This window comes from Hallella faecis (genome assembly GCF_018789675.1).
Lineage (GTDB): Bacteria > Bacteroidota > Bacteroidia > Bacteroidales > Bacteroidaceae > Prevotella > Prevotella faecis.
In genome coordinates this window covers 1-57,671 of sequence record NZ_JAHKBE010000013.1, presented here as the reverse complement: position 1 = coordinate 57,671, position 57,671 = coordinate 1, and the positions used below count along the sequence as shown (strand labels likewise).

Sequence of the window (57,671 nt, the reverse complement as noted above, 5' to 3'; positions counted from 1 at the left end):
TATAGAAACGTCATGGCGCACCATCTATAGTTGCGAAGATAGCTATAATAATTGGCATTTCCGAATTTTTCTCCATGTTTTTAGCGATAATCGGTCATTAACCCCAAATCGGTCATAAGCCGTGTTTCGTTTTGCTGATCGCCAATGCGAAAACCTCTCGTTCCCCTCCCTGTAGACGCAGGAGGAAAACGAGAGGCTTATGCGATTCGTGTTAGGCTGACTTTTGGGCAGTGGGGCGCCTGTGCTTCTTGAGGAAACATAAGGCGGCGCCCAACAGGAGCAGGCCCGTGGTCCACGACACGGCGATGCCCGCCACGAAGCCCAGGCTTTGGGCAAAGCCCGCCACGATAAAGGTGAAGAATGATACCGTGGCTACGGTCAGCGCATAAGGTAATTGCGACGATACGTGGTGAACGTGTTTGCACGATGCGCCGGCGCTCGCCATGATGGTGGTGTCGGAGATGGGCGAGATGTGGTCGCCACAAACAGCGCCGGCCATGCAGGCTGAGATGGAGATGACGCGCAATGGGGCGGCGGCGGGGAACACGGCTACGCAGATGGGGATGAGGATGCCGAAGGTGCCCCATGATGTGCCTGTGGCGAAGGCCAGCAACGCCGCCACGACGAAGATGATGGCGGGAAGCAGCATCTGCAGGTGGCTGGCGCTGCTCGACACCACGTCGGACACGTAGGCGGCGGCACCCAACGAGTCGGTCATGCTCTTCAGCGTCCATGCCAAGGTGAGGATGAGGATGGCGGGAACCATGGCCTCGAATCCCTTGATGAGGCTACTCATGGCCTCGTCGAATGGCAATGTCTTGCGCACGGTGAACATCGCCACGGAGAGGATGAGGGCCGTGAGCGAGCCGATGACCAGTCCCACCGAGGCGTTGCTGGCGGCGAAGGAGTCGATGAAATGGTGGTAATTGTTGCTCGAGGGTTGGAAGAATCCGCCCGAATACACCATGCCTATGGTGCAGAACACAATGAGCATGAGGATGGGAAGCACCAGGTCGGCCACTGTTCCGCGATGGCCCGTTTTTTCCGGTTGGCCCGCTCCCACACCGTGTTCGGCCAGTTGGAGCTTGGTGCCGCTCACCTCATCGATCTTGCCGCCATTGGTTCGCTCGTACCATTCGCGCCAACGGGCGTCGTACTTGCTCATCGACTTGAAGTCGAAGTTGATGGCAACGATGGCGAACATAAACAGTAGGGTGAAAAGGGCGTAGAAGTTATAGGGAATGGCTTTGCAGAAAAGCGCAAGGCCGTTCTCGTCGCCTGTGACGAACCCCGACACGGCCGCCGCCCAACTGGAGATGGGGGAGATGACGCATACGGGCGCCGCCGTCGAGTCGATGAGGTAGGCCAATTTCTCCTTCGTCACGCCGTGGCGCTGCGTGATGGGCCGCATCACGGAACCTACCGTGAGGCAGTTGAAGTAGTCGTCGATGAAAATGAGGATTCCCAACAGGATGGTGGCGATCTGTGCGCCCCGCTTCGTCTTGACGTGCTTAGACGCCCACTGGCCGAATGCGGCCGAGCCGCCAGCCTTGTTCATGAGCGACACGATGGCGCCCAGCACCACGAGGAACACCAGGATGCCAACGTTCCATGGGTCGGCCAGACAGTGGATGAGTCCGTATTGCTTGGCGGTGTCGCCCGTTCCCACGGTGTCGTTGAGCAGGTGCGAAAGAAATCCCTCGAACCCAGTGCCCATGGAGTAGCTGAAGAGTGCCGCTCCGAGGATGATGCCGATGAACAATGACGAATAAACTTCCTTGGTCTTCAAGGCCAAGGCGATGGCTACGACAGGCGGTAGCAGGGACCAGCATGTCCCGATCAGATTGAAATCCATGTGATGGAAGTGATGTTTTTGTTTTCAGTAAGTCACCCTACGGTCGGCCATTATGTGGTGGCGCAACCGTAGGGTGAATGTTATGAGAAATGGAGAGCGCCCGTTCGAAGGTGTAGACGGATGCTTTCTCGGGTGTTGAAACGTTTATTTGACGCTGACCTTCAGCGGCGTTCTCACGGCCTTGGCGGCTTGGGCGAGCACTGCTTGCCATGCCTCGAAGGTGTGGATTTCGGTGGTGGTGTTCTGGTCCCATCCCGTTCCGAAGTAATAGGTGAACGATGTGCTGGGATGATAGGTGGTCGTGCCTAATATGTGGCCTGTGGCAATGCCGTTCTCGCGAGCCTTGTAAAGGGTGGTGATGTTCTTTTGTGGGAAAAGCAATCCGATGTAGATGTGGCCCATCTGCTTGGCCAACTCCTCGTGGTATTTGGCGTTGTACACGCTGGCGTCGCCCAGGTCCTCATAGCCAATGAAGCCGCTTTGGGCGTTCAGCACATATTGCGTGGGGTTCGATTTGTGAACCACGGCACCGGCGGCAACGGTCATGGGCTTTGGCAACCCCTGGTAGGTGACGGCCACCCGGTTAAAATGCGAGCCGGCGTCGAGCGTGATGACGCGCTTCTCTATCACCTTGGCGCCGTTCAGTTGGCGCTCAGGGTAGGTGAGCTCCACGGTGAATCGCAGTGGGCCTTGGTCGAGAATCTTATAGCTCTTGTAGCACGACGGCATCAGCAAGTTGCCGTTGGCCTCCATGAGCGCATTGGCTCCACCGCCCAATGTGGGGCCTACGGTGTAGCAATCCATGCCCTTTCCGTGGTTGATGTGGTAGCAATAGGCGTTGTAAACCTGGTCGGCAAGGTCCTTGTAGCCACGCTTTCCAAGGTCCTTAATCACGCGGCGCATGTCCTGGTTCTGCTCGCTGGCGTACCAATAGTCGAGCATCAGGTCGCTGGTGTTCTTGTTGAACAGGTCGTAGCCCACCGCTCCGCCGTGACCGTAGATGCGGTAAGCCACCTTGTCGTTCTCCCATCCAAACTCGTCTTGTCGCTCGGTGAAGAGGCGGCCGGCCACCTTCGCCGCGTATTTCTGGGGTGTTCCCTTTGTGGCGTAGTACACGGCCTTGCCCTTGGCGGGCACGCCAGCCTGGAAAATGAGCTTGCCGTCGTGGGTGGCTTGCGAGGGAATTTCTTGGCCGTTGGGGTCGGTAATGATGATGTTGGTGGTGGCGTTGAGCTTGCGTTGCACGTCGGCGAGCTTCGTCTCCACCATCTCCGTGCGGGGCGTCGACAAGGTGTTGGTAAGCGTAATGGTTACTTTGTCGGCCGCATTGGTCAGGGCGCTGAACGCCGAAAGAATCGTCAGGGTGATTAGTTTACAATTCATAAGTGTCTTGGTTTTGATGTAAAGAGACCATCCCGAGGCCTTTGTGGGCATGCTCGGGATGGCCTATCCTTGTAAATCTGTGGGCGAATCGTTGGGTGTTATCCTTTGAGCGGGTTCCAACCTTGTGCCGTGATGTCAAACTCTTGGTTGTCGCGGCTGATGAGCTTAGTGCCCAACTCGGGCTTGGTGATGTAGCCAATCTGGCGGATTCCCTTGCTCTCCAAGCCGTTGAGCTTGTCGTGGTCGCCAATGGGCACGGTGAAGAGCAACTCGTAATCCTCACCTCCGTTCATGGCGCAAGTGGTGACGTTCATGTTGAACTCCTCGGCCTGAACAGCTGTTTGGTAATCGATGGGGATGTTCTTTTCGTACACACGGCATCCGCATTGGCTCTGCTTGCAGATATGGAGGAGCTCCGACGACAGGCCGTCGCTGATGTCCATCATGGCCGTGGGCTTGATGTTGTTTTCGCGCAACAGTTGTAAGATGTCGCCACGGGCCTCGGGCTGCAACTGCCTTTCGAGCAGATACTCGCGCCCAGCGAAGTCGGGCTGGAAGTCGGCGGTCTTCGCACCCTGCTCGCGCAGGTGCTTCACGAGGGCGTCGTTGCCCGCTTTCTTGGCCTCGGAAATCTTGCGGTTGATGTCGTCGAGTTGCTGATAATATACCGTTTTCTCGCGTTCGAGCAACTGCAGGCCCATGTAAGCCGCACCCAGGTCGCCGCTCACGCAAATGAGATCGGTCTCTTTCGCGCCGTTGCGATACACGATGTCGTCCTTCTTAGCGTCGCCTATGCAGGTGATGCTGATGGCCAATCCCGTAAGCGATGATGTGGTGTCGCCGCCCACGATGTCGATGTTCCACTTGTCGCAGGCCTTCTTCAGGCCCGTGTAAAACTGCTCCATGCCCTCCACGTTGAAGCGCTTGTCGATGGCGATCGACACGATCATCTGGCGTGGGGTGCCGTTCATGGCGAAGATGTCGGATATGTTCTCCATCGCCGCCTTATAGCCTAGTTGCATGAGCGACACGTAGGTGAGGTCGAAATGCACGCCCTCCATGAGCATGTCGGATGTGGTGAGCACCTCTGTGTCGGGGTAATGCATCACGGCGCAGTCGTCGCCCACTCCGTAAAGAGAACTGTTGTTCTTGAGTTGGATGTCTTTGGTGAGTCGGTCGATGAGGCCGAACTCTCCGAGCTTGGATATTTCCATGATTGATGTTTGCGTAATTTATGAGCGAGCAATGATCTCGCGCATGATGGTTGTCATCTTCGGCTGTGCTGTCGCGGCTGCCTGTTGCACCTCTTCGTGGCTCACTTCCACGGGGTTGTCGAAGCCTCCGAGGTCGGTGATGATGCTCACGCCAAACACGCGGATGCCACAGTGGCGCGCCACGATGACCTCCGGTACGGTCGACATGCCCACGGCGTCGCCACCCATGATGCGGAACATACGGTACTCGGCAGGTGTTTCAAACGTGGGGCCTTGTACACCGGCATACACACCGTGGCGCAAGGTGATGCCTTTCTCCTCGGCAATCTGGTCGGCCATGGCGATGAGCTCATGGTCGTAAGGCTCATGCATGTCGGGGAAGCGTGGCCCGGTGGGAATGTTCTTTCCGCGCAGCGGATGCTCGGGGAAGAGGTTGAGGTGGTCGGTGATGATCATGAGGTCGCCGATGTGGAACTCCGGATTCATGCCTCCGGCGGCGTTGCTCACAAAGAGCGTCTTGATGCCGAGCTCATACATGACACGCACGGGGAACGTTACTTCCTTCATGGAGTAGCCCTCGTAGAAATGGAAGCGTCCCTCCATGGCCATGATGTCCTTGCCTCCCAGCTTGCCGAAGATGAGTTTGCCTGCGTGGCCCTCAACGGTCGACACGGGGAAGTTGGGTATGTCCTTGTAAGGTATCTCGGTGGTATCAGTTATCTCGGAAGCTAATTGTCCCAGGCCTGTTCCCAGAATGATGGCTGTCTTTGGGCTTGCCGTCATCTTTTCTCTTAGCCAGGATGCTGTTTCTTGAATTCTTGTGTACATAGCTGATTATTTTGTGGTTGAAGTTTTCTTCTTGGTCGAGCATGAACCGTATGCGTATGGGCAGCGCATAGAGCGCTTTCTTCACCTCCAGGCTCAGACCATTGGTGCTCAATAGGCGCGTGGCGTCTTTCTCTGTGGTGATGATGAGGCGTGGCTCGGGCAAGTTGGCGAAGGCTTGGTTGATGCGCGCCGCATCTTTCTCGGTGAACTGGTGGTGGTCGCCGAAGGACATGGGGGTGATGGATCGGCAGCGGTCCTTGAGGTCGAGCTCCATCTGTCGGGGTGAGGCGATGCCTGTGAGCAACAGCGTGTTGGCCGACGATAATGTGGGAAGGCTTACTGCTTCGGGAAAGACGGGTGCCAACTCGTCGTAGTCGATGCGCGTGAAGAAGAGCGCCTGATAGGGAAAGAGGTCGAGGGCCTTGGTGAGCACGCGAAACTCCATGGGTTTCAGGTCTTTCGGACACTTGGTGACAATCACTATGTCGGCTCGGTTCTTGCCTTTCATGGGCTCACGCAGTCGGCCGGCGGGCAACAACTTATCGTAGATGATGAGTCGGTGATAGTCGACCAGCAGGATGTTGATGCCGGGCTTGACGTAGCGGTGTTGGTAGGCGTCGTCGAGCAGAATAACGTCCACATCGCTTGTCGCCTCGTCGTCGGTGAGCCGTTGAATGCCCTCGCGCCGGTTCTTGTCGACCGCCACATATACGTCGGGAAACTTGCGTTTCATTTGGAACGGCTCGTCGCCGATGGTGCGCATAGGCGTGTCGTTGTCGGCAAGCACGTAGCCGCGGCTCTTTCGCTTGTAGCCCCGCGAGAGCACTCCCACCTTCATCTTGTCGTGCAGCAGACGGATAAGATACTCCACATGTGGCGTCTTGCCTGATCCGCCGACGGTGATGTTTCCCACGTCGATGACGGGTATGGAGAACTCTTGCTGAGGCAGCACGCCGAGGTCGAAGAGGTGGTTGCGCACCCCCACGCCCATGCCGTAGAGCCAACTCAGCGGCAACAGCCAGTCGTTGATTTTAATGAGGTCACCTTCCATGGTGTGATGTTCAGAAATTGGTAATGATAAATGGGCATCGAGCCTGCATGGGGTCGAGCGATTGCACGGTGCGCAACATACGAATGGGCTCGTAGAAGGTGCCCAGCGTCAGTCGCAACTGCTCGTCGAGCGCCGTGCCCTTGTTATTGTTGAAGTTGAGCAACTGCGTCATCATGTCGGCGGGAGCGGGATAGGGCAGGGTGTGATACACGTCGAGTTTGGCCAGTTTGGCCGCCTTGGCCACCGCCTTATCGAGTCCGCCCAACTCATCGACGAGACGGAGCTTGAGGGCGTCGGATCCCAGGAACACATGACCTTGTGCGCGCTCCTCCACCTGTTGCATGTTCATGCGTCGTCCGCGAGCCACGCGGCTCTTGAAGAGCTTGTAGCCACGGTTTACGCTGGCTTGCATGAGCGCCATTTGCTCGGCGGTCATGGGCTTCATCATGCCGCCCATGGTGGCGTTGCGGTTGGTCTTCACCTCGTCGTAACGCAGGCCGAGCTTCTCGGTGAGCAGTTGCGACTGGTCGAGCGTCAGGCCGAAGATACCGATGGAGCCTGTGATGGTAGTGGGCTCAGCTACGATGTAATCGGCTGCCGCACTGATGTAATAGCCACCCGATGCGGCCGCTCCACCCATGGAGATCACCACGGGCTTCTTGGTGCGCAGGGCTTCTATCTGATGCCATATCTGCTCGGAGGCGTATGCCGAACCACCGCCCGAGTTGATGCGGATAACCACCGCCTTCACATTGTCGTCGTCGGCGAGGTCGGCGAGGTCGGCGCACATCTCGCGTCCCACGATGAGATGGCTATTGGAGAACGCATCCTGTGAGGGACGTTCCTGCACGATGTCGCCCCAGGCATAGTAGACGGCTATCTCGTCGCCCTTCTTCTCGGCGGGCGCGTTGATCATGTCGGCCACAGAGACCTGCGGCACTTCGTCGGTCTTTTCTAATTTGAGGCGACTGCGCACCACGTTCTTCACTTGGTCGTTATAGAGCAGTCCGTCGACCATTTTGTAACGTATGAAGTTCTTTGGGTCTTCCAACGAGATGACGCGATCGGCATACGCCTGCAGCGAGTCGGCGTTGATGGCGCGGCTCTTCGACACGGCTTGGCACACCGTTTGCCACCATCCGCCGAGGTAGCGTTCCGTCTGTTCGCGGCTGGGCTCGCTCATCTTGTCCTCGGTAAACATCTCCGTGGCGCTCTTATACTTGCCGCATTTGAACGGAACCATCTTCACGCCGATCTTGGCGAGGGCGTCTTTTACAAACATCATCTGTCCGCCCATGCCCTGCCATGATATGGTGCCTTGTGGGTTGAGGTAGATCTTGTCGGCCACCGACGCCACATAGTAGGCGCCGAGCGAGTACTCCTCGCCGTAGGCCACAATCCATTTCTTGGCCGTCTTGAAGTCGGCCAACGCGTCGCGTAGCTCCTGCATTTGTGCCATGTCGGCCCCATAGGAACCGGCTTCGAGGTAAATGCCCTTCACCTCGTCGCTGTTCTTGGCTTTGGTGATGGCTTCGAGTGTTTCTTGCAATCCCTTTGTTGAGGTGCCACTGAGTGTGGCGTATAGGTTGTCCTCGGCGCGCTCCTGCAGGGCTCCGTCGAGCTTGATGACGAGTACAGAGTTGTCGGCCACTCGTTGGGTCGACTGTGATGAAGCTATCATGCCCACGAGGCTCATGAGGCAGATGACTCCTACGATGACGGAGAAGGCCAGCAGACCCACGATGGTGGCGCTAACCGATTTGATAAAGTCTTTCATTTTTGTCGTCTGTTATTGTTGTTGGCAAATTAGATTGCAAATCTACGAAATATTTTAGGAAATGCCAAATGCTAACGTGTCATTCTGTCTATTTATAGGTGTAATAATTGGTCCTTTGGGTTACAAAAGTGTTATGTTGTTGCATTTGTTTGCACACACAGTGGTTTTTGCGAAAGATTTTTAGTTGTCGTGCATAATTTTGCGCCTCGCAAACGTTGACGAAGCGTAATATTTTATATCTTTGCATAAGATAGGCTGCGCTCGGCCATTTGAGAACAAGTTCTCATGGCGCTCGTTTGCACTATCTTTGCATAAGATAGGCTGCACTCGGCCATTTGAACGCGTGTTCCCTAAGGAAAAGCAGACGATGACGTCATACTGTTGCCCCAACTTATTAATCTATAATTATATGCAAATGAAGACACTTCTGATCACTTCGGCCTTGGCGGCTTCGGCCTTGGCGGCGAATGGACAGTCGATCAAGTATCCCACGGCTCCGAAGGACGCTACGGTCGACGAGTATTTTGGAGTTAAGGTGGCCGACCCGTTCCGCCCCTTGGAGGACGACACTTGTGCGGCCACGGCGGCATGGGTGGAGGCTGAGCACCAGGTGACCAACGCCTATCTGGCAAAGGTGCCGCAGCGCGCCAAATATCTGAAGCGCCTGAAGCAAGTGGTCAACTATGAGAAGGTTTACACGCCTTTCGAGAAGAACGGAAAGTGGTATGTCTACAAGAACAACGGCATGCAGAACCAAGCCGTGCTCTATCAGATGGACGCCTTAGGTGGTGCGCAGCGTGTGTTCCTCGACCCCAATAAGTTGAGCGACGACGGTACGGTGGCCCTGAAGGATATCTCGTTCTCCAACGACGGCAAGTATTTCGCCTATGTCATCTCACGCAGCGGAAGCGATTGGGAGGAAATTTACGTCATGGACGTGAACACCGGCAAGATGCTCTCCGACCACATCGTGTGGGCTAAGTTCACTGGTGTGAGCTGGTATGATGGCGGTTTCTACTATAGCGCCTACGACGCCCCCGAGAAGGGCAAGGAGACCTCGGCCAAGAACGAGGTGCAGAAGGTCTACTACCACAAGATGGGAACCCCGCAGAGCCAGGATGTGCTCTTCTACCAGAACCCCGCCTATCCCTTGCGTTTCTATAGTGTGTCGGTGAACGAGGAGGAGACGATGATGTTCCTTTACGAGACGGGAATGGACCAAGGCATCAACATCTACGTGCGAAACCTGCGTGTGCCCAACTCGCAGTTCATACAGATGACGGGCGATTGTAGCAAGAACTATTCGCCTGTGGAGATCATTGGCGATAAGATTTACATGATGACCAATGCCGGCGCTCCCAAGTATCGCATGATGGTGGCCGACATCAACAAGCCGGGCTACAACGATTGGAAGGAACTGGTGCCCGAGAGCGACGCCGTGCTCGACAACGTGACGTTTGTGGATGGCGACAAGATGGTGCTCACCTATAAGAAAGACAACTGCTCGCAGGCTTACCTTTATAATATCAGCGGCAAGAAGATCGGCGACATCCAACTGCCGGGCGTGGGTAGCGCCAGCTTCTCGGGCAAGCGCGAGCGCAAGGAGCTGTTCTACAGCTACACCTCGTACACCGTTCCCTCAACCACCTACCAGTATGACTTGGCCACGGGCAAGAGCACGGTGATGAGCGCACCGAAGGTTAGCTTCAAACTGAGCGACTATACCTCCGAGATGGTCTACTACACCAGCAAGGACGGCACCCGCATCCCGATGTTCCTCACTTATAAGAAGGGCATGAAGCTCAACGGCAAGAACCCCGTGCTGATGTATGGCTACGGCGGCTTCAACATTACCTATCCTCCCTCGTTCTCGGCCATGCGCATTCCGTTCCTCGAGAATGGCGGCGTCTACGCCTATGTGGTGTTGCGTGGCGGTGGCGAGTATGGTGAGGACTGGCACCTGGCCGGAACCAAGTTGCAGAAGCAGAACGTGTTCGACGATTTCATCTCAGCAGCCGAGTGGCTCATCAGCAACAAGTATACCGACAACCAGCACCTCGCCATCATGGGCGGCAGCAACGGTGGCCTGTTGGTGGGTGCCTGCATGACCCAGCGCCCCGACCTCTATAAGGTTTGTATTCCCGAGGTGGGCGTGATGGACATGTTGCGCTACCACAAGTTCACCATCGGTTGGAACTGGGCGCCCGACTATGGCACCAGCGCCGACAGCAAGGAGATGTTCGAGTATCTGAAGGCTTACTCGCCCCTTCACGCGCTGAAGGAGGGGGTGAAGTATCCTGCCACCATGGTTTGCACAGCCGACCACGACGACCGTGTGGTTCCCGCCCACTCGTTTAAGTTTGCTGCCCGCTTGCAGGAGTGCCAGGCCGGTCAGGCTCCCGTGCTCATCCGCATCGACAGCAAGGCGGGTCATGGCGGTGGCAAACCGCTCTCGAAGGTGATGGAGGAAACGGCCGACATCTACGGCTTCATTATGTACACCATGGGCATGAAGATGAAGTAAAAAGAGCCCATTAGCGCACCCTAACCCTAAGGGGCGAAGCGTTTTGCGGATTATCGCAAAGGCTTCGCCCCTGTTCTCTTTTTCGCCTTGCGGCGTTGGGTCTTATGTGATGTTCCTACCGACCCTTGCTCGAGGTTAGTCGATGTCGATAACCTTGAAATGCTTGTTGAAGGTGATGTCCAAGCCGTTGGTGAGCTTCACCTCGTGCTCGTTTCGGTCTATCTCAATCTTCTTGACAGATTGGCCGGGGTAGGTGGCCTGCAAATAGCTTTGGATGGGCTGGGGGATGAGGTTGGCGGGAACGGTTCCCTGCTTGCAATCCACCTCGGTGAGGTTGCCCTTCTTGTCAAACTCGAGCTTGGTGCCATTCTGCAACACCACGTCGTAACTCTTGTTTACAATGCCGGCCTCTATGGTGGCGAGCACCACCTTTTGCTTGTTGAAGTGCGTGGTGAGTGTGGTCTGTGCCTTGGCTGGAAGATTGCTTACATCAATGGGCTTGTCGTTGTCGGCGCAAGCCGTGGCGCTACACAACACAATGCTGCTAAGGGCAACCAGCATCATTCTGATTGATCTTTTCATAAAGTAGTTGGTTTAAAAGGTAATAAAATCAATTGTCATCAAACGTTTGACGTCTGATAATTAAATTGACGATTGGGGAGCGAAAAAGTAAAAGGGCTTTAATGTTTCTTAAGAAAAAAGATGGCAGACGGCCATCGGCCCAAGGAGGGAAAACAACAATCCCAGTCACACGGGGCTGGGATTGTAGGAATAGTAGGTATGTGGGTTGCGTTACTTCACAAACTTCTTGCCACCCTTGATGTAAACACCATGCTGGGCGGGCTTCTCCACCTTGCGGCCAAAGAGGTCGTAGATGGCGGCGTTGGCGTTGGTGTCGTTGCTCGTTGTGGGAGTGCTGATGCCCGTTGCGAGATCGTCGTCGTCCACGTCGACCACGGTAAACACGTAGCTGTCCTTCAGGTCGGCGTCCACACGTTTAATCACCTTGTCGGTCGTGATGCCCCATTGCTGCGGTGCGGCGTTGGGCGTGACGCTCGTCATGGCCCATTTGCCACCCACCTCGCGCAAGATTACCGAGTTCCACTCCGAGTAGTAGGGGTTCTGGTTGATGCGTCCTTCCTCGTCGAGGAACTTGTTTTTGTTGAACGCAATCTTCCATCGGCCCGATGTGGCGTCGGTGGTGATGGTCCACTTCTGGTACTTCTGCTTCGTGACATCCTTTCCCTTGGCCTTGAAGGTGGGTCGGCTCAGGGCCGAGAGCGACGAGGTGGTGGTGAGATATTCGCCCTTGTCGTTCTTGATGTAATAGGTCTTTCCGCTTTCGATCACGGGATGCTTCCCGTCGTTGCCCTTCACCGGCACGATCTCGAAGATGGCGTCGTTGATGTGGAGGATGGGGTTGTTGTCCTTGTCCTTGGCCAACGGCGTGTCGCGCTTGATGATGCGCGTCTTGTTGGCTCCCAGGAACTTGCGGCTCACCTTTGCGGTGGTTTGGATGGCATACTTGCCGTTTACGCGGTAGATGTCGTAGCTGTGCCACTCGGGGTCGTAGGGGTTGATTTCCTTGTTCTCCCAGAACTGTCCCTTCTCGTTGAGGTAACGGCCATCCTGCGTGTTGGCAATCTTGTAACGGCCCGTGTTGGGATCCACGCTGATGGTCCACTCGCACTTCTGCGGCTGGGTGTCGTCGATGGCGTCGGTCCAGATGGGCATGTCGCCCGTGCGGTCGGCCGAGGCGTTCTTATTATAAAGGTATTTGCCGTTGTACTTGATGTAGTAGTTGCCCGTTTCGAGCACCTGCACGGGGAAGTTCTCCCAACCCTCGGTGTACTTGCTCTTGTAGGCTATGACCAACTCGTTGAGCTGCTGCTTGAGGAAGGGCTCCACCTTCTGCGTTGCCACCACGGGCTTGGCGCTCTTGATGGTTCCTGAGAAGTTGCGCGAGATGAGCGCGTCCTCCTTGGTCAGAAGGTCTTGTATGTCGCGGTAGTCTTGCAGGAACTTCGCCGTGTCGCCACTGTCGATGAGGCCCCACATCTCCACGATCTTCTGTCCGCGCTGGCCCATGTATTTCATTTTCTGCAGCCACGGTGTGATCTCGGTGATGAGCGCGGGGTTGTAGGTGTCGGCCAGCAGCGCGTCGGCCGCTTCCACCATCAGGTCAAACTGGTCCTTCTGCTCGTCGAGCGTGCCGTTCACGTTGAAATTGGGGCTCTCGCCCTCGCGGCGCAGTCCGTGCACGGTCCATCCCAGGTCCACATTGTGCTCGCAGAACACGTGGAAAGCCTCGGCGTTGTTGGGCATCAGGTATCTGATGGCACGCTCCCAGTTGGCCTCGGGGTTGTAGTCTTTCATGTTCCAGGCATAGTCGGCCACACCGTAGAGCGCCACCTTCGAGGCCTCGGCATACTCCATGGGGTTCGACGTGAAGGCCGTCATCTTGCCGCCAAAGGCGTTGTTGCCCTTGTCGTTGCCGTAGAATTTGCCCATGAGCATGTGTCCGATGCAATAATCGTTGACGGGATAGTTGAGCCAGATGAAGGGCGCCATGCCCCCCGTGGCGGTCTTGAAGAAATCGAGGTCGCCCTGGTTGATCATGTCGGCCACGCCGTCGCCTGTCCACATCACCTCAATGCCCTTGTGCAAGCCCTTGCCCAGTGCGCGCAGGTAGTCGTCGTTCTTGTTCCATCCGGCATAGGCGGCGTTATACTTGGTGGGGCACATCGAGAGGCGGTTCAGGTCGTCGTGCTTCTCAATGAAGTTTTTCCAAACATAGTTGCACTCGGCCACCTGCAGGCTGGCGTCGGCGCCACCAAAGTCGTCGAAGAAGATGGAGAAGTTGCGTACGCCCAGCGAGTAGACGTGCTCCAGCTTGTTCACCACGGCCTTGAAGTCGCTCTCGCTGTTGGAGATGCTTCCGCCCGTGTGGATCGACCACACAAACGACACGTGGTTCTTCTTGGCGGCCTCGGCCAGGCCACGGATAATGGCGGCCTTGTCGGCGGGATAGTTCTCGCGCCACTTGGTGCGGTGGTAGGGGTCGTCCTTGGGACCGTAAACATAGATGTTCATCTTGTTCTTGCCATAGAACTCAAACTGGCTCTTGCGGTCGGCGTCGCTCCACGGATTGCCGTAGAAACCCTCTATCACGCCACGCTGTGCGCAGGCGGGATAGTCGCTAATCTCCACCTCCATCACGTTGGGCTGTGCCAGTATTTGCAACAGGGTCTGCACGCCGTAGTAGGTGCCGGCGTCGTCGGCGCCAGCTACGATGATGCCGTTGGCGTCCACCTTGAGGTAATAGCCCTCAGCCGTTTCGGGAATGTTGGCCTCCACGGCGCTCACGGCCGCTTCGCCCTTCTTGCCCACCACCAGGCTGATGCCGTCGTCGGCCAGGGTGAGCTTCTCCTGCAGCAAGGCCACGGCGTAGGCGTCGGTGGTTTCGGCCTTGGTAAGGCTATACTTGGCGTTGGCCGACTCGAAGGCCTTCTCGCCCCAGCTAACCGATTGAGGCACAGGCGACACCTGTACCTGTTGCGCCCACGACGCCACTTGGACAAAGAGTGAACAAAGCAGCAGCAAGCTAACTTTTTTCAGGTAATTCATCATGTTTTAGGAAGTTGTTATGGTTTATTATTAGGTTCGTGGGTGCAAAGGTAAGCACTTTTCGCCAAAAAATCCTCTGCTTGCTGCAATTTGTTGCTTACCTATACCTATTTTTATAGGTGTTTGTAAACTGGGTGCAATTTGGCTCAAGGCTCGCCTGCGGACGTTGGCTATTTGGGTTTATGGTATGGCTCCTGCCGTTGTTCCCTTGGGAATTTTCGCAACAATCTATATGGCAATCTACACGTTTGTCTTCGACGAAGACAATGTTGGGCGCAAATACGCTATTCTCAGCAAAGTTATGCAAATGCCTGGCGTTCAGCGCTTTGTGATTTATAGCTGCTCGTTGCTCGCTCCTCGTCTTACATTACCCCTTGCCGTTAGGCATGTTTCGCACGTCGAAAGATGGTCTTTCGTGGTGCGATAGCTGACCTTTCGAAGCTCGAAAGATGCCCAATCGCAACACCAAAGATGCCTTTCGGCAAGCGAATGTCTCGTTTTTGTCGCTCCGATGGCGCAAAAACGGCGATTTCGCTCGCTGGTTCGGTCAAAATCTCGACACAACTTTTTAACCAAATATTTTGAACCTTCGCTCGGCTTGGCCATGGAGGTGGAGGGATGCGAGGGTGAGGGGATGGAAAAGAAAAATCCCTTGCAAATCAGCGATTTACAAGGGATCGTTAACTTTTTGGGAGTACCCAGACCCGGGCTCGAACCGGGATGCCTTGCGGCACTGGTGTTTGAGACCAGCGCGTCTACCTATTCCGCCATCTGGGCTTCTTCGTTAAAAGCGATGCAAAGGTACAATGTTTTTTCGATACGCCCAAACATTATGGCGTATTTTTTTTGAGATTTATGCAAAAACCTGTTGGCGAAGGGGTGCCGTGGCGGGCGCAAAGGCTGTAGGGCGACTACTTTTTTAGCCCATTTCTGTGTGATGGTATTGAATTATTTGTTACCTTTGCAGTCAAACGCGTTTTTGAAATGAAAGACATTTGCAGCATAGGGCACATTACCCGCGATAAGATCGTAACACCTAAGAACACCGTCTATATGGCCGGTGGCACCTCTTATTATATGTCGTATGGCATTAGTCGCCTCCCAGAGAAGGTTAGTTACCAACTGGTGACCAAGGTGGGCGAAGGCCAGATGGGCGAGGTGGAGAAGCTGCGCCAGGCGGGCGTGGACACCCTTTGCTATCCGAGCCGTCACACGGTGTACTTTGAGAACCGTTACGGCATCGACACCAACAACCGCACGCAGCGGGTGCTGGCCAAGGCCGACCCCTTCACCTTGGAGGAGGTGCGCCCGTTGGAGGCCCGTGTGTTCCACTTGGGCAGCCTCCTGGCTGACGACTTCCCGCCCGAGGTGGTGAAATACCTGGCCACGAAGGGACTGGTGTCGATCGATGTGCAGGGCTACCTGCGCGAGGTGGTGGGCGAGGATGTGCGCGCCATTCCTTGGAAGCACCAAGAGGAGATTCTGGCGGCCACGAGCATCCTGAAGCTCAACGAGCACGAGATGGAGGTCATCACCAACTCGAAGGATCCTCGCACCGTGGCCCGTACGCTGGCCGACCAAGGTGTGAGGGAGGTGGTCATCACGCTGGGCAGCTATGGCTCGCTCATCTATGCCGACCGCCATTTCTATGAGATTCCCGCCTTCCAACCGCGCGAGGTGGTCGACGCCACGGGTTGTGGCGACACCTATTCCACGGGCTACCTCTATTGTCGGTTGCAGGGCATGGGCTACGCCGAGGCCGGTAGGTTCGCCGCCGCCATGTGCACCCTGAAGTTGGAGCACAATGGCCCGTTCGACGGCACGTTGGCCGACATAGAGCGCGTCATGCGCTAACTCTTCCCCGCAGGTTCAATGATTTGCGCTCAGGCGCGGTCGCTCGGCTCTGCCGCTTTGGCTTACCCTTCGGCCGCCGAGCTAAACCTTCATCAGAAAGAACAACGAGATTTGTCGTAGACCCACTGACCGTAGGGAAGTAATTTCTCAAATTAACGAGACCCGGCGAAGCCCCACCGACCAAAAGGGAGGTAATTAGTGTAATCGTTCTACGATTACCAATTTGAACGAATTTAGCTAACGCAATTTGGAAAAAGTCGAAAATTAGGGAAATTCGTTGTTACGCCGTCTGAGGCCAAATAAAACGATTCGTTGTTACGCCGTCTGAGGCTAAAAGAATTACCATTCGGGGTGAGATATTCACCCCATCACCTTATCCAGGGAGGCGTGTTGACTTTTCAGGAGCTGGTCGAGGTAACGACGCAAACGGTCTTTACCCACCTCTTCGAGTCCGTTGCCAAAGGTTACCAGGTGGTCGGCCAGATGCACGGCGAGGTTCAGGTCGTGGGTGGAGAGCACAATGATCTTCCCCGTGTGGTGGGCCAGATGGCCCAAGAGCCGCAGGGTCTCCACCTTGCTCGGATAGTCGAGGAAGGCCGTAGGCTCGTCGAGGAGCACCACGGGTGTTTGCTGCGCCAAAGCCTTGGCAATCATCATCTTCTGTCGCTCGCCATCGCTCAGCGTGCCTACCTGCCGCTGGGCCAGAGGGGTGAGGCCCGTCATGGCGAGCGCCTCGCCCACCATGCGGCGGTCGTCGTCGTTGAGGCGTCCGAAGAAGCCCGTGTAGGGCATGCGCCCCATGCCCACCAGTTGCTCCACGGTGAGGTTCTCCACCTCCACGCGGTCGGTGAGCACCACGCCAATCCATCGCGACAGCTCGCGTCGTGAGAGTTCTGACAGCTGCCGTTCCACGCCGTCGGCCACGAGCGTCACCGTGCCCGCCAAGGGCGGTTGCACCCCCGCTAATGTGCGCAGCAGGGTCGACTTACCCATGCCGTTGGCACCCACGAGCGCCGTGAGGGTGCCGCCCTGCAAGCGGGCGGTGAGATGCGAGGCCACCACTCGGTGCTTGTAGCCCACCGACAAATCAGAGATGATCATTTCGTTCATGCTGCAAAGATACGGCTATCCCTCCAGATTATCATCATGTTGTGTGACAATATTGCACACGAACGTGACAAAAAAGGCAACATCTGGCAGACGGGCATCCCCCTGATGCCCTTGGCACGTTTGTTGCTTAAGGGCATAGTGACAACCGAGGCTATACGATAAGCCAGATGAGCGGAGCGTGCTTTACATGGCGTGAAGGGGTTCCCACGAAATGGATGTCGAAAAAGCCGAAGCTAACAAAAGATAATTATAACATGAAGTCCCGACCGAACCACAAGGCGGGGAGAGGACGACAAAACAAAACTGGAGGTAAATATTATGTTGTTAGTTCGTAGAAACAATGATTCTAATTGGTTGAACAATTGGTTTGACGACACACTCTTTGATGTAGACCTGATGCCGCAGACCAAAGCCACAGCGCCCGCTATCAATGTGCTTGAAACTCCCAAGGACTATAAGATGGAGATGGCCGTTCCCGGTTTGAGGAAGGAGTGGGTTCGCGTGAACATCAACAACGACGGACTGCTCCATGTGGCCATTGAGAACAAGATGGAGCACAAGGAAGAAGAGCGCGACAACAAGGAGGAGAAGCACGAGCGCTACTTGCGCCGCGAGTTTGGCTACAGCAACTATGAGCAGTGCTACACCCTGCCTGAGGATGTAGACCACGACCACATCACCGCAAGCGTAGCCGATGGCATCCTCACCATCACCGTTCCGAAGATCACTCCTGAGCAGGAGGCGAAGGTCATGAAGAACATTGAGGTGAAATAACATTCCCCTGGCGAAGCGCAAAGACATTCGCCGAGCATAACACACATCAGCCCTGGTTTCCCACAAAGGAAGTCAGGGCTGATTCGTGTTCTATGCGTGGCGGGGGGATAGAGTGGAAGCCGCCTCATGCCTTTTTGTTTTCAAAGTTATAAAAAATAATTGAAGCATACCCCGTTTGCGACAAGAAAATGGAAAAGAAACCCGATAATTGCCAAATGGCAACAAAAGTGGCGCAATGCTATGGCCTGTTGTGAAAGAAGAGCAAATAAGATGGCAACGTATTGGAATGCGATGGCAACGCATTGGAACAATGTTTTTATCAAAATACCAAAAGAATGTGCTATCTTTGTATAAGATAGGCTGCACTCGGCCATTAGAGAACAAGTTCTCATGGCTCTCGCTTGCACTATCTTTGCCCACACCTAAATCAAACAATAACGTAATGAGGAATATTTGTTTTGCAGCAGCATTGTTGCTTTGCCTCCAGGTATATGGGGCAAAAGCAGGATCCATGGATTCTCATACAACATACCTTAATTATAAGGTGGCGACAAGCAATGGACAAGGTTCTCGAAGGTGCCCTGCTAACCTCGCTTTTCTGCCATCGACATGGATTGATGAAACAAGACTCTATATGAAATGGCGCTGTAATCTTGGAACAGTTAATATATACGTAACTGACGCAGTTGGGCATGTTGTTTTACGTAATATTGCAAACTGTAATTTTGGAGAAGTTACCTCTTGGGATATTAGTTTTTGGGCAACTAATATATACACATTATTTATAATGGTAGGCGAGAACTCGTATTATGATACCTTTTCTTATAACGCCTCACACACATGTTTGTAATATGACTCTTATAGACAATTTTCTACATCCCAAAACCAATGCGGAAGAAGCGGTGTCATTATTATGTGAATCCTTCAAACTAAAATTATCTGATGGCACTTTATGTCGTCAGCTTAAACGTCATCCATTCTATCCAAGCATGTTAGCTATTCATGATGTGATGGAGAATTTCGGGGTGGATTCTGTAGCTTATAAATGCAGTGACGTACAGGAAGTACTGAAAGTGGAAATTCCCTTCCTGTCTCAGGTGTCCGACGGTAGCTTAAGCAACCATAAGCTTTTCGCTACAGTATTTGGGCGTAGCGATAATGCTATAGATTGGTTTAACCCTAAAGAACACAAGCGTGAACTAATTTCTATTGATAAGTTCAGTGAGGTATTTACAGGCTATGCTATGTTCTTCGCTACAACAAAAGATGAAGGGGGCTTAAGCCATAAGGGTTACCGATGGAAAGAGAACTTGCAAAGAGCCATTGAATATTTGGCCATTTCCATGTTGCCGATTGCCTTAATGGTTATTAGTGTTTACAAAGGGCTTGTAGGTAGCATTGGGGTGTTGTCGTTGGCCTATTCTGTGTTTTTACTAATTGGTTGTGTTGTGTGTAGCCTTTTGCTTATGCACGAATACAACGCATACAATCCTGTGGTGATGGGAGTTTGTGGCGACAATAAGAAAGTTAACTGCAACGCAGTGTTGGCATCTTCTGGTGCCACATTCGCAAATATTCCATGGGCTGTTATTGGAAGTGTGTATTTCCTTGGATCTTTGTGTGCCTCGTTATCGTCGTGTATGAGTGAACGCGTAATAACATGCCTTGCTTACATGAACATTGTGGCCATTCCTTATACGGCATATTCTCTTTATTACCAAAAAAGGGTTGTTAAGCAGTGGTGCCCTTTATGTTTGGCTGTATTGGCAGTTATATGGGGGTTGTTTGCTATTTCCTTATTGAATGGTAGCCTATCAAGGTTTAGTCTTATGACGCCTGAAACTCTATGTTGTGTTTTCGTAAGTATGTTCCTTTCAGCATTAGGTGTTTTCCTACTATGGAAATTTGGCATCATTCTTGAGAGATCGGAAGAATCAGAGCATTCCCTTTTGAAAATAAAATATGACCGAGCAGTATTCGAGGCGTTACTAAGAAAAGAAAGAAAAGTGAGTGTGCCCATTGAAGGATTTGGTATAACCCTTGGAAACCCAAATGGCATGATGCATATTATAGAGGTGTGCAATCCATTCTGTGGCCATTGTGGGAAAGCGCAGAAAGAACTTAGCAAGTTAGTGAAGAATAACAGTAACATTTGCTTACAGATAATATTTGTGTCGGGACCAACTAACGTAGGGTACGACCATACGCCCGTTGACACGTTTCTGACTCTACAGAAAGAGGCCGAGGATATGTCAACGGTTCTTAACGACTGGTTCGCGCTAAGCGTAAAGAATGTTGAGGAGTACGAAAAGCTGCATCCTGTTAAGTCCCATCGTTCTAAAGATAACGACGATAATGCACAAAGGATGTCGGAATTTTGTGATGCCATGAAAATAACTCATACCCCAACAATATTCATCGACGGGCATGAAATGCCTCGTTTGTACAATGTTGGAGATCTCAAATATATTATTTAATTTTAAAATTCAAACCTATGAAGAAATTCAAATTCAAACAAGCAAATTTGGGCGAAGTGTTATCGCGCGAGGAACTGAAGCTAATTACTGGTGGAAGTGATGTTGATTCAAGTCAATACAGATGCAGTGGTATTTCTCCCGAACACGAGCATGTATGCGATTCGAAATCATCAGGAGAACCTTGCAGCTACTCATACGGTTTCTTAGGAAGTGTAAAAACCGGTTCTGGTATTTGTTCGAAACGGGGAAGCTGTCCTGGAATGTTCTGCGATTAAGCCTGTGTGTAATAGATTTCCCATGAAAAGATTCATCCTTCTACTTTGCATGATGTTCTCGCTCTCGCTCATGGCGCGCGACATCATGATAAATGTGAAAGGCCGCACACTCGACAATTTGACGGGCGAAAACATCGGTGATGTTACGCTTGTGCTGATGAACGCCGACAACATACCGATCGACACGATGGTCTCCATCGGGCCGCCCAACCATCCGATACTTGTCGGCATGTTCGCTTTCAAGGTGGGCAAAGTGGGGAAATACATCATCCACGCGTCGGCTGTGGGGTACAAGGACGCGTACGTCAATTTCCGCGTCAGGTCGAGGCGCGAGTGGCTGGTTAGGGTAGGCGACATCCGCATGGTCAAGGCCGTCAAAGAGTTGCCTGAACTTTTGGTGAAGGCCACCAAGATCAAGATGATTTATAGTGGCGACACCATCGTCTACATCGCCGATGCCTTCAAAATGGCCGACGGCTCCATGCTTGATGAGCTCATAAGGAGGCTTCCCGGCGCCACCCTGTCGGCCGATGGGCGAATCTACGTCAATGGGCACTATGTGGAGAACTTATTGGTCAACGGTAAGGATTTCTTTGGCGGTAATGCGCAAGTGGCGCTCGAGAACCTGCCGGCCTACACCGTCGGCAAGATAAAGGTCTACAGCCGCTATGGCAAAGGAATGCCCGTTTCCGAGAGCGACATGAAGGACCAACCCTACACGATGGATGTGAGGCTCAAGAAAGAGTATAGCCACGGGCTTATGGTCAATGCGGAGGTAGGTGCGGGCACCGACAACCGCTACAGGTTGCGCGGGTTTGGAATGGACATGAAAGAGAGCTCGAGGGTTATAGCCTATGGCAACGCAAACAACGTGAGCGAGAGCCAAACGGCAAGCACCCTCGGCCGCTGGAAGCCCGAAGATGCGGGCAACGGTGTCAGCCATATCAAAAGTGCGGGCGTCGACATCTCGCACGATTTTGACCCTGGCGCCTTCGCTGCCTTCAGCACCGTCTATGAGCACAAAAACAACATAAGGGGAACGGAAAGCAACCAGCAGACTTACTTTCCCGGCGGCGATGAGATGAAGCGCGCCTGCGACAACTCGCGCGTAACGTCGGACAAGATCCACTTGAAGGGCAACATGTATATTCAGCGGAATGAATATTTCGTCATCAACGATGCTCAGTTGTCCTTCAAGGCCTTGCGCCAGAACAGGTCGCTACAGGAGAGGCGCTTCGCCAATGGCGCCACGCTCAACACGCTTAGTGACGAGACGAACATCAAGAACCGCCAATGGAGCTTCAAGATGACGTCGACAAACGGAATAAGCCTCGTGGCCGATCTTCTTCGCCTCAACGCCTCGCTGGCCTACAACAATTACGACGGCAAGCATTTCTCGCTTTACAACCTCCGCTACTCCGAACCATCGGCCTCCACCGACAGGCGCCATACGTACCTTAAGGCGGGCAATCACGACTTCAATTTCCGTTTTAAGACGAGCTACGACTATCGTGGCTTTGGCAAGATTCTCGCGCCTTTCTATGAGGTGGTTTACGAGCGCCGCCATAACGACAATATGTTCTACCGATTGGACCAGTTGCAGCACGACACAGTCTGCATCTCCTGGCTACCGTCTACGGCCGATGCCCTGCGCAGGGTGCTCGACGCCAACAACAGTTATGTTTACCGCGAGCACCAATGGCAACACCAAGTGGGTGTCTATTATTCGCAGACGTTTCAGAACGGCGAGCTTACCGTTACACTGCCTCTGCGCCACATCCGCACGAACCTCTCAGCGTGGCGCACCACAGACCAAACCGTGGCAAAGCGACGCACGCTCTTTGAGCCTGCCGCCACCTTCAGGTGGAAAGCCAACCGCCACCACGTTGACATCAGCTCGAAATACTATACGCGCCTCGCCGACCTCACGCAGATGATCGATTACCACGACGACAGCAATCCGCTATACGCCATTAACGGAAACAAACACCTCAAGGATACACGCATCCTTGAGGTCGGCGCCAACTACACCCACGACCTTAAGGCGCAGCAACGGTTGGGCGTGGCCGTGCAATGGAGCAGGCGCTATAACGATGTGGCGATGATGACCACCTTCGATCGCAACACAGGGCGCACCACCGCCACACCACAGAACGTGAACGGCAACTGGACCATCGCGTCCAACATCCATTTCACCACGCCTGTCCTCAAGAAGCAGAAGATGCTGCTCTCCTTCGCCCTGCAACCCTCCTACCAAAACAGCGTGGACCTCGCCTCGGAGATGGGGCAGGCGCATCCGGCAAGCATCGTCAGGAGCCTCGGCGCCGATGGGCAATGCAAGGCCGACTGGAACCCCTCGGAGCATGCGCAGCTCTCGCTGTTGGCAAACGCACGCTATCGTCACATTACGGGCGACCGACCCGACTTTGCCACCATCAACGCCGCCGACTTCGATTATGGCTTCAGTGCCATCGTCGACCTGCCGTTGTCGCTCCAGTTGTCCACCTCCCTTGTGGCCTACGCCCACAGGGGCTACGAGGCGCCGGAGATGAACACCACGCAATGCATATGGAACGTGGAGCTCTCGCGCAAGCTATGCCGAGGCCAACTGCTGCTGGCCATCAAGGCATTCGACATCCTGGGACAACTGAAAAACCAATCGTTCCACGTCGACGCGCAAGGACGAACCGAAACGTGGCACAACGCCATACCGCGCTACGCCATGATTTCCCTCGCCTGGAGGTTCAACGCCAACCCGAAGAGGTAAACAATTGGAGAGCAGATAAGCCACGAAGGAACAGGGAGCGCATAAGGGCTACATGAGCGGCATGCGACCTGCTTTCCCCTCTCTCTACCTTTCGTATGGCATTTTGACCACGATGACCTTAACGTGCTCTTGTTGCTTTCCGGTTTTAATTTTTGCGATGTGCCAATCGCATGGGAACATGATGCAGAAGGTGTTGGGTGCCATCTCGAACCGCTTGAGGCGTGTGGCGTCGTAGCGGTAATGCTCCACGTCGGGGGTGTAGTCGGCGAGGGGGGTGGCTGTGTCGTGGTCGATGAGGGCCAGTCCCTCCACGCCGTCTACCACGATCATGAAGTCGATGTTGTCTCTGTGGCTCTCCGATCCCTTCCCATTCCTGAGGTCGTGCTCCGAGCACCAGTTGGTTCCATCCTCCACGGAGGCCACGAGGCCCGTTTTGCCGATGGGCGTGCGCCCTGGCTTGAGCGCCTTGAGGTCGTTGTTCTGGAGCCATTGGAAGAGCTCGTCCCACAGCTTGGGGTTCCTGCTATACTGTATGCAAAACTCGGCGAGGTTGACCGTAGGGGCGGGAACGGCCTTGTTGAACGCTCCCCTCCATTGTCCCTGCTTCACCCATTTGGCGGCGGCGCGCTCCACAGCCTTGGGATAATGGTGCGTGTAGGTTTGTGCCGTGGCTCCTGTTGCGAGGAGCGTGGCGACGATGGCCATGGTGGCCATTTTTCTCTTGCCTTGTTTCATGTTGTGCTGATTGTTTTTCTTATGCAGGTTCTACTTCGCCCTCACGATGCGTATGCCTATCTGCGAGGGGTGCTCGGCCATGTAGGTGGCCAGGAGCTTGGGCTCCTCCACCACCTTGCGGTGCAGCTGCGATGCGTTGAGCATGTGTAGCCCGTCGGCGTGCCACACGGCTATGCCGAGGTGACTGGTGTCGAGGCCTTTCTTGGAGGTGAGTATCACGATGATGTCGCCGTTGCGTATGGTGCTCCGCAGCAGTTTGCTGTTCCTCAGCTGGCCCTTGGGAATGTAGCGGTAGCGTCGGCCGCTGATGGCCCTCTCCATCTGCCGCAGGGGCGCCACCCATTGGGGATGGGCCGCAAGCATGGGGTAGAGGTGCGTGTGGGTGGTCATGTAGTTGGCCCGCACGGTCTGCACGGCGGTGAAGGGCGGCGTGGGGCCTTGCACATCGGCCACGAGGCCCTTGCGCACGTTCTCCTCGATCCAATAGGTAAAATAGTGGAGGCGGTGCGTGTAGGCCACCTTGCCATCCTCGTAGCGCAGGCGCTGCAGGTTGCGGCAGAAGGCTTGGAAGGTGTGGGCCTTCTGCTTCATGCAGAGCGCGAGGGCCATCACCGTTTCCACGTAGGTGGTGCAGTCGAGCTGCCGCAGGTTGACCACCAGCCGCTCCTCGCGGTTCACCTCGAGCGTCTTGGCCACGTAGGGCAGTCCGCGCAGTTGGCGTGCGAACCACAGCGTGTGGTTGGTTTTTGGGGGTAGGGTTGCGGCTTTTTCCAACAGTCGCACCACCCTCACCGAGTCGCTTCGCCAATAGTGGGGCGTTGAGGCTTGGGAGCCCATGGCCGTTGTGGCGAGCAAGATCAAAAGCGTCAATATTTTCTTCATAGCGTAAAAGGGTGTTGGGGGCTACCTTCGTCCGAAGTTGTAGCCGAAATAGATGTTGACCGATCCAAAGATGTTGTTGGTCTTAAACTGATCCTTGCGGTAGTTGTAGGCGTGGAACACGGCGCTGGCCCCGGCGTACCACCGCGTGTTGTTCCACACCAGTCCGAGGCGGAACAGGCCGTCGAGACTGATGTTCTTGAAATCGAAGGCCCGGAAGAAGTTGTCCTCCTCCTTTTGCACATCGTTGGTCGACCGCTTGTAGCTGAGCGAGGCCATGGCCGAGGCGTTGAAGAGCCAGTTGTAGGCAAACACCCAGTTGATGCCGTAGCCCCCTGAGATGGAGTAGTCGGTGTATTTCACCTTCGAGAAGCGCATCGACGAGTCGATGATGCCGTCGGCGTTGGTGGTCCCGAGGCGTTGCTCCACGAGGTCGGCCAGCTTGGCCCAGTCAACCTCGAGCGAGTGGCGCGTGTAGCCAATGCCCATCATGGGGCTTCCCGCCGTTCGCCGCTGCACGGTGCTCTGGCTGTAGGCGGCGGGATAGGAGAACTTGCGGTGGTTGAAGATGTAATAGAGGTTGCCGCCCGTGATGCTCGAGTGGAACCCGTCGAACGAGGCTCCGCGCATGCGGCTGGTGTCGTACTGCTTGCCGAGGTCCATGCGCGAGATGGTGTAGTCGTTTCCCGACTTTCGGTAGAACACGTCGATCCCTATCTGGTTGCTGTAAAGGCTGAGGTTGAGGTCCTGCTTGCGGTCGCCGTCGCTGAGGTGCGTGAGGTCGACGGTGTAGCCCAGGAACACCCATCGCCAGCCCACATAGGGTCCGAGCTTCACCGATGGCTTCGGCACGAACACTATTTCCTGCCCCGTCTTGTTGGACAGGTGGTAGATCTCGTAGGTGTTGGTGTTTTGGAGCATCACGGTGAAGTTGTAGTGCTGCGGCTCCACATACAGCGTGTCGACACGCGAGAACTCCTTCACAAACTGGTAGGCGGCGTTGAGCAGCGGATTGCGCAATTCGTGGCCCGAGGTGCGGGCACGACGCCCTTTCCGCCCCACCTGTGTGGAGTCGGTAGGGTTGGCGCTGGCGTGGCAGGCCAGGGCGATGGCCACGAGGGCGAGCAACACACGCTTGGCCATGGCTCAGAACTTGCCCAATATGCGGTCCATGACCCAGTTGGTGGGTGTGGCGCTAACGCTTGTGCACTCGCACACGCCCACGCCCTGCAGATGCTCCACCACCGCCCGTATGAGGGGCAGCTGCACGTGCGTCGGGTTGGGGATGGCGAAGCGCTGGTGGCCCTCGCTGGTGATGAGGCTAATGGGGTCGTAGCTATACACCGAGAAGCCCAGCGTGCCCCTGTCGCCGATGACCATGATGCGGTCTTCCTTGGCGCTCTCGTGGCCCACGAAGCACCACGAGGCGCTGCCCGGTATGCCGCTCTGGAAGATAAACGATGCGCTGATGGTGTCTTCGGCCTGGTAGAGGTGCGCGCGGTTGGCGGGGTATCCGTGTGCGCGTATGATGAACCCGAAGAGCTGCTGCAGCAGGTCGAGCTGGTGGGGCGCCAGATCGTAGAAGTAGCCGCCGCCCGCTATGAGGGGCTGCACGCGCCACGGCTGGTTGCTGCCCTGTGCGTTGTCGAACTCGCGTGGCGGCGCCGAGAAGCGAATCTGCACGTTGAGAATCTTGCCCAGCGTGCCATCCTCCACCAGTTCCTTCACCTTCTGGAAGTAGGGCAGGTATCGGCGGTAATAGGCCACGAAGCACGGCACGCCCGTCTGCTCGGATATGCGGTTGATGCGCAGGCAGTCTTCGTAGCATGCCGCCAGCGGCTTCTCCACATAGCAGGGCTTGCCCGAGCGCATGGCCATGATGGCGAAGGTGGCGTGGCTCGAGGGCGGCGTGGCGATGTAGATGGCGTCGACGTCGGGGTCGTCGACGAGCTCTTGCGCGTCGGTGTACCACTTGCGTATGTGGTGGCGCTCAGCGTAGAGGCGCGCCTTGTCGGCGTTGCGGCTCATCACCGCCACCACCTGCGACCCAGGCACCTCGCCGAAGGCCGGTCCCGACTTTTTCTCCGTGGCCTCGCCACAGCCTATAAAACCCCAGTTTATTCTCTTCATAGTGGACTGAAAAATATACGTTAATGGCGGTGCGGCCCTATCGCCGCCGCCTAACTTATGCAAAGTTAGGACAATTATTTGCAAATCCAAAGCAAAAACGCAATAAAACTTATCCATTTCCAAACCAAAAAACCGAGAGAAACGCAAGCATTTCCAAACCAAACGGAGCGAAACCGTGAGCATTTCCAAACCAAACGGAGCGAGAAAGGAGGGTGCTTCCAAACCAAACGGAGCGAAACCGCAAGCGTTTCCAAACGAGGTGTGCCCTTAAACGCGCCCTTATAGAAACGCTCTCCGCATATCAAGCAAGCCTGTCATGTGGCATTCTTTTCATTCCTGTCTAACGAAGCGGGCTGAAAGCCCAATGACCTCCTTAGCCCAGGCACCGCCCTGGGTAAACCGCCACGTTACGCCACGCCCCGTAAGGGCAAAAGTGTATCTAACGTACTCTGTTTCAACATCTTATCATTGTGTGGCGCTTGATAGCATTCCTTTTTTATCCAAGGCTTTCTTGCTTAGTCAAGCGGCAAAGCCGAGCGACCGCGTCTGAGCGCAAATACACGTGTGTTCATTATCACCCCCAATATAGGATAACCCTGAATTATGGCGACAATCTATATTGAAATCTACATGGTTTTTATCCACGACCGAAGCGTTGGGCGGAAATACGCCATTCTCAGCACTATAACGCAACCTGTTGGCGCACAGAGGGTTAGCGCAAGAAGAGAAATTTTTGGCGGCCGAACCATCCAAACCGCGTTGCGAAACATGCCTAACCGAGCGGCGATACATGGTCTTTCGCACCTCGCGACGTGGCCTTTCGAGGTGCGGATGGGTAGGTATCGCAACGCGAAACATGCCTAACGGTGAACGCACGGCGCAGATTTCTCTTGGCGAGCACGAGGAAACGTCCATCCCGTTGTCTGGTTCAACGAAAAACGCCGCACAACTTTTGCACCAAAATATCATACAGAACGTGTTGCGCTCCCCATGCCACATGACAAAACGCATTCTACAATATAAAATCCATTCCACTCTTCCACGATCCTCATTCCACATCCTCAAACCCGCATTGCAGGGATCGTCGAAGATGCCCGAAACGATTGGGGCCATTACTTTTAGCACCTCCCTGTGCCGCTTTTGCTTACGTTCGTCAAGTGTGAGACGCCTTTAGATGACCGAAAGACATAATATAATAAGGTAAGACCGAAAGGACGAGGGTGGCGCGTTGTAAGGTTACGGAAAGAGGAATTGGAGCGTGTTTGTATTACAAAACGTTGTTATTACACTCGTTTTAGCGGTAAACTCTCATAAAATTGCACGAAAACAGAATAAATCTTCATATTTGTTTGCTCAAAACCGTTTATTCGATTACCTTTGCATCATATTTAAGATTATTCATAATCATTTGGGAAATTTATGAAAACACTAAAGTTACTCTTTCAGGGTAAGATGAGCAAGGCCTTGTTCATCATGATGATGCTTTTTGCAACCGCGCAGACCATCAGCGCCCAGTTGCCTTCGTTCAAGCTTAAGACCATTGACGGAAAGACCGTGTCGACCGACACGTTGCGCAACGACGGCAAGCCCTTCATCATTAGTTTCTTCGCCACCTGGTGCAAGCCCTGCAACCGTGAGCTCAGCGCCATCGCCGAGGTGTACGACGAGTGGCAGAAGGAGACTGGCGTGAAGCTCTACGCCGTGTCGATCGACAAGGCCCAGAACGCCAACAAGGTGAAGCCCCTGGTGAACCAGAACGGATGGCCCTACGAGGTGATGCTCGACCCCAACTCAGAGTTCCGCAAGTCGTTTGGCGGAGAGATGATACCGTTTGTCATCATCTGCGACGGCAACGGAAAGATCATCGAAAAGCACAACGGCTACACTGAAGGGTCGGAAGAAGAGATCATCGAGAAAGTGAGGGAGCTGACCAGCAAGTGAGCCCCGCACGGTAGCATACCGTCCCCACCAACACACGAACGGCCCCATGCCCTTGGCGTGGGCAACAAACGCAAGACATGAAACGAAAACTCATACTCACCCTTGCCGCCACGCTCGCCACAACGGCCCTGATGGCACAAGAGAACAACAACAACGACGACAAGATCACCCTGAGCGGAAGCATCCAGAGCGATGTCATCATACCCCAGGAGGACAAGAAGATCGGCACAGAGAAATATAGCGAGTGGGCGCTCACCAACACCTACGCCGACATTGCGGCGCGCAGCCGTCATATCGACGCCGGCCTGCGCTTCGAGTTTACCAAGCACCCATTGCCGGGCTATGCCGCCGCGCCCGAGGAGCGCTTCAAGGGCTATGGCGTGCCCAACTTCTACCTGAAGACACATTTCGACAACTGGGACCTGACGATCGGAACCTTCTACGAGCAGTTTGGCTCGGGATTCATCCTCCGCACCTACGAGGAGCGAAGCCTCGGCATCGACAACTCGTTGCTCGGCGGACGCTTCGTGGTCCGACCCGTGAAGGGCGTGCAGGTGAAGGCCCTCGCCGGTAAGCAGCGCCACTATTGGAAGTGGAACGACGCATGGATCAGCGGCGGCGACCTCGAGCTCAGCGTCGACCAGTGGTTCCGCAGGATGCAGGAGGCCAACACCTACCTCACCCTCGGAGCGTCGTGGGTCAACAAGTATGAGTCGCCCAACGAAGACATCATGGTGGATCCCACCCACAAGCTTCGCCTGCCGGGCAACGTCAACGCCTTCGACCTACGCACCAACCTCCAAGCCGGCAACTTCAATGTGCTGGCCGAGTATGCCTGGAAGACCGACGACCCCTCTTACGACAGGCTCTATCCCTACATCTATCGCAACGGAACGGTGGCCATGCTCTCCACCTCTTATTCGAAGAGGGGCCTGAGCGTGCTGCTCCAAGCCAAGCGAAGCGACAACATGACGTTCCGAAGCGACCGCAATGTGTATGGATTGTCGTCGAACATCAACAACCTGCCCGCCTTCACCACCGAGCAGACCTACGCCCTCGCCGCACTCTACCCCTACGCCACACAGCCCAATGGCGAGTGGGCCTACCAAGCCGAGTTGGGCTATACCTTCAAGCGCAACACCCTGTTGGGCGGCAAGTATGGCACCAACCTCAAGGTCAACTTCTCGCATATCCACTCCATCAACCGCAACGACCATAGCGTAGACGGAAACCCACGGGGCACAAGCGGCTACGGGTCGGCCTTCTGGAAATGGGGCGACCAGACCTACTACCAGGACCTCAACATCCATCTCAACAAGAAGTTCTCGCGCGTGTTCTCGCTCAACCTCATGTATATGAACCAGTTCTACAACAAGAGCGTTGTGGAGGGAGAGGGCGGCATGGTCCACTCCGACATCATGGTGGCCGACGCCAAGTATCGCATCAACCGAAAGATGACGCTGCGCGGCGAGGCGCAATACCTGGCCACCGACGAGGATGAGGGCGACTGGATGTTTGGCCTGCTCGAGCTATCGATCCTCCCCAACTGGATGATCACCGTGTCGGACATGTATAACAACGGCGAGAGCAAGCTCCATTACTACCAGGGCCTCGTTACCTTCAACGCTGGAGCCCACCGCCTGCAGCTCGGGTATGGTCGCACGCGCGCTGGATACAACTGCTCGGGTGGCGTGTGCCGATATGTTCCCGCAAGCAAGGGATTCACCATTTCTTACAACTATAATTTCTAAAAAGGAAGATGAACATATTTAAGTCGTTTAGCTTAGCCGCCATCCTGATGGCGCTCACCCTCACGTCGTGCTCAGAGATCGACGAGAACGAGCGCATCATCTATGTGAAGCCGGCTGAGGTGAAGAAGCATGTGCTCATAGAGGACTTCACCGGACAGCGCTGCGTGAACTGCCCCAACGCCGCCACCATGATCGAAAAACTGCAAGAGCAGTATGGCGAGGACAACATCATAGCCGTGGGCATCTACGGAGGCGACTTCGGTTACACCACCGTAGCCCAGGGCCATCAGCCGCTGTCGCTCACCACCGAGACGGGCAATTCCTATTACGCCACATGGGGTGTCAGGGCACAACCCAGTGGCATGGTCGACCGCTTTGGAGGCGTGCTCACCAACCTCGTCTATTGGGCTGCCTACGTAAACGGCATGATCAATAGGGAACCCACCGTGATGATCACACCCACCACTACCTACGATGAGGCTTCGCGCAACCTGAAGGTCAACGTCAATGTGGCCGGATTGAAAACGCTTAGCGGTGCCAAGTTGCAGGTGTGGCTCGTGGAGGACAACATCAAGGACATGCAGCTCATGCCCAATGGTAGCGTCAACAACGATTATATCCACAAGCATGTGTTCCGTGCGTCGGTCAACGATAAGGACGGAGAACCCATCAACGTGGTCAACGAGAAGTCGGTGAGCAAGACCTACAACATCAGCCTCGACAACAGTTGGAAGCCTGAGAACATGTCGGTCGTCGCCTTCGTGTTTACCGACGAGGGTGTGCAGCAAACCGAGAAGACACCCGTCGTTAGCCAATAAAAGCCCATGGGGGTGGCCGTTCGCTTGCCTATGGCAAACCATCTGCCCCCTTGGAAACATCAAAACAAACAGTAGTAATCATTAAAATAAAGAAATAGAATATGAAAAGAGCATTTGTCTTCGCCTTCGCTGCTTTGCTCAGCATCGGAGCCTTCGCACAGGAAGAGCTGCCTACATTCCAGTTGTTCGACAAGAACGACAATCCGGTCGCCGATGGTGCCACCTTGGTGCTCACGGAGGGAGAGAATTTGGGCGAATATCAAATTCCCAGTGGCCTTTACCTGAAAAACAATTCCGACGACACGCAAGGTGTGGGCATCGACGTCAAGCTGGTAAGCATCGACAACGGATCGTTCTCTTGCTGCTTCCCCAATAATTGCCAGGCGATTTCAAGTCCAGGGGTATATGAGGATTACAACTCTCCCGCTACCATGGATGCCGGTGAGGCGAGGATTCTGCAAACCGAGTGGATACCCAGCAACTACGGCTCATGTACGGCCGAGCTTCAATTCAAGGTCTTCAATTTAGAGAAGCAGGATGTGTTCGGTACTACGGTCTACTCGCCTTCCGATTTCAAGGAGTATGGTCCCAAGGTTACGCTTCATTTTGTTTACGCCGACCCCACAAGCGTCGACGGTATTAAGGATAACACAAACACTACGGTCCTCGCCCGTTACAATGCCAATGGCATGAGCGTCAAGTCGGAAGTGAAGGGCTTGAACATCATTCGTCTCTCTAATGGTAAGACCATCAAGCAAATCAAAAAATAATTAGTTTCATTATGAGGAAAACTTTACTCTCTTTATTTGCACTCGTGCTGACATTAGGCGCGAGTGCACAGAAAGCCACACCCTTTAGTTGCCATCTCGACAGGAGCTTGGAGGCCGCTCAGCAGCGCGTCGTTACGTTGGCTCCGAAGAAAGTCGACTTGCAGGATAACCAGCGCCTCGTGGGATATTACACCACCGACGAGCTGGCGCAGTATGGAGTGGGATTGGCAAACTTTGGCGCCAACGACAATTGTAAGGCCGCCATCGACCTGACGCCCGATATGTTGGAGCCCTACGATGGCATGAAGGTGGTGGCCATCCGCTTCGGCCTTTGTTACAAACTGGATAAGTCGAGGGTGTTTATCACGCCTATCACCAACCAAGGCCTTGGCCTTGATGTGGTGTCGGAGAATGTGCCCTCCACGGTGAAAGGATGGAACACCGTAACGCTCAGCAAGCCTTACGTCATCTCCAAGAACCAGGAGTTCTTCGTGGGCTTCGACTTCGCGCAGAAAGCCATCAAGAACGGACAGTCTTACACGGAAGAATGTTATCCGCTCTCCGTCGTGGAAAGTGGTCGCACCGACATGCCGCTCCTGATGTATGCCAACATCTCCGAAGCCAATGGTGGCCAAGGCGAAGGTTGGTACAACCTTGGCACGGGTGAGGGAAACCTCAGCATCCAACTGGTGGTGGAAGGCAATTTCCCCGACTACAATGTCATTCCCAGCAACTTCAATCTGGTGTCGGCGCTTGTCGACACCGACGTGGAACTGTCGGTCGATTTCTTCAACAATAGTAAGGAGGCCGTGAGCCAACTCGACTATGTGGTGTCGGTCGATGGTGTGGCCACCGATGAGCAGCACGCCAACCTGGAGAAGGCTGTGGCAACAGGCGCCAACGGATCGTTCAGCGCCATCGTGCCGGGCATCGCAAAGGTGGGCAAGCACAACGTTACGGTTGAGGTGACCAAGGTGAATGGCCACGACAACCTGGCTACCAACAAGGTGGCTAAGGGCGTAGTGGCCGTGGCCAAGACCACCTATCCCAGCAATGTGCTCATCGAGGAGTTTACCTCTGAGGGTTGCAGCAACTGCCCGCGTGTGGCCGAATACCTTCACACCGCGCTCTCTATGGCCGACCAAGGACGTGTGTATGCCGCTTGTCACCATTCGGGTTATCAAACCGATTGGCTCACGGCCAAATGGGATTACCTCACGGGGGTTGCGTTTGGCAACAGTGGGGGCACGTTCAACCCGGCCATGATGTTCAATCGCAATGAGGCGTGGGTTGAGGGCAACGTCAACAAGGCAGGTCTTGTGGGCATCCCGGCAAACGCTGCCGTCATCACCGCCACAACGCGTGCCGCCATGGCGCAGCCTGCCAACGCGCAACTCGCTATTCAGGTGGTGCCCAACGCCGATGGCTCCAAGGCCACGGTTACCGTGAGCGGCGTGTGCAACGAGGCTTACGACACCGACAACTCGCTCCTGACATTCTATCTCACCGAGGATAGCGTCAAGCCTCATAGACAGTATGGAGCCAAGAGCTCTTTCCGCCACATGCACGTCATCCGCGCCAACAACAGCACTTGGGGCGAGCAGGTGCAATGGGAGGGTAACACCTTCACCACCACATTTGATGTTAACATCAAGGATGCGTGGAAGAAGAAGGACCTGAAGTTCATCGCCTTCCTCAACAAGCACAACGAGTCGAACTACACCGACAACAAGATCGAGAACGTCATCGGCGTTACCTATAACGATGCCGTGACGGGCATTCATGGCGTTTACAACGATGCCGAGAACGCAACGGTCGTGGGGTATTACACCATCGACGGCATGAGGCTCAACGCTCCGCAGAAGGGCCTGAACATCGTGAAGATGTCTGATGGCCGAACTGTCAAGGTGATGAAGTAATCGGGGCTTCGACATTCCCCCAAACCCATACGTCCCCATGAACCCAATGCTAATGACCGATTTGGGTGACGGGACCTCCTAACGCTGCGTTGCTCCGCAAGGGTTTCCTTGCTGGGCGACGCAGTTGTCGTTGGGGCGCATCCTGCATCACCCCAAACCCGATGCATCTTGTTTGCGCCTTGTGCCTGCCCCAAGCCGACGGCCATCGGTGGCTTCGCTGGTATGATTTGTGTAGTTCATTCAACAAAGACTCGGTGTTTTGCATACTAAAAAGAATATTATTCAGTAACTTTGCAGCATGATTTATCCCAGCAATTTCGAAAACAAGATACAGTTTGGCGAGATACGGTCGCTGCTGAAGGAAAGTTGCCTGAGCCAATTGGGCAAGGACAAGGTGGAAAAGATGGCGTTCAACGACGATGTGGAGCGCATCAACACGTTGCTCAGGCAAACGCATGAGTTCCGTCGCTTGCAGGAGGAGGCCGACGAGTTCCCCCTGCAATATTTCTACGATATGCGCGCTTCCATCAAGCGCGTGCGACTGGAGGGCACCCATCTCGAAGAGAATGAGCTCTTCGACCTCCGCCGCTCGTTGGAGACCATTGGCGGCATCGTGAGGTTCCTGAGCCGGGGAAGCGACGAAGGGGTTTACGATTTCCCCACATTGCACGACCTCACCGAGGGGGTGCTCACCTTCCCCGACCTGTTGCGCCGCATCGATCAGATCCTCGACAAGTATGGTAAGATCAAGGACACGGCATCGCCCATGCTGGCCGAAACCCGCGCACAGTTGCGGAAGGCGGAGGGTAGCGTGTCGCGAACGCTCAACAGCATCCTGCGAGCCGCCCAGAGCGAGGGATTGGTGGATAAGGACGCTACACCCACGCTTCGCGACGGACGTCTCGTGGTGCCCATCGCTCCGGGCTTGAAGCGTAAGATAAAAGGTATCGTTCACGATGAGTCGTCTACAGGAAAGACGGTGTTTGTGGAGCCCGCCGAGGTGGTGGAGGCCAACAACCGCATACGCGAACTGGAGGCTGAGGAGCGCCGGGAGGTGGTGCGCATCCTTGTGGAGTTCTCCAAACTTGTCAGGCCCCATGTCAACGAACTGATGTATTCCTACCAACTGCTGGCCGAGGTCGATTTCATTCGCGCCCGCGCTGAGTTGGCAACGCTCATGGGAGCCATGGAGCCGCGGGTCGAAGCCGCACCTGTCATGGATTGGGTTTCGGCACGTCATCCGTTGCTTTGGCTCGCATTGAAGAAGCAAGACAAGACGGTGGTGCCTCTCGACATCACCCTGAAACCCCAACAGCACATACTGATCATATCGGGGCCTAACGCCGGTGGTAAGTCGGTTTGCCTCAAAACCGTGGGATTGTTGCAGTATATGTTGCAATGTGGACTGTCGGTTCCCATGAGCGAACGGTCCAAGGTGGGCATCTTCCAAAACCTGATGATTGACATCGGCGACGAGCAAAGCATCGAGAACGACCTCTCGACCTACTCGTCTCACTTGCTCAACATGAAGATCATGATGCGGCAGTCGAACGCTCGCACGTTGTTGCTCATCGACGAGTTTGGTACGGGCACCGAGCCGCAAATAGGTGGAGCCATGGCCGAGGCCGTGCTCAACCAGTTTGTGAAGAAGCAGGCGTGGGGTGTCATCACCACCCACTACCAGAACCTCAAGCACTATGCCGACTCGCACGAGGGCATTGCCAACGGTGCCATGCTCTACGACCGCCATGAGATGCGACCTCTTTTCCAGCTCGCCATAGGCCAACCCGGTAGCTCGTTCGCCATCGAGATCGCGCGCAAGACGGGCATTCCCGAGGAGGTGATACGTGAGGCTTCGGAGATTGTCGGGTCCGATTATATCCAGAGCGACAAGTATTTGCAGGACATTGTGCGCGACAAGCGCTATTGGGAGCAGAAACGACAGACCATCCATCAGCAGGAGAAGCGCTTGCAGGAACGCATCGACCATTACGAGCAAGACATCAACGCCGTAGAGCGCGACCGGCGCGACATCCTGGCGAAGGCCAAGCAGGAGGCAGAGGAACTTCTTCGCGAGAGCAACCGAAAGATCGAGAACACCATTCGTGAGATTCGTGAGCAGCAAGCCGAACGTGAGTCGACACGCCGCATCCGAAAGGAGCTTGAGGGCTTTAAGCAGGATGTGGAGGCTTTCGACACCAAGGCCGAGGACGATAAGATTGCCCGTAAGATCGAGCAAATCAAGGCTCGCAAGGAGCGGCGCGAGGAACGAAAGAAGAAAAAGAAGGATGATGAGCAGAAGGCTGCCGAAGCCTTGCGATCTGCGGCTTTGCGTGACCAGAAGGTGCGCGACAACGTCATTGCCGTAGGCGATAGCGTCCGCATTCGTGGGGCGAAGTCGGAAGGCAAGGTGGAGAGCTTGAGCGGAAAGATGGCTACCGTCATCTTCGGCGATATGCGCACCAAGCTGCCAGTGTCGCGTTTGCAACTATTGGCAGCGCCATCGGAACCCGCAGAGGGTGACGCAAAGGCCGAAACGTCATCGCAACCCACCAAGATGGATGTGTTGCGCGAAGGACTCCAAAGCTACAAGATGTCGCACATGACGCAAGATACCATCGACGACCACCGCAAAAACTTCAAGCAAGACCTTGATGTTCGGGGCATGCGAGGCGATGAGGCGTTGCAAGCCGTGCAATATTTCATCGACGACGCCATCCTTGTGGGTATGCCGCGCGTTCGCATTCTCCATGGTAAGGGCAACGGCATCCTGCGACAACTCATTCGCCAATACCTGTCGGCGGAGCCCAATGTCACCCATGTGCGCGACGAACACGTGCAGTTTGGTGGCGCCGGAATCACTGTCGTGGATTTGGGATAAATCTAAGGAACTATTGGGTTTGCGCAATTATATGCATTTCCTTGCCATGCAAACAAACGGCATGGCAAGGAAATGAAAGGTTTTCTATAGTTTTCCGACGACGTGCTCCTCGGCGTATTGCAGGTCGCGCTCGTCGTCGATTTCGTACCAATGCACATCTTTCGCATTGAGAACAAACACCCGGCTTATTGCCTGCGACATGTGGAGCAACTCGTATTCGTAGCCCAACTTAGGCTTCTCGTCGACGATTTGCGCATAGTCGGCGCACATTTTCTGGTAGAACGAGGCCGAGAGCTTGTGGATTCCCACCAGTTCGCCCTTGGCGTCGATGGCGTCGCGGTCGGTGGAGCATCGGGTCAGCGTTCCGTTGGCGTCATATTCCACGTAGTATTGGTCTTGGAATTTGGTGACCGGCGTGATGAGCATGATGTCGGGATGGGCATCGTCGATGAGCTCCGTCAGTGCGTTGCGGCTGAAGATGATGTCCGACTCGAGCAAAAGGAAGTCGTCGTTGCCAATGGCCTCACGGCAGTTCCATAATGTGAACATGCTGTTCGTCTCGGCATAACGGGGCGAGAACACACATTCGATCTGCGGAAAGCTACTTGCCAATTGCTCGTAAGCCTCTTTCTTATAGCCCGTTCCGATAATGATGCGCTCAATGCCACAAGCAATCAGCGCCTCGATGGAGCGCACCACCATCGCCTTTCCGCCACACTCGATGAAGCCCTTGGGCATGGTCTCGGTCATGTGGCCGAAGCGACTGCCTAAGCCGGCAGCCATGATGACAGCAGTCTTAATCATTGTAATGGGCGGGAATTTGAATGTTGTTCTTCACCAAAGCCTCCTTGAGAACCACAAAGAAGTCCTCTATGTCCTTCACGTCGATGGTGCCGAGCGAGCAGAGACGGAAGGTGTTGGTGGTTGAAATCTTACCCGGATAGATGGTGAATCCGTGCTCGTAGCAGTAGTCGTGCACGCGGCCGAAGTCCCAGTTGGGATCGTCGGGGTACTTCACCGACACCACCAGCCCCGACTGGATGTCGCGTCGGATGACATCGCGCAGCCCCAACTCCTCCAGTCCACGATGGATGGCCTCGAAGGTGCGGTGGTGGCGTGCGAACTTAGCCTCCTCGCCCTCGGCCCAATACTCCTTGAAGGCTTGGATGGCGGCATACACCGTTTGCACTGGCGGGGTGAAGTGCATCTCGCCACTTTTCTCGAAGAAATCATACTGCAAGAAGAGGTTGCAGTAGTAAGAGCGCTTGGGATAGTCCTTTGATCGCTCAATGATCTCGCGGCTTCCAACGATAAAGCTCAGTCCCGACATGGCCATCAATCCTTTTTGTGCCGATGCCATGCAGAAGTCCACATTGTCCTGGTGCAGGTCGAAGGGCACCATGCCGAGGCTCGATGTGGTGTCGACCACAAAGATGGCGCCATGGGCGTGGGCCATTGCGCCAATCTCGCGGATGGGGTTGAGGATGCCCGTTCCCGTCTCGTGATGGGTGGTGTACACCAAGGCGATGTCGGGGTTGGCGTCGAGCGTGCGCTCCACCTCGTTGAGCGAGGGCTGCTCAAACACCGATGAGCGCAGGTCGATGTGGTGCAATCCGTAGTACTGACACACCTCAACGGCGCGCGATGAGTAGGCGCCGTTGTTCACGATGAGCGCTTTCTTTCCCTCTGGCAGGAGCGAGTTGAGGCAGATGTCGATGTTGATGGTTCCCGATCCGCAGAAGAGCACAGCCGTGTCTTTTTGCAAATCGCCATGCGCCATGCGCACGCAGTTCTCGCGCAGACCTTTCATCAGTCCGGCGAAGTCGTGCTCGCGCGGGCAGATGTCGGGCACCACCTGAGCCATTTTCACTGTGTCGGTGGTGGTGGCTGGGCCCGGATTGAGCAATATGTTACGTTTGATGTTCATCATTTTTCCGATGGTTTATAGTATTGGTTGTTATCGTTCGTGTTATCGCTTCAGGAAATCCATGAGCGCCTCCTTGTTCTCCACAGGCGTGGTGGTGGGGCGGCCGAGGTCGGCGCGCGCACCCTTCTTCACCTTGATCTCGAGGAACAGCGGTGCGTCGTTGTCGGTGAGGTCGGCCAACACGTCGCTCAGGTCGTCGGCGTTGTCAACGCTGAGCACCGTCTTATAGCCGCAAGCGGCAGCCACCTCGGGCAGGTCGACCTTGTAGCCTACGGTAGGCTGTCCGCCCACCGAGTCGTGCACGCCGTTGTTGAAGAGTATGTGGTAGAAGTTGGCGGGCTGCATGCTGCCCGTGATGGCCAGTGCGCCCATGTGCATGAGCACCGCCCCGTCGCCGTCGAAGCAATAGATGTTGCGGTCGGGTTGGCTGAGGGCGATGCCGAGCGCAATCTGTGAGGCGTGCCCCATGGATCCCACCGTGAGGAAGTCGCGCTCGTGGCCTTGTCCGCTTCCGGCACGATATTCGAAGAGCTCGCGACTGATCTTGCCCGTTGTCGATACTGCGGCGGCTCGGCTGTCCATTGCTTCGGCCACCATCTGTATGGCCTTCTCTCGTGTGAGCTGCGACTCGTCGGCCACGGTGTTGATCAGTTTGTAGTCGGCAAAGGTGCCCTTGCGAATCACCAGCGCATAAGCCTCGCCCGTCTCGCGCATGCGCTCTGCGGCGTGGCGCACCTGCTGCTCCGCCTCGTTCTCGTCGGCAGAGAGGGTGGTGTGCTCAATGCCCATGGCGTCGAGCAACGGCAGCGTCACCTTGCCCTGCTTTACATGTTGCGGCTCATCGTGCACACCGGGTTCTCCACGCCATCCGATGATGAGGAGCAGGGGCATGTGGTACACGTCCTTGTCGGTGAGCGACATGAGCGGGTTGACAACGTTTCCCTCGCCCGAGTTTTGCATATACACGGCAGGGATCTTGCCTGTGGCGAGATGGTAGCCTGCCGCCAGGCCTACGGCGCCGCCCTCATTGGCGGCGATGATGTTGTTGCGCGGGTCGGTGTGGTCGGTGATGTAGGCACACAGGTTCTTCAACAATGAGTCGGGCACGCCGGCGAAGAATGTGATGTCCTCGTTGGCGAGCGCTTGATAGAATTTCTCGGGTTGTATCATGGTGGTAATGCTATTAGCTTATTAGTATATGGTGAAATGCTGAAACGCTTACTTTTTCTTTCCCGTAAGTTTGCTGATGAGGCGTGTCAGGGCCGACATGCGGTATTGGCGCCTCACCTCGGGCAGCACCTCCTTGTAGCTGCGGTGAGTGTCGAACACCACTTGCCCATGCATGCTGGGCGCTTGTATGGGCGTCATGTAGTTGTCGCCAAACACGGCTCTCAGCACGGTGTCGGTGTCTTTGGGCGCTGGCACCTTGATGTTCTCAAAGGGAAGCCACACGGTTTCGTCGAAGAGGCTTCGGTCCCATTGCAGTTTGGGTCCCATGTTGACCACCTCTCCTACGCGCGTTCCGGGCAGGTCGGCCAATCGGCGCATCTCGTCGTCGGCCTTCTCGTAATAGTGGAGCCAACCGTTGCGACGCACGCAATGGCGCGCCTTGAGCTTCCGGAAGATGAGGCCCAGGCGTCCTGAACTGATGCAATGGGTGTTCTTGGCCTTGAGGAATTTCAACGTCTTCAGCGCGCTGCGGTAGGCGCGGTGGAGCGCTTCCTGGTCATCGGGCACGGCCTCCAAGGGGAAGATGTCGATGAAGATGCCTTGGTTGAAGGGTTGGAAACAATCGGATGGGCGAATGGCTGTGGTGTCGCTGCGTCGGAACTGCGCGTGGCCGCGATGATAATCCACGTCCGAATAGGCTGTTTGCAGGAAATAAGGGGCCTCAATGCCTTTGTTTCCAATGGTTTGGCACATGCGGTCGTAGTCTTCGCGTGGCATCATCAGGTCCACATCGTCGTCCCAGGGAATGAAGCCCTTGTGGCGAACGGCACCGAGCAGCGTGCCGCCCTCGGCCCAGCAACGCAGGTTGTTGGCTTGACAATACTCGAGAAAACGGCGGAGCAAATCGAGCTCTATGGCCTGCACCTCCTTCATTTCGGCGCTGGCTACGTACCCGTTGGTGGCCTCTTGGTTTGTTTGCGAGGCTTGTGTATTTTGATTAGACATTGTGCTTGTATGGTTGATGCAACATATCTTTCTGCAAAGTTACAAAAAAAAACGCCATCTCTTATCTTTTTATTCGAATTTATAATATGCGTTATATGGGTTTCGTGCGCCTTATATAAAAAGGTAAATTATAAGTTGTTTGCATATTGTGTAGGAAAACAGAAAGAAAAACGCATATTATTAAAACATTTTATAACTTTTTCTTTGTTGTTTGATGATAAAGTATTAAATTTGCAATCGAAAAAGGACGTGACAATGACCGAAGGCCGTCGACTGCGGCGTGGTAACGGCAGGGTGGGACGTCCCAGAAGAGAGAATTGACGAACTTTACATTAAAACATCAAGAATATGAGAAAAACTTTACTCACCATGGTTGCCATGCTGGCAACAAGTGGCGCTGTGATGGCGCAGAACGGTATTACTGAGGTCCCCGACGCTGACATGCTGGGCACAATGGCTACTGCCATGTCGCCTAACGGCCGATATATTGGTGGATCGGTTTACGCCACAAACGGTGGCTTCCTGTTTGATCGCGAGACCAAGAAGGTTCAGATGTACGACGCTCTGGACGTGAACACCGACCTGCAGATCAAGTCGATCTCCAACGATGGTCTGGCTGTGGGATGGAACGGTCCAGCCTGCACGTTCGACTTCAACACCAACACCGTCAAGTCGTTTGGTGCGGCCGACCAGTACCTGTTCATCGGCATCAGCCCCAACGGCAAGCTCATCGTAGGCGCCCGTTACGATGGTGATGATGCACAAGGCACGCCTTGCTACTTCAGCAATGGCACACCGGTCGACCTGCCCCAGTCGTCGGATAAGTTCCTGGGCTACAATTCCGACGGCGCTTCGGCCCTGTCGGTGAGCGACGACTCGCTGATCTCGGGCTATTATGTTGACAACATGGCTACGCGCCCCGCTACGCTGTGGGCCCTCAACAAGGACGGCAAGACATTCTCAAGCTATCCCATCTCACGTCGATTCTTCGCTTCTTCGATGGAGTCGACCATGCCTTACGTCATCTTCAGCTGCGACCAGACGGTGATGAGCGCCAATGGCAAGTGGCTTGCTGTGAACTTCGAGAAGTACATTGGCCAATGGGAATCAGTGAAGGGCGTGGCCCGTTACAACACGGAGAACGACTCGGTCGACTTCTTCATTGCCAACGAAGACGATGACCGCTTTGCCGACGTAGGCACTGAGACTTACGCCTTCGCTGTGTCGAACGATGGCACCGTGGTAGGTTTCTATGGTAGCGCGTTTGAATCTCGTGTGGCATACAGATGGAAGAAGGGCGAGGCCGACATTGAGCGTCTTGCCACAGCTTTCCCTGGCGCTACTCGCTTGGCCGCTTACGATGAGGGCGGTTTCAACACACCGAGTGGCATCTCTGCCGATGGCCGTTACATCTCAGGTTTCGGTTATGCGGCCGATACCACCGCTGAGGTTGAGGATGGCGAGGAGCCCCAACGCAACTGGGTGTCATGGATTCTCGACACAGAGGATCCTGCCGCTTCGGTCGGCACCGGTGTTGAGAAGGTGCAGGTCAACAAGGCCAACGCAGCCAGCGTAAGAGCACGCTACGCCATCGACGGCACCAAGCGTCAGAGCAAGTTCAAGGGTTTGAACATCCTGCAGCTCACCAATGGCAAGGCCATCAAGACCATCGAAAAATAAACATAGCATAAGTTCATAACTACCGAGTGGAAGCGAACCACTTGGCACCTATAGCCCAGGGCGTGATGCCTTGGGCTATATTTTTGGTATGCTACCCACGGGTAGCGATATGGATTATTTGTTAAACATACTGGCAAAACCATTGGTGAGAGCACCATTTTGGGCGCCTTGCCAGGGTTGTGGAGGAAGAATAGCACAAAGGCGTACAACCAATCTCGATGAGACTTTGGTTGTACGCCTTTGTCGTTTAGCGAATCCGCTGATGGGTGGTGTGGCCTTAGCGCTTGTTGCTGAGCGCGCCCACTTCGTCTTGGTTGAGTGCGCGGCTCCACTGTTGCAGGTTGGTGCTGAGGTTGCCACAACGAACGTTCTTGAGCTTCAGTCCCTTGCAGGGAATGTACAGCTCGAGCACCTCGTTGCGGTAAACGCGCAGGGTGGCGCCGTCGTAGGTGGTGGTCAGCATGGCGTCGGTGATGGGCGTAACGTGGGTGTCGCCCGATGTTCCGATAGAGTAGAACGCCCAGTTGTCGGCTGTTGCGAAGAGGTTGCCGCTCTTCACGCTCTTGGCCTTGCTACCCTTGCCCATGTTCACAAAGATGTAGTTGTCGGTTGTGATGCCCACCGTCAGTTGGTCGCTGGCGAAGAGCGTGGCGTCGCTGGTGCGCTTCCCGTCCTTCTCCTGATGGAACGTGGCGGCAACGCTAAACTTCTTGCAGCCCTTGGCCTGTGTCACCAGCCCGTTGCCGAGGTCCACCTTCTCTTCCGGCAGGTTGTAGTCGGCCACGATGCTTGTGGGGTAACCCTTCGGATAATGCTTGTTGACCATCCAGTAATAATAGTCGCCATGCATCCACGCCAGTCGCAACGCACTGTTCTTTGAGCCCGGCAACAGGTAGGGGCGCATGTTGTTCTTGTCCGAGTTGCGTGTCAGCTGCTCCGACGATTCCACCTTGCCATTGTCGGCCACGTTGTATTTCCAAATCTCGTAAACGCCCTCCTTATTGTATGCGCCCTCCTTGGTGGGAATGGAGAGGTAGAGCGTGTTGATGTTCTCGGGGTCGAGCGCCATGCCACCACTGTAGCAACGCTCCGTGCGGTTCCAGTTCTGGTGGAACGCGTGGCCTCCCAGCTGCACCCATGTGTCGCGCCATTCGCTGCCCGTCCAACGGCCGTAGTGGTAGGCATGCGTGGTCTTGGCGTTGTCGATATGGGTGTAGGCAATCACGGGGTTGGCGTCCTGGTCGAGCGCGATCTGCCACACCCAGTTGCGCACACCCGGCGTGTGGTCTACCACGGTGAAGGGATACTGGTTGAGATACGCCTCACTCTTGTTGACGCGGAACACGCCGTCGGCCACCTGCTGCAACGTGTTGCCCTTGATGTCCTTGAGGATGGGGCCGTTGCCGTGGTTGATGTCCACCACGTTGAAATACAACCAGTTGGGCATCTCGTTGTCGGGATGGCCCGTGGTGTAGGTGAGGTAAATCTTGTCCTTGCCGTTGCTGTGATACTTGGCGTAGGGACGTGCGCCCGTCGACTGCACGATCTGCTTCGGTCCGAAGTCCACCGTCACATTGTCGTTGGCGTCGGGCATGGTGATGCGCGCCATGGTGGGGTGCCAGTTGATGCCGCGCCAGCAGAGGTAGATGTGGTTAGGGTCGTCGCTGAGGATAAAGGGCGACGGATAGGTGGTGTTGTTCTTTGTAGAGATGAATTTCTCCTCACCGAGCTGCGTGATGTCGCCCGGCTTCACCGACACGCGATACCAGATCTTCGGCTCGTCGGTATGGCGGGTGTAGAAAATCATGACACGCTCGTCGGGCAACACGATGAACGTGGGGTTGTTGTGGTCGTCGGGTTGGAACACCGAGCGTATCAACACCTCCGTGCGACGGTTGTTGCGGAAATCTATTTGCGTAGCCTTCACATTGCCATGAACATCGATGTAACCGATGTAGCTGGCGTTGATGGAGCCACTTGCGTTCTCGTAGTGGATGGCGCGCGGGTCGGCAAACCAGCACCAGGCGCCCTCGTGGGTCACGGTGTGCGATGCCATCGCCGATACTATGGCCGCCATCGTCATGACCAGTGATAGTAGAATACGTTTCATTTGTTGATTGTATTAAGTTTGTTTGTATGTTTCAGATGTCGATACAGAAGCCAGAAGGCGGGCACGAGGAACACGTCGGCCGCCACCCACGCCACCGGGTCGCCCAGGCAAACGCCCGTGAAGGCCAGCGCCGGCACGAGCCACAGGCTTACGCCGCAGCGCGCTATCATCTCCATCACGCCCGAGAGCATCGAGAGGTTGCTGTAGCCCAGTCCCTGGATGGAGTAGCGCAGGATGGTGAGCACCCCCAGCAAGGGGTAGAAATAGTTGGCTATGCGCATAAACTGGGCGGCGTTGTCGACGACAGCCTGCTCCGAACCGTCTACAAACATCCGCATCATCTCGTCGGCGAAGGGATAGATGAGAAGGAACGTGAAGACAAAATACACCAGCATGATGCGCAGGGCGTCGAACACGCCACGCCGCACACGGTTGATCTCGCCGGCCCCGATGTTCTGTCCGCAATAGGTTGCCATGGCCACGCCGATGTTCTCAAACACGCAGGTGAAGAGATACTTGATGCGCACGGCGGCGGTGAACGACGCCACGTAAAGGGTGCCAAGGGCGTTGTTGGCGCTCTGCAACATGATGACTCCGACGGCCGTGATGGAGAATTGCAGGCCCATGGGCACCCCGTTGTTGAGCAGGATGGATATGCGCTTGTTGTCGTAGGCGCGCTCGTCGCCCTGCGGAATGAGCACGGTCATCTTCCTGCGGATGAAGCCATAGCATAGCGCCGACGAGAAAGCCTGTGCCAGCAGTGTGGCCACACCGGCGCCCAGCACTCCCATGCCGAGGCCGAAGATGAGCACTGCGTCGAGCGCAATGTTGAACAGCGACGAGAAGATGAGGAAATAGAATGGGTGCTTGCTGTCGCCCAAGGCGCGTATGAGACTGGCCTGAAGGTTGTAGGCTATGGTGAAAGGGATGGCCAGGAATTGCAGGAAGAGAAACGTCCATGCGTCGTCGAAGATGTCGGCGGGCGTGTTGACGAGGTGCAGGATCTTGGAGCAGAAGGCGCAGCTGAGCAGGGTGATGACCACGGCCAGCACCACGCCGATGCGCACGGCGTTGCTCACATACGACCGCATCTTGGCAAAATCCTTGGCGCCGAAGGCTTGCGCCACAGGTATGGCGAAGCCGGCGCACGAGCCGTTGCAGAAACCCATGATGAGAAACATGATGCTGCTCGACGCTCCCACAGCGGCCAGGGCGCCCACGCCGATCCATCGGCCAACGATGACGGCGTCGATCACTTGGTACATCTGTTGGAGAATATAGCCCAATACGAGCGGCACGGCAAAGCGGAGGATGCCGCGGGCGGGCGATCCCACAGTCATGTCGGTCATGCCGCCTTGGGTGCGAGGGCTATGGAGCGTGTTGGTGTTGTTGTCCATAAGGGTTAAACCATGATGTCGTCGAGGTTGAGGGCGGAGCCCAGCATACCCTTGATGGTGCTCATGCGGGCCTTGCGGGTGAGCGAGAAGTCGCAACTGTGGCGGTCTACATAGGCAAACAGCAGGAATGCCTTCTCGAGCAGCATGTCGCGCAGCGGCTTCTGCTTGTAGCTGCCTTCCACATAGAGCAGTTCGGCCAGCATCTCCAGTTTCTGCGTGCGTCGGTCGTCGGCCCACTCCTCACGTGCATAGTCGATGGCCTCGTGCGCGGTGAAGTTGCGTAGCGTCTCGTAGTCGCCCACATATTGGCGATAGAGGTCGCGCAGGTCGTCGTCGGTGCGCTTGTCGATGTCTTTCTCCAGGAAACGGCTGATGGCAGCCATAAACTCCTCGATGATGCGTATGAAATAGTCGCGTTGTAACATGGTGGTTGCTTATTCGATGTTGTCGGGTTGCGGCTCGCCGCAGGAGGTTGCGGTGGCCGCCTGTCCGTGGTGCAGGTCCTCGATGTATTGGTTGAGCTTCTTGTAGAACGGATGGCGCGTCATGGTCGATGCGTCGCCTAGGATGATGAGCTTCATGCGGGCCCGGGTGATGGCTACGTTCATGCGGCGCAGGTCGCGCAGGAAGCCGATTTGTCCGTCGTCGTTGGCCCTCACGAGCGATATGAGGATCACGTCGCGCTCCTGTCCTTGGAACCCGTCGACCGTGTTGACGGTGATGAGGCGTCGGAAGGGCTTGAAAAACTCGCGCTTCTTGATGAGGTGGCGCAGGTATTGCACCTGAGCGCGATAGGGCGATATGACCCCCACGTCGATCTGCTCGTCGAGCACTCGCTGCTTTCCAATCTTCGTGAAGTATTGCTCGAGCGTTTGCAGTGTGAGGTTGGCCTCGCCCTTGTTGACGCGCCCGAAGCTCTCGCCCACAAACTGCTCCTTGAAGGTGGGCTCGTCGGGCCCCACCTCCATCTGCGAGGTGTCGATCCAGTCGATGGGATAGTCGAGGTCGAGTATGCCGCGATGGCTAATCTGCGGTGCCGTTTTCACCTTGCCGCCATAAAACCAGTCGGAGCTGAAGCGCATGATGTCGTCGTTCATGCGATACTGCACCTGTAGGAGCGTCACACACTCGGGCTTTCGCTCCACAATGCGCTCCATGAGCGTCTTGCCCAGTCCGGCCTTGAGGGCGGCAATGCTCTTCACCGTGGGCGGCAACTGGCAGTGGTCGCCCGCCAGGATGACGCGCCCGGCGCGCCGGATGGCTATCCAGCAGGCCGCCTCAAGGGCTTGCGCGGCCTCGTCGATAAACAGGGTGGAGAATTTTTGGCCCTCCAGCAGGCGGTTGGCGGCGCCCACGAGCGTGGAGGCGATGACGCGCGCCTGCCCGAACAGTTCGGCGTTGATGCGTATCTCGAGTTCGGTGGCGCGACTCTTCAGCCGTTCCAACTTCTGGTGGTAACTGGCGTCGCGCCCCTTGCGCTTCCGCCTGAGCTCACGAATGGCCTTGCGGATGGCCCATAGCTGCGGATAGTCGGGGTGGCCCTCAAACTGTCGCTCGTAGGTGAATCCGAGCATCTTGTCGTTGACGCGCGAGGGGTTGCCGATGCGCAGCACGCTGATGCCACGGTCTACGAGCTTCTCGCATATCCAGTCGACGGCCATGTTGCTCTGTGCGCACACCAGCACTTGGCTCTCGCGCATGAGTGTCTCGTTGATGGCCTCGACGAGCGTTGTGGTCTTACCCGTTCCCGGAGGTCCGTGCACCACCTCCACGTCCTTGGCCCTGAGCACCTCGTTGACGGCGTGCTCCTGCGTTGTGTTGAGCCAGGGGAAGCGCATGGGCTCGAAGGAGAGCGTCTGCGGCTTCATGTTGGTGTAGAAGAGGTCGCGCAGGTAGGCCAACCGCCCGTTCTTTGCCTTCATCACGCGGTCGAGCGCCTCAAACATGCAGCGGTAACTCGTCTCGTCGAAGAAGAGTTGCACGCCGATGGGCTTGGTGCTGCCCTGCAGGTCGAAGGCGTGTCCCTCGGGGATGGTCACCACCATGCGGTCGCCATCCACATACGACACGGTGCCGGTGAAATTGAAATAGCGCACGCCACCCTGGGCCGCTGGTGTGGCGGTGGTGGGCTCGTCTACGGTCCAAAACACCACAGGCTTGCCGTATTCGAAGTTGTGCTCAATGTCTTGGTCGGCGGTGCGTGTCACCTCCACGCAATACTGGTTGAGCGAGTTGTAATAGGTGCGTCCAACGCTGAGGGGGAACCACGCGTCGCCGCGTTTCACCTTGCGGCCGAGGCCCACGCGCTCGGTCTGCTTGCGAAACGCCTCTTTCTCCACCTGATACTCCAACTGGAGCAACAGGCGTTGTTGTTGTAAGGCTTGTAAGGGCGATACTGCATTCATCACTGCAAAGTTATGAAAAAGAAATCAGATAGTGCGTGGTTTGTTTGGAATTTAGTGTCAGTAAGCCTTTCATTCGGCTTTTTCGTGGGGCAGTGGCGGCTTTTCGGGCAAATCCGAGCGCCGCCGTTTGAGGCCAAGACGAAGAGCAATGGAACGCGCCGCCAATCATTTCCAATGAGAGATGCTCCTGGGAAAAACGCCAACAAACCTTTCCTCAATTTAACATTTGTTCTTCACCGCAGGTACATTCGCTCGCAAATACGCCATTCTTGATGATTTTTGCAACTGTCAGATAATCAGTGAGTTGCAGTTATGTGTGCGTATTTTGGGTTCCGCTCTTCCCATTTCGCCCTCCCATCTCTGCCTAATGGCGTGGCGAAAGACCATGTATCGCATTGCCATCTCTTAGCTTTCGCGTCTCGATAGATGGCCTTTCGCGTCTCGATAGATGCCTAACCGCAAGCCGACGACTCATTTTTCGTGCTTTCGTGGCGTAAAAACGGTCCCTCCGTCCTCTGTTTCACGCAAAATCGCAACACCATTTTCTAACCAAAAAACCTTACGAACCACACCCCGCTCATCGCCTCATCGCCCACCCCGGCAGCAGCGGTTGGCGGCCATAAGTGAGCGAATGATAGAGAAAAGAAGTGCATGTGAATGAAGCCGAAGAGATGCCTCTTGTAGCCCTAATGGTTAACCCTTCATCTGCTAGAAACGAACAATCCCATTTTTCACTTAGTCTTATTAGCAACTTGCTTAGTTTCTTGTTTGTGTTGAAACGGAAGTCGTTGATGGATGAAGACTTATAGAGCGTATAGTTGTAGCCAATTTCTTGCTCGTACATCAGGTCGTATGGATCTAAAGAGACTGTACGTTGGGATTCTCGTGCAGAAGTGTCATTTTGCCTTTACATCCTCAACACACTCGTCTTTGCAAAGGTATATCTCGTGTAATGCTGATAAGATTTTGTAACACTAGTAGCCGTTGTATGTGCAGTTGCGTCTGCTAAGCACCTTGTTGACGGTTTTGTCGAGAGAGCGTTAAAAACCTTGTTATAAAAAAATGCATCTAAAAGAAGCGGCTTTCTCAGTTTTTATGCTTACCTTTGCCATTTAGCAGATGTTCTTTATTTGAGTTTTAAGCAGCAAGAAGGTAAGAGCATTGTCTGACATACGCAAGCTGTAGACAAGTTCTTGATGTTCAATGGTTTGCTTTCTCATGAAAAGATAAGTCTGCTACTTTTTAGTAACGATTAGAACATATATAATATGGACACAATAATCATAGGTCAAGGATATAATCTAAAAGAGAATACATCCGTCGGTAAAGAACTTATAGGGTTGTTCAAGTCTCATCGATACAATTCGTTTACCTGTCTTGTGGCATTTGCAAGTCAGGGAGGTGTCTCTGCCTTATCAAAGGAAATCCAAGAAGCTAAGGGTAGAGGATGTCAGCTAAAAATTATCCTTGGTGTTGACCAAAAAGGCACTTCTAAAGAAGCTCTTGAAGAAGTGCTGTCCTGGGGTGTTGATGCAAAAATCTATCATACTAATGAATTTAACATTTTTCATCCGAAGGTTTACTTGTTTGAAAACGAAGATATTTTTAGCCTTATTGTAGGTTCGAATAACCTCACTGTTCCAGGATTAGTTCAGAATGTGGAATGCTCATTGATGATAAAAGATATTAAGAGTAATCCTGTTTTGGCTAATTTCTATGAATACTGGAAAGGCATTCTTGAAGGTACAGAAGTAAATCTTTACCCTTTGACCCAAGAACTTATAGAAAAGTTATACGAGGACAGAATTGTCACTTTGGAGTCACAGCGTTTTGAAAGATATGATAAAGGAACCGATGATGAGCCTTCTGCCAGTAAACATAGAAGTATAGAATTTGGAAAAGCTGGAATACAAAAATTGCCAGAAGGATTTACTCCAAAACGTAAACAGAGACTGGTTAAGGTAAAGACTGCAAAAGCAAAACAAAAGGGTAAAAAACAGACAGAAGAACTGCGCCCAATTGGAGAACAGGTCTTGATCGCTGAAATCGGAGGAGGACCTCGTTGGAAACAAGTTAATTTTCCTATTGAGATCTTCCAAAATTTCTTTGGCGCTCAACGCAATGATAATACATACACGATTGATTTAATGAATATCTCGAAAGATGGTGCGTTAGGGGCTATTGAGACTAGGCAAGCGGTCACTGTAAAGAGTAACAATTTCCGTTTTGAGATTAAATGTGCTGAAACTATGGGAGAATATCCGGGGAATGACAAACGTCCAATAGGTCTTTTTGTAAAACTCGATAGTTCAGAGTTTTTGTATCAAGTTCTAATGCCTGATTATCCAGCCTATGAGGCAATAAAGAAATATCTATACATGGAGGCGAAACCAAGACGAACATGCGAATTAAAGCGTGTTATCCGCGATGTTGAAGCTGTTCATGCACTATATCCAGAACTTATTGTGTAATGATGAAATACAACTTTAGAACCCTTAATTATCTAGGTAGTAAATTGCGCCTGCTTGATTTCATTGAGGGTAATGTGCTTAATGTTACTAAGGAAGGTGAAGGCGTCTGTGATCTTTTCGCAGGCTCTGGTTGCGTTTCCTATAAATTGTCAAACAAGTTCTGTGTTACTTCATGTGATATTCAGGCATACTCCAGGGTGATCACTAATGCACTTATGAAGGACTTCCATGTTACTAATTTGGACATTGATGTTTTTTTGAGCGAGATTGCTAAAGAGGGCTCTTTGTATGAGAGTTTCCTTCCCTTAATAACAATGGAAGAGGAGGCTATAGAGCATAAAAATCTTGAGGTTCTCACAGACATCCTTGAACATGGCTCTGTTGAAGTTTATAGTATTGAACATAATGTCTCTCATATAACCGAACAACTACAATCGGTTTGGGATAATTTAAAAAGTAATGATTTATTAGACGTAAGGTCGCTGATAAGTCGTTATTATGGAGGCGTGTATTTCTCATACAGGCAAGCTGTTCAGATAGATCTAGTATTGGAGGCCATAAGTACATATGTTGAAAAGGATAATAGAGACTTATACCTTGCCGCATTGTTGAGCACAGCCAGCGATGTGGTCGATACTGTGGGTAAACATTTTGCCCAACCTATCAAAGCTCGAGACTCAAAGGGTGAGATCAAGATTACTGTTTATAACAAAGCTGTTAAGGATAAAACTATAGATGTACTTGGACTGTACAAGGAGTGGTTGCAACGCTACATAGAGTTGCCTAGGTCAAATAATGAACATGTGGCCATCCAAGGTGACTATATGGATTGTTTAAGAGGTCTTTCTGATAATGTGAGAACCATTTACGCTGATCCTCCATATACTCGCGACCACTACAGTAGATTCTATCACGTATTAGAAACAATGACACTAAGGGATACACCAGAGTTGTCAACAACAAATATACATGGAGGTTTTCATGTAAGTAACGGAATATATCGAAAAAATAGACATCAGTCACCATTCTGTATTAAGAGCCAGGCGCCCGATGCTTTCAAAACTATGTTTGAAAATGCTTCATCTACAAACAGGAATCTGCTGTTGTCTTACTCGCCTTACGATGAAACAAAGAAGAGTCATCCGCGAGTCGTTACGATGCAACAACTCATAACATGGGCAAAAGAATACTTTGCCTCAGTGGAGATTGTTTCTGCGGGTTCGTTTAAGCATAATAAATTGAATTCAGCAGAACACTTCCTCGATGCGTCCGATGAGGCGGAATTATTAATTGTGTGCACAAATAAAGACAAATAGGAAATGCAATTAAAGGATAATATAAAATTTGTTTATGACAAGCAAATATCTGTAGGAAATGAGAATTGCCAAAACCTCCTAATCAAAGGAGATAATAAGGCGATTCTTCCAGAACTTGCGTCAGTTTATAGAGGGAAGGTAAAGTGCGTCTATATCGATCCTCCTTATAATAATGGAGACTCATATCACTACTATGATGATAATACTTCAACAGCTTTATGGTTAAAGGAAATGAGGGTTGTACTAATGTGGTTAAAACAACTGCTTACTAAAGATGGTAGTGTGTGGATATCTATAGACGATAAGGAAATGGCCTATCTTAAAGTTGAGGCAGACACTATATTTGGTCGAGAGAATTTTGCAAGTACAATTATATGGCAACAACGAAAGACAAGAGAAAATAGGGCGGTTTTCTCGTGCAATCATGAGTATATTCTTGTCTATACGAGGGATATTAAAGCATTCAAAAAGTCTCGCAATCTTTTGCCTGTAGGGGAAGGTTTTATAGATTCAAAATACAAGAATCCTGATAATGATCCTCGTGGACCTTGGCAATCCATTTCTGCAAGTGTGCAAGCCGGCCATGCTGTGGCAAGTCAGTTTTATTCAATTACCTCTCCAACAGGAAAAGAGTTTAATCCGCCCAAAGGGCGTTGTTGGAGTTATAACCAAGAACGCATGCTTAGGGAAATTGCAGATGGTAATATTTGGTTTGGTCTTGATGGAAATAACACTCCCCGTATTAAGAAGTTTCTGAAAGACGCAAAAATTGGCTTAACTCCAGAGACTCTATGGTCTGGTGACAATTATGGCACGACAGATTCTGCAAAGAAACATCTTCTGTCATTGTTTCCAGACGTGGATCAAGTATTTGATACTCCCAAACCTGAAGAATTGATTAAGCAGATTCTTGAAATTGGAAGTAATGAAGGTGACTTGATTTTGGATTGCTATTTAGGATCAGGTACAACTATAGCCACTGCTCACAAACTCAATCGTAGATATATTGGCATAGAAATCGGTGAACAAATGACCAATCTTGTTGTGCGCCGATTAAATGACGTTATTGCGGGAGAACAAGGTGGAATATCTCAGGTTGTAAATTGGCAAGGAGGTGGCGAATTTGCTTATTATGACTTTGATAATAAGATAAGAGAAAAACAACCATCTTCATTAACAAGATCGGTAAAGAATGTAAAGCCTGTTTCTGTAAAGCAACTAAATTTGTATGAACTCTTTGACCGATATAAAGATAATCCCATCGTAGAGAATAGTATGGTTCATGAGGATCTTAGTATGAACGTATATGGAAGTTGTGGCAATTCAAGCATTCTTCCATCTAAGAATTGTCTTATTGGCCTTGTCAAGAAAGACAACTTAGAACAATACGTTGAGCGGTCGGCAAAGATTTACTATACAGGCAAGAAGTTTCCATCTACAGTGGCACTCAACAAACTTTTCTATTTTATGCCATACTTGAAAAATAAGGGTGTGCGTGATCTTTACCTTATCAAGGTTGCACGTATTGGCACTCGTAAGGAAGGGCAGTGTGGCGAGGCAAAGAATGATATTCGTTTAGTGTTTGACATAGAATTTGTAAAGCAGTTCTTCGACGACTATATGCCAGTAGAGCTTAAGATTTGGAGAACATTTACGGATACTACAGTAGAAAAAATAATGTTAGCGAAAGACGAACAAAAGAAGTATTCAAAAACCAATTAAGACATAATATAAGATCCGAAAGAGCGTAGTAGGTATATGCGGAGTTTTTGTCTTATTTTTTAAATTTGCTTTTTGTTGGCAACAATCCAGTAATGAGCTAAGCTAAGATAAACAAATGCCATAGAGCAAAGCGTTTGCTATATCCATGTGGTGGGTATATGCGTAATTATTGTCTTCTCTTTCCAAATGTTGTCAAGATTGACGCATATAGTTAATGTGTAATTGTCTATATCTCTTGGTGCCTCTTTAGATTGACGTTTCCTTGACGATATCTTTATAGATATTATTCAGCGATATACCTTACCCCATGGGGTGGAATAAAAATGCATGTGGGTTTCGGTTGGCGGCCATTGGGGCGCTGGCTACGGCAGGCTAACACATGAAGAAGCCGGCTATTCGCTCGAACGGCCGGCTCCACGAGAACTAAGTATAACTAAAAACTCGCGTGATGAATTACAATCTTCTTACTAAGTGTTTTCCATAATACCCCCTCGGCCCATGGCCATTTGGGGTGATACCTATGAGTTGTCAGGGTTGCAGTGTAAATCCTACCACAAGATAGGCCTTCTCGGTGCTGGGGTTGGCGGCCACCTGGGCAAACACCGGAACGCTGAACGCATCGGTGATCTTCAGGTCCTTGGTGGCCTTCAGGCCTACGTGGGTAACAGCAAAGCCGTGGGCGTCGCCGTAAAACGATGTGGCGTAGGGCACGGCGCCGATGCTGGCCTGCCAATCGCATCCGCCCAGTTTGAAGGGCGCTGAGGCCTCCACGTAGGATGAGTAGGCGCGGTCGCCATCGTTGTTCATGCCGTCGTTGCCGGCAAAGTTGGTGTACCAGTTGAGGGCCACCGGACCGAAGTCGTAACCCACGTTGGCTTCAAACACGTGCGATGTCTCATGGGCGGCATAGGCGAAGTAGCGCTCGTTGGGACTGTTGAACCAATAATCGGTTACGCCAATGTGGAACCCACCGGTGGAGTAGGCCGCCGTGAGGTCAAACTCCTTGGTGTCGGAAGGCTCGGAGATGCCCACGCTTCCCCAGGCTGTCAGCGAGAAACCCTTGTAGCCGATGCCCAGCGTGGGCTGCAAGGAGATGGCGCCCAGTTCCTGACCACGCCAATAGTACTGGCTCACTACGTCGGCGGCGATGGTGGTCTCTACCTTGTCCTGGGCGTTGGCGGCAGTGGCGAAGGCTGTCAGGCCGAGTGCCATGGCGCCCACCATGCGGATGTTCAACTTGTCGGCTAATCTTCTCAAATCTTTCATAATGATTAGGGATTAAGACCCAGCCGGCCTCCCACATAACAATGGGGAAAAGGTTAAGTGTCGAGGCCGACGTGGGTGCGGTTCTTTGAATCGTGTTAGTTGTTCGCTTGGGAGGCTTAGTTGTAGCAGCTCTCTCCGTGCTCGTAGATGTCGAGGCCTTCCTCCTCAATACGCTTGTCGACACGCAGGCCAACCAACTTCTTGATGCCGTAGAAGAGCACGATGCCTGCTGCGATGGCCCATACGTCGATGCAGACGATGCCCAGCACCTGTGCTCCGAAGAAGCCCCAGCCGTGACCGTAGAAGGCGCCAGAGTCGACAGCCAGCAGACCGGTCATGAGCGTTCCGAAGATACCGCACACACCATGTACGGAACTGGCACCCACAGGGTCGTCGATGTGCAGCTTGACGTCGATAAACTCGATGGAGAACACCAGGATGATACCTGCCAAGAGGCCAATGATGAGGGCGCCCAGCGGACTAACGAGGTCGCAACCTGCGGTGATGGCAACCAAACCGGCCAAGATGCCGTTCAGCGTCAGCGAGAACGAGGGCTTGCCATACTTGATCCAAGAGGTGAACATGGTGCCCAATCCACCTGCCACAGCGGCGAGGTTGGTGGTGAGGAACACATGGCTGATGGCTACGCGGTTCACCTCGCCTGAGGCTGCCAGCTGCGAACCGGGGTTGAAGCCGAACCAACCGAACCAAAGGATAAACACACCCAGGGCGGCGGCCATCAGGTTGTGGCCGGGAATGGCGGTGCTCTTGCCGTTGCGATACTTGCCCAAACGGGGACCTAAGCAGATGGCGCCCACCAAGGCCAGCACACCACCTACGGAGTGGACAATGGCCGAACCGGCGAAATCGTGGAACGTGGCGCCAAACGTGCTCATCATGAACGATGAGGGATCGGCGTTGCAGAGCCAGCCGCCACCCCAGGTCCAGTGACCCTCAATGGGGTAGATTAGCAGTGAGATAAAGAACGAATAAACGCAATACATGGAGAACTTTGTGCGCTCAGCCATGGCACCCGACACGATGGTGGCGCTGGTGGCGCAGAACACGGTCTCGAAAATCAGGAAGCCCTCGGTGGGGAGGTCGCCTTTGTAGAACGACAGGTCGCCGAAGTTGGGCATGCCGATGAAGCCGGCGCCGTCGCTGCCAAACATGAATCCGAAGCCCACAAACCAGAAGAGGACGGAGCCTACCATGAAATCGACGAAGTTTTTGAACAATATGTTTGCCGTGTTTTTGCCACGTGTGAAGCCCGCTTCGCACAGCGCAAAGCCTGGCTGCATGAAAAAGACCAGCATGGCTGCAAGCAACATCCATACGGTATCAACTGATAATGCTAAATCCTGTACACTCATAATCTTTACCTTAAAAGTTCAACAATCGGTAATTCTTTTTCTCTCGCTTGAGCCAATTACTTCTCCTGTTCGGCGTTGTAGAGGGCAATGTCGCCGCGCTCGCCTGTGCGGATGCGCACCGTGTCCTCCACGGGAATCACAAAGATGCGGCCGTCGCCAATCTCGCCCGTGCGGGCTGCCTTCTCGATGGCGGCAATGGTCTTCTCCACGTTCTTGTCGCGAACCACAATGTTGAGCAGCATGCGCTCAATGCTGCTGGTGTCGTACATCACGCCACGGTAGATGCGTGCCTGTCGCATCTTGCCTTCGCCTCTCACATCATAGTAAGAGAACCATTCGATGTCGGCGGCCAAAAGAGCCTCTTTCACATCCTCGAACTTCGTCTTGCGGATGATTGCTTCGATCTTCTTCATGTTTAATCTCTCCTTATTTAATACAATACTCTGTTAATTCTAACGTAATCGTTTGAAAATGAGGGAGTTAATTAAC

The 57,671-nt window shown here is 53.8% G+C and carries 42 protein-coding genes and 1 tRNA gene; 17 read left to right on the top strand and 26 right to left on the bottom strand.

The window, feature by feature from the left end:
* Positions 1-211: 211 nt before the first annotated feature.
* The 6 genes from KM934_RS04995 to sppA form a co-directional block, all read right to left on the bottom strand.
* The gene (locus tag KM934_RS04995) at positions 212-1,855 is read right to left on the bottom strand and encodes a Na+/H+ antiporter NhaC family protein (RefSeq protein WP_215759522.1); all 1,644 of its coding nucleotides are present in this window, start codon (positions 1,853-1,855) and stop codon (positions 212-214) included.
* Positions 1,856-1,999: 144 nt separating this feature from the next.
* Complete coding sequence (locus KM934_RS04990; RefSeq protein ID WP_215759521.1) at positions 2,000-3,238, bottom strand: DUF4861 domain-containing protein; 1,239 nt, start codon at positions 3,236-3,238, stop codon at positions 2,000-2,002.
* Positions 3,239-3,336: 98 nt separating this feature from the next.
* Entirely contained in the window at positions 3,337-4,452 is a 1,116-nt protein-coding gene (gene thiL, locus KM934_RS04985) for a thiamine-phosphate kinase (RefSeq protein WP_215759520.1), read from the bottom strand.
* An 18-nt stretch (positions 4,453-4,470) separates the two neighbouring features.
* Complete coding sequence (locus KM934_RS04980) at positions 4,471-5,280, bottom strand: purine-nucleoside phosphorylase (RefSeq protein ID WP_215759519.1); 810 nt, start codon at positions 5,278-5,280, stop codon at positions 4,471-4,473.
* On the bottom strand, positions 5,165-6,331 hold the full coding sequence (gene lpxK, locus KM934_RS04975) for a tetraacyldisaccharide 4'-kinase (protein WP_215759518.1): 1,167 nt from the start codon (positions 6,329-6,331) through the stop codon (positions 5,165-5,167). Before lpxK ends, KM934_RS04980 begins: the two co-directional genes overlap by 116 nt.
* A gap of 10 nt (positions 6,332-6,341) precedes the next feature.
* On the bottom strand, positions 6,342-8,108 hold the full coding sequence (sppA, locus tag KM934_RS04970; protein ID WP_215759517.1) for a signal peptide peptidase SppA: 1,767 nt from the start codon (positions 8,106-8,108) through the stop codon (positions 6,342-6,344).
* Positions 8,109-8,523: 415 nt separating this feature from the next.
* Between sppA and KM934_RS04965 the strand changes: the two genes are divergently transcribed.
* Positions 8,524-10,632: a prolyl oligopeptidase family serine peptidase gene (locus KM934_RS04965; protein WP_215759516.1), complete on the top strand. Its 2,109-nt coding sequence runs from the start codon at positions 8,524-8,526 to the stop codon at positions 10,630-10,632.
* 135 nt (positions 10,633-10,767) lie between these two features.
* On the opposite strand, the gene KM934_RS04960 is transcribed toward KM934_RS04965, so the two are convergent.
* From KM934_RS04960 to KM934_RS04950, 3 genes are all read right to left on the bottom strand, one after another.
* Positions 10,768-11,214 (bottom strand): PepSY-like domain-containing protein, encoded by a 447-nt coding sequence (locus tag KM934_RS04960; protein WP_215759515.1) that lies wholly within the window; start codon positions 11,212-11,214, stop codon positions 10,768-10,770.
* 210 nt (positions 11,215-11,424) lie between these two features.
* Positions 11,425-14,262, bottom strand: a complete 2,838-nt coding sequence (locus tag KM934_RS04955) for a beta-N-acetylglucosaminidase domain-containing protein (protein WP_215759514.1) — start codon at positions 14,260-14,262, stop codon at positions 11,425-11,427.
* Positions 14,263-14,954: 692 nt separating this feature from the next.
* Positions 14,955-15,036, bottom strand: a tRNA-Leu gene (locus KM934_RS04950).
* Between the two features lie 207 nt (positions 15,037-15,243).
* Here KM934_RS04950 and KM934_RS04945 point away from each other — a divergent pair.
* A complete protein-coding gene (locus tag KM934_RS04945; protein ID WP_215759513.1) occupies positions 15,244-16,113 on the top strand; it encodes a PfkB family carbohydrate kinase in 870 nt (289 codons plus the stop codon).
* A 360-nt stretch (positions 16,114-16,473) separates the two neighbouring features.
* On the opposite strand, the gene KM934_RS04940 is transcribed toward KM934_RS04945, so the two are convergent.
* Positions 16,474-17,223 carry an ABC transporter ATP-binding protein gene (locus KM934_RS04940; protein ID WP_215759512.1) on the bottom strand — a complete coding sequence of 250 codons (750 nt, stop codon included), beginning with the start codon at positions 17,221-17,223 and terminating at the stop codon, positions 16,474-16,476.
* Positions 17,224-17,541: 318 nt separating this feature from the next.
* Here KM934_RS04940 and KM934_RS04935 point away from each other — a divergent pair, with 318 nt between their 5' ends.
* Positions 17,542-17,997 (top strand): Hsp20/alpha crystallin family protein, encoded by a 456-nt coding sequence (locus KM934_RS04935; protein WP_215759511.1) that lies wholly within the window; start codon positions 17,542-17,544, stop codon positions 17,995-17,997.
* A 90-nt stretch (positions 17,998-18,087) separates the two neighbouring features.
* Here the strand turns inward: KM934_RS04935 and KM934_RS04930 are convergent, their stop codons facing one another.
* A complete protein-coding gene (locus KM934_RS04930) occupies positions 18,088-18,510 on the bottom strand; it encodes a hypothetical protein (RefSeq protein WP_215759510.1) in 423 nt (140 codons plus the stop codon).
* A gap of 338 nt (positions 18,511-18,848) precedes the next feature.
* Between KM934_RS04930 and KM934_RS04925 the strand changes: the two genes are divergently transcribed.
* The 3 genes from KM934_RS04925 to KM934_RS04915 are packed head-to-tail and all read left to right on the top strand — an operon-like array spanning position 18,849 to position 23,516.
* A complete protein-coding gene (locus tag KM934_RS04925) occupies positions 18,849-20,474 on the top strand; it encodes a vitamin K epoxide reductase family protein (protein WP_215759509.1) in 1,626 nt (541 codons plus the stop codon).
* Between the two features lie 17 nt (positions 20,475-20,491).
* Positions 20,492-20,749, top strand: a complete 258-nt coding sequence (locus KM934_RS04920) for a hypothetical protein (RefSeq protein ID WP_215759508.1) — start codon at positions 20,492-20,494, stop codon at positions 20,747-20,749.
* Positions 20,750-20,771: 22 nt separating this feature from the next.
* Positions 20,772-23,516, top strand: coding sequence for a porin family protein (locus KM934_RS04915; protein WP_215759507.1), 2,745 nt, complete (start codon positions 20,772-20,774; stop codon positions 23,514-23,516).
* 84 nt (positions 23,517-23,600) lie between these two features.
* Here KM934_RS04915 and KM934_RS04910 read toward each other — a convergent pair whose 3' ends face one another.
* The 4 genes from KM934_RS04910 to KM934_RS04895 are packed head-to-tail and all read right to left on the bottom strand — an operon-like array spanning position 23,601 to position 27,260.
* The gene (locus KM934_RS04910) at positions 23,601-24,251 is read right to left on the bottom strand and encodes a YhcH/YjgK/YiaL family protein (protein ID WP_215759506.1); all 651 of its coding nucleotides are present in this window, start codon (positions 24,249-24,251) and stop codon (positions 23,601-23,603) included.
* Positions 24,252-24,281: 30 nt separating this feature from the next.
* A complete protein-coding gene (locus KM934_RS04905) occupies positions 24,282-25,133 on the bottom strand; it encodes an N-acetylmuramoyl-L-alanine amidase-like domain-containing protein (RefSeq protein WP_215759505.1) in 852 nt (283 codons plus the stop codon).
* A 21-nt stretch (positions 25,134-25,154) separates the two neighbouring features.
* Positions 25,155-26,273, bottom strand: coding sequence for a DUF4421 domain-containing protein (locus KM934_RS04900; protein ID WP_215759504.1), 1,119 nt, complete (start codon positions 26,271-26,273; stop codon positions 25,155-25,157).
* Between the two features lie 3 nt (positions 26,274-26,276).
* Positions 26,277-27,260: a Gfo/Idh/MocA family protein gene (locus tag KM934_RS04895; protein WP_215759503.1), complete on the bottom strand. Its 984-nt coding sequence runs from the start codon at positions 27,258-27,260 to the stop codon at positions 26,277-26,279.
* 1,452 nt (positions 27,261-28,712) lie between these two features.
* Between KM934_RS04895 and KM934_RS04890 the strand changes: the two genes are divergently transcribed.
* The 6 genes from KM934_RS04890 (at position 28,713) to KM934_RS04865 (ending at position 37,340) form a co-directional block, all read left to right on the top strand.
* Positions 28,713-29,201 carry a TlpA family protein disulfide reductase gene (locus KM934_RS04890; RefSeq protein WP_215759532.1) on the top strand — a complete coding sequence of 163 codons (489 nt, stop codon included), beginning with the start codon at positions 28,713-28,715 and terminating at the stop codon, positions 29,199-29,201.
* 77 nt (positions 29,202-29,278) lie between these two features.
* Positions 29,279-30,952 (top strand): DUF6029 family protein, encoded by a 1,674-nt coding sequence (locus tag KM934_RS04885; RefSeq protein WP_215759502.1) that lies wholly within the window; start codon positions 29,279-29,281, stop codon positions 30,950-30,952.
* Positions 30,953-30,960: 8 nt separating this feature from the next.
* Positions 30,961-31,770, top strand: coding sequence for an Omp28 family outer membrane lipoprotein (locus tag KM934_RS04880; RefSeq protein ID WP_215759501.1), 810 nt, complete (start codon positions 30,961-30,963; stop codon positions 31,768-31,770).
* A 101-nt stretch (positions 31,771-31,871) separates the two neighbouring features.
* Positions 31,872-32,540, top strand: coding sequence for a hypothetical protein (locus tag KM934_RS04875; protein ID WP_215759500.1), 669 nt, complete (start codon positions 31,872-31,874; stop codon positions 32,538-32,540).
* 11 nt (positions 32,541-32,551) lie between these two features.
* Positions 32,552-34,459, top strand: coding sequence for an Omp28-related outer membrane protein (locus tag KM934_RS04870; protein WP_215759499.1), 1,908 nt, complete (start codon positions 32,552-32,554; stop codon positions 34,457-34,459).
* 298 nt (positions 34,460-34,757) lie between these two features.
* Positions 34,758-37,340, top strand: coding sequence for an endonuclease MutS2 (locus tag KM934_RS04865; RefSeq protein ID WP_215759498.1), 2,583 nt, complete (start codon positions 34,758-34,760; stop codon positions 37,338-37,340).
* An 84-nt stretch (positions 37,341-37,424) separates the two neighbouring features.
* Here KM934_RS04865 and KM934_RS04860 read toward each other — a convergent pair whose 3' ends face one another.
* From KM934_RS04860 to KM934_RS04845, 4 genes are read right to left on the bottom strand one after another with little or no spacing between them, the layout of a single operon-like run.
* Positions 37,425-38,144 carry a phosphocholine cytidylyltransferase family protein gene (locus KM934_RS04860; protein ID WP_215759497.1) on the bottom strand — a complete coding sequence of 240 codons (720 nt, stop codon included), beginning with the start codon at positions 38,142-38,144 and terminating at the stop codon, positions 37,425-37,427.
* Positions 38,137-39,270 (bottom strand): 2-aminoethylphosphonate aminotransferase, encoded by a 1,134-nt coding sequence (locus KM934_RS04855; RefSeq protein WP_252344899.1) that lies wholly within the window; start codon positions 39,268-39,270, stop codon positions 38,137-38,139. The genes KM934_RS04860 and KM934_RS04855 overlap by 8 nt, the downstream gene beginning before the upstream one ends.
* 39 nt (positions 39,271-39,309) lie before the next feature.
* Positions 39,310-40,437 (bottom strand): phosphonopyruvate decarboxylase, encoded by a 1,128-nt coding sequence (gene aepY / locus KM934_RS04850; RefSeq protein ID WP_215759496.1) that lies wholly within the window; start codon positions 40,435-40,437, stop codon positions 39,310-39,312.
* A gap of 48 nt (positions 40,438-40,485) precedes the next feature.
* Positions 40,486-41,442, bottom strand: coding sequence for a LicD family protein (locus KM934_RS04845; protein WP_215759495.1), 957 nt, complete (start codon positions 41,440-41,442; stop codon positions 40,486-40,488).
* Between the two features lie 348 nt (positions 41,443-41,790).
* Here KM934_RS04845 and KM934_RS04840 point away from each other — a divergent pair, with 348 nt between their 5' ends.
* The gene (locus KM934_RS04840) at positions 41,791-43,122 is read left to right on the top strand and encodes a hypothetical protein (protein WP_215759494.1); all 1,332 of its coding nucleotides are present in this window, start codon (positions 41,791-41,793) and stop codon (positions 43,120-43,122) included.
* A gap of 277 nt (positions 43,123-43,399) precedes the next feature.
* On the opposite strand, the gene KM934_RS04835 is transcribed toward KM934_RS04840, so the two are convergent.
* From KM934_RS04835 to KM934_RS04820, 4 genes are read right to left on the bottom strand one after another with little or no spacing between them, the layout of a single operon-like run.
* Complete coding sequence (locus tag KM934_RS04835) at positions 43,400-45,232, bottom strand: BNR repeat-containing protein (RefSeq protein WP_215759493.1); 1,833 nt, start codon at positions 45,230-45,232, stop codon at positions 43,400-43,402.
* Entirely contained in the window at positions 45,229-46,629 is a 1,401-nt protein-coding gene (locus KM934_RS04830; protein WP_252344898.1) for an MATE family efflux transporter, read from the bottom strand. The genes KM934_RS04835 and KM934_RS04830 overlap by 4 nt, the downstream gene beginning before the upstream one ends.
* Before the next feature lie 5 nt (positions 46,630-46,634).
* A complete protein-coding gene (locus KM934_RS04825; RefSeq protein ID WP_215759492.1) occupies positions 46,635-47,054 on the bottom strand; it encodes a hypothetical protein in 420 nt (139 codons plus the stop codon).
* Between the two features lie 9 nt (positions 47,055-47,063).
* Positions 47,064-49,034, bottom strand: coding sequence for an AAA domain-containing protein (locus tag KM934_RS04820; RefSeq protein WP_215759491.1), 1,971 nt, complete (start codon positions 49,032-49,034; stop codon positions 47,064-47,066).
* A 12-nt stretch (positions 49,035-49,046) separates the two neighbouring features.
* Here KM934_RS04820 and KM934_RS04815 point away from each other — a divergent pair, with 12 nt between their 5' ends.
* The 4 genes from KM934_RS04815 (at position 49,047) to KM934_RS04800 (ending at position 54,543) form a co-directional block, all read left to right on the top strand.
* On the top strand, positions 49,047-49,307 hold the full coding sequence (locus KM934_RS04815; RefSeq protein ID WP_215759490.1) for a hypothetical protein: 261 nt from the start codon (positions 49,047-49,049) through the stop codon (positions 49,305-49,307).
* Positions 49,308-50,302: 995 nt separating this feature from the next.
* Complete coding sequence (locus KM934_RS04810) at positions 50,303-51,505, top strand: phospholipase D family protein (RefSeq protein ID WP_215759489.1); 1,203 nt, start codon at positions 50,303-50,305, stop codon at positions 51,503-51,505.
* Complete coding sequence (locus KM934_RS04805) at positions 51,505-52,821, top strand: DNA adenine methylase (protein WP_252344897.1); 1,317 nt, start codon at positions 51,505-51,507, stop codon at positions 52,819-52,821. The genes KM934_RS04810 and KM934_RS04805 overlap by 1 nt, the downstream gene beginning before the upstream one ends.
* A gap of 3 nt (positions 52,822-52,824) precedes the next feature.
* Positions 52,825-54,543 (top strand): site-specific DNA-methyltransferase, encoded by a 1,719-nt coding sequence (locus KM934_RS04800; RefSeq protein ID WP_215759488.1) that lies wholly within the window; start codon positions 52,825-52,827, stop codon positions 54,541-54,543.
* A gap of 528 nt (positions 54,544-55,071) precedes the next feature.
* Here KM934_RS04800 and KM934_RS04795 read toward each other — a convergent pair.
* From KM934_RS04795 to KM934_RS04785, 3 genes are all read right to left on the bottom strand, one after another.
* On the bottom strand, positions 55,072-55,809 hold the full coding sequence (locus tag KM934_RS04795) for a hypothetical protein (RefSeq protein WP_394369481.1): 738 nt from the start codon (positions 55,807-55,809) through the stop codon (positions 55,072-55,074).
* A 116-nt stretch (positions 55,810-55,925) separates the two neighbouring features.
* Positions 55,926-57,182, bottom strand: coding sequence for an ammonium transporter (locus KM934_RS04790; RefSeq protein ID WP_215759487.1), 1,257 nt, complete (start codon positions 57,180-57,182; stop codon positions 55,926-55,928).
* A 56-nt stretch (positions 57,183-57,238) separates the two neighbouring features.
* A complete protein-coding gene (locus KM934_RS04785; protein ID WP_215759486.1) occupies positions 57,239-57,595 on the bottom strand; it encodes a P-II family nitrogen regulator in 357 nt (118 codons plus the stop codon).
* Positions 57,596-57,671 lie beyond the last annotated feature (76 nt).

Excerpts from the sequence above, each read along its gene's own strand:
- KM934_RS04995 (WP_215759522.1), bottom strand. The coding sequence starts at position 1,855 with ATGGATTTCAATCTGATCGGGACATGCTGGTCCCTGCTACCGCCTGTC.
- KM934_RS04990 (WP_215759521.1), bottom strand. The coding sequence starts at position 3,238 with ATGAATTGTAAACTAATCACCCTGACGATTCTTTCGGCGTTCAGCGCC.
- thiL (WP_215759520.1), bottom strand. The coding sequence starts at position 4,452 with ATGGAAATATCCAAGCTCGGAGAGTTCGGCCTCATCGACCGACTCACC.
- KM934_RS04980 (WP_215759519.1), bottom strand. The coding sequence starts at position 5,280 with ATGTACACAAGAATTCAAGAAACAGCATCCTGGCTAAGAGAAAAGATG.
- lpxK (WP_215759518.1), bottom strand. The coding sequence starts at position 6,331 with ATGGAAGGTGACCTCATTAAAATCAACGACTGGCTGTTGCCGCTGAGT.
- sppA (WP_215759517.1), bottom strand. The coding sequence starts at position 8,108 with ATGAAAGACTTTATCAAATCGGTTAGCGCCACCATCGTGGGTCTGCTG.
- KM934_RS04965 (WP_215759516.1), top strand. The coding sequence starts at position 8,524 with ATGAAGACACTTCTGATCACTTCGGCCTTGGCGGCTTCGGCCTTGGCG.
- KM934_RS04960 (WP_215759515.1), bottom strand. The coding sequence starts at position 11,214 with ATGAAAAGATCAATCAGAATGATGCTGGTTGCCCTTAGCAGCATTGTG.
- KM934_RS04955 (WP_215759514.1), bottom strand. The coding sequence starts at position 14,262 with ATGATGAATTACCTGAAAAAAGTTAGCTTGCTGCTGCTTTGTTCACTC.
- KM934_RS04945 (WP_215759513.1), top strand. The coding sequence starts at position 15,244 with ATGAAAGACATTTGCAGCATAGGGCACATTACCCGCGATAAGATCGTA.
- KM934_RS04940 (WP_215759512.1), bottom strand. The coding sequence starts at position 17,223 with ATGAACGAAATGATCATCTCTGATTTGTCGGTGGGCTACAAGCACCGA.
- KM934_RS04935 (WP_215759511.1), top strand. The coding sequence starts at position 17,542 with ATGTTGTTAGTTCGTAGAAACAATGATTCTAATTGGTTGAACAATTGG.
- KM934_RS04930 (WP_215759510.1), bottom strand. The coding sequence starts at position 18,510 with ATGGATCCTGCTTTTGCCCCATATACCTGGAGGCAAAGCAACAATGCT.
- KM934_RS04925 (WP_215759509.1), top strand. The coding sequence starts at position 18,849 with ATGACTCTTATAGACAATTTTCTACATCCCAAAACCAATGCGGAAGAA.
- KM934_RS04920 (WP_215759508.1), top strand. The coding sequence starts at position 20,492 with ATGAAGAAATTCAAATTCAAACAAGCAAATTTGGGCGAAGTGTTATCG.
- KM934_RS04915 (WP_215759507.1), top strand. The coding sequence starts at position 20,772 with ATGAAAAGATTCATCCTTCTACTTTGCATGATGTTCTCGCTCTCGCTC.
- KM934_RS04910 (WP_215759506.1), bottom strand. The coding sequence starts at position 24,251 with ATGAAACAAGGCAAGAGAAAAATGGCCACCATGGCCATCGTCGCCACG.
- KM934_RS04905 (WP_215759505.1), bottom strand. The coding sequence starts at position 25,133 with ATGAAGAAAATATTGACGCTTTTGATCTTGCTCGCCACAACGGCCATG.
- KM934_RS04900 (WP_215759504.1), bottom strand. The coding sequence starts at position 26,273 with ATGGCCAAGCGTGTGTTGCTCGCCCTCGTGGCCATCGCCCTGGCCTGC.
- KM934_RS04895 (WP_215759503.1), bottom strand. The coding sequence starts at position 27,260 with ATGAAGAGAATAAACTGGGGTTTTATAGGCTGTGGCGAGGCCACGGAG.
- KM934_RS04890 (WP_215759532.1), top strand. The coding sequence starts at position 28,713 with ATGAGCAAGGCCTTGTTCATCATGATGATGCTTTTTGCAACCGCGCAG.
- KM934_RS04885 (WP_215759502.1), top strand. The coding sequence starts at position 29,279 with ATGAAACGAAAACTCATACTCACCCTTGCCGCCACGCTCGCCACAACG.
- KM934_RS04880 (WP_215759501.1), top strand. The coding sequence starts at position 30,961 with ATGAACATATTTAAGTCGTTTAGCTTAGCCGCCATCCTGATGGCGCTC.
- KM934_RS04875 (WP_215759500.1), top strand. The coding sequence starts at position 31,872 with ATGAAAAGAGCATTTGTCTTCGCCTTCGCTGCTTTGCTCAGCATCGGA.
- KM934_RS04870 (WP_215759499.1), top strand. The coding sequence starts at position 32,552 with ATGAGGAAAACTTTACTCTCTTTATTTGCACTCGTGCTGACATTAGGC.
- KM934_RS04865 (WP_215759498.1), top strand. The coding sequence starts at position 34,758 with ATGATTTATCCCAGCAATTTCGAAAACAAGATACAGTTTGGCGAGATA.
- KM934_RS04860 (WP_215759497.1), bottom strand. The coding sequence starts at position 38,144 with ATGATTAAGACTGCTGTCATCATGGCTGCCGGCTTAGGCAGTCGCTTC.
- KM934_RS04855 (WP_252344899.1), bottom strand. The coding sequence starts at position 39,270 with ATGATGAACATCAAACGTAACATATTGCTCAATCCGGGCCCAGCCACC.
- aepY (WP_215759496.1), bottom strand. The coding sequence starts at position 40,437 with ATGATACAACCCGAGAAATTCTATCAAGCGCTCGCCAACGAGGACATC.
- KM934_RS04845 (WP_215759495.1), bottom strand. The coding sequence starts at position 41,442 with ATGTCTAATCAAAATACACAAGCCTCGCAAACAAACCAAGAGGCCACC.
- KM934_RS04840 (WP_215759494.1), top strand. The coding sequence starts at position 41,791 with ATGAGAAAAACTTTACTCACCATGGTTGCCATGCTGGCAACAAGTGGC.
- KM934_RS04835 (WP_215759493.1), bottom strand. The coding sequence starts at position 45,232 with ATGAAACGTATTCTACTATCACTGGTCATGACGATGGCGGCCATAGTA.
- KM934_RS04830 (WP_252344898.1), bottom strand. The coding sequence starts at position 46,629 with ATGGACAACAACACCAACACGCTCCATAGCCCTCGCACCCAAGGCGGC.
- KM934_RS04825 (WP_215759492.1), bottom strand. The coding sequence starts at position 47,054 with ATGTTACAACGCGACTATTTCATACGCATCATCGAGGAGTTTATGGCT.
- KM934_RS04820 (WP_215759491.1), bottom strand. The coding sequence starts at position 49,034 with ATGAATGCAGTATCGCCCTTACAAGCCTTACAACAACAACGCCTGTTG.
- KM934_RS04815 (WP_215759490.1), top strand. The coding sequence starts at position 49,047 with ATGAAAAAGAAATCAGATAGTGCGTGGTTTGTTTGGAATTTAGTGTCA.
- KM934_RS04810 (WP_215759489.1), top strand. The coding sequence starts at position 50,303 with ATGGACACAATAATCATAGGTCAAGGATATAATCTAAAAGAGAATACA.
- KM934_RS04805 (WP_252344897.1), top strand. The coding sequence starts at position 51,505 with ATGATGAAATACAACTTTAGAACCCTTAATTATCTAGGTAGTAAATTG.
- KM934_RS04800 (WP_215759488.1), top strand. The coding sequence starts at position 52,825 with ATGCAATTAAAGGATAATATAAAATTTGTTTATGACAAGCAAATATCT.
- KM934_RS04795 (WP_394369481.1), bottom strand. The coding sequence starts at position 55,809 with ATGAAAGATTTGAGAAGATTAGCCGACAAGTTGAACATCCGCATGGTG.
- KM934_RS04790 (WP_215759487.1), bottom strand. The coding sequence starts at position 57,182 with ATGAGTGTACAGGATTTAGCATTATCAGTTGATACCGTATGGATGTTG.
- KM934_RS04785 (WP_215759486.1), bottom strand. The coding sequence starts at position 57,595 with ATGAAGAAGATCGAAGCAATCATCCGCAAGACGAAGTTCGAGGATGTG.